The organism is Kribbella steppae (genome assembly GCF_004342025.1).
In the GTDB taxonomy this organism is placed as follows: domain Bacteria; phylum Actinomycetota; class Actinomycetes; order Propionibacteriales; family Kribbellaceae; genus Kribbella; species Kribbella steppae.
In genome coordinates this window covers 114,162-170,369 of record NZ_SLWN01000011.1, presented here as the reverse complement: position 1 = coordinate 170,369, position 56,208 = coordinate 114,162, and the positions used below count along the sequence as shown (strand labels likewise).

Below are 56,208 nucleotides of genomic sequence, written 5' to 3'. Positions count from 1 at the left end.
CCGGCAAGCACCTCCTGGGTCTCGGCGTACGGACCGTCCGTCACCACCGAGGCGCCGTCCTTCGAGCCCAGTCGCCTGGTCAGCACCGGCGCCGCGAGCCCGCGGGTCTCGACCAGCTCACCGGATTCGATCAGGTCGTTGTTGAACTTCTCCATGAACGAGCCCATCGCGGCGAAGTCCTCGGCGGCCCACGCCGGTTTGTCGGTGTCCTTGCCCGCCATCCCGTCGTAGTCCTGCTGCGACGCGTACGTGAGGATCATGTACTTCATCGGAATCTCCCGTCGTCCCGGGCACCACCGCGGTGCCTCTCGCCTGCTACGTCGCCCCCGCCGGACTCAACCGGACACCGCCGACGAACATTTTCGGCTTCGATTGGAGTATGCCGTCGTCAGGTACAAGGAGTGATGAGTTTGTTGAACCTGTGGACAGCGTCCGACACATCGGTCAGCGCGTTCGCCTCGGGCGCGTACTTCGACGGAACGGCGACCTCGAAATAGACCTGGCGGCCGATGGTGGTGAAGATGACCCCGTTCTCCACCTCCTTGGCGAACCAGCCCACGCCGTTCACCTCGAAGCACTGCGACTGCGCCTCGGCCATCCCGGCCGGCGGGGTGACCCCACAGGTGACCTCGATCGGCGGATCGCCGTACGCGGAGGTGAGCGGGCTGACCGGCTCGGTCTTGCGCCGCTCGGCGTCCAGCACCTTCTCGGGCAGCGCCTTCACCAGCGGCTCACAGGCCGCTGCGACCTCGGGTGCGGGAGTGGGTACGGGGACGGGCGTGGGGCCCGCGCTGCACCCGGCCAGCAGGATCAGACCGAGTGCAGCGAGCAGGACTTTGGGCATGCGGAAGGAGGGCGGGAACCCCGTGGTGGTCAGATGTGGACGACGGGGCAGGTCAGCGTGCGGGTGATGCCGGGCACGTTCTGGACCTTGGCAACCACCAGCTTGCCCAGCTCGTCGACGTTGCGGGCTTCCGCGCGGACGATCACGTCGTACGGACCGGTGACGTCCTCGGCCAGGGTGACGCCCTGGACCTCGGCGATCTGCGCCGCGACATCGGCTGCCTTGCCGACCTCGGTCTGGATCAGGATGTAGGCCTGGACCACCACGTCGTTCTCCACTCAGTCGTCCTCAGCGGGCTCCGGCCGTGACACTGCGGGGGTACTGCGAGGCGGCCGGGCGTACTCTTCGTTGCCCGGTCACGGTACCGCCTAGACTCCGGTTGGCGATATGGGAGGTCTGCTGACGTGACAGAGACGTTGGGGAGCACGGGTGAGTTCGGCCTGATCGCGGCCGTCACCAAAGGGCTGTCCACAGGTGAGGACGTCCTGGTCGGGCCCGGTGACGACGCGGCCGTGGTGGCCGTGCCGGACGGACGGATGGTGATCACGACCGACCTGCTGGTGGAGGGCCGCCACTTCCGGCAGGACTGGTCGTCGGCGTACGACGTGGGCCGCAAGGCCGCCGCGCAGAACCTGGCCGACATCATGGCCATGGGTGCGCGGCCGACGTCGCTCGTGGTCGGGTTCGGCGCACCGGCCGACCTGCCGACCGCGTGGGCGCTGGAGCTCAACCAGGGCCTGGTGGACGAGGCTGAGCTGGTCGAGGTCAGCATCGTCGGCGGCGACACGGTGCAGTCGGACAAGATCATCGTCTCGGTGACCGCGTTCGGCACGCTGGACGGTCGTCCGCCGGTACTGCGTTCCGGTGCGCGCCCCGGCGACGAGGTCGCCTACATCGGACGGCTCGGCTGGGCCGAAGCGGGCTGGGCCGTGCTGGCCCGCGGGTTCCGCTCGCCGCGAGCCGTGGTCGAGGCGCATCGCCGCCCGCAACCGCCGTACGCCGAAGGGCCTCGAGCCGCTCTGGCCGGCGCGTCGTCGTTGTGCGATGTCAGCGATGGCCTGCTGTCCGATCTCGGGCACATCGCCGTCGCGAGTCAGGTGGCCATCGACGTGCACTCGCAGGCGTTGACCGTGCCCGAGCCGTTGCAGGCCGTGGCCGCCGCGACCGGCGTGGACGGGCTCAAGTTCGTCCTGACCGGCGGTGAGGACCACGCGCTGGTCGGTACCTTCGAGCCGGCCGACGTACCCGAGGGCTGGACCGTCATCGGCTCGGTTGCTGAGGGCAACGAGGAACGGCCGGCCGGAACCGTGACGGTGGACGGAGCGGCGTACGCTGACGACGCCGGTCACGCTCATTTCAGGAGTTGAGATGTTGCCCAGAGTGCTGACGATCGCCGGATCCGACTCCGGCGGCGGGGCCGGGATCCAGGCGGATCTGAAGTCGATGCTGGCCAACGGCGTGCACGGGATGAGCGTGCTGACCGCGATCACCGCGCAGAACAGTCTCGGCGTCCAGGGGGCGTGGGAGCTGCCGGAGGAGCAGGTCAGGGCGCAGTTCCGCAGCGTGGTGGACGACATCGGCGTCGACGCGGTGAAGACGGGGATGCTGGCGTCCGAGTCGATGGTCCGGGTGGTCGCGTCGCTGCTGCGGACGCTCCCGCCGTCGGTGCCGGTCGTTGTTGACCCGGTGTCGGTGTCGAAGCACGGTGACGCGCTCCTGGCCGCCGATGCGATGGACGCCATCCGGTCGGAGATCGTGCCGCTGGCAACTGTCCTGACGCCGAACCTGACCGAGCTCGGACCGGTGGCCGGCATGGACCTGGAGACGGTGGAGGACCGAGAGCTCGCGGCAAAGGTGCTGCTGGACGCCGGAGCCTCCTGGGTCCTCGTGAAGGGCGGCCACGACCCAGGTGCGGCGTCCGTGGACATCCTGCACGGTCACGGGGTACGTCGGGCCTACAGCGCCGTACGGGCCGACAACAGGCACACACACGGCACCGGATGCACGTTGGCCAGTGCGATCGCGTCATACCTGGCGCGGGGGTACGACGTACCGGGTGCAGTGGGAGCGGCCAAGGAGTACGTGACCGGGGCGATCGGGGCTGGGTTCGCGCTCGGTGGTGGAATCGGTCCGGTCGATCACGCCTGGCGATTTCGAGGGAGTAGCAGTTGAGCAAGCAGCAGCCGCCGGTTGACGGGTACTGCGAGCAGTGTGGGTTCAACTACGACACAGGTGATCTGCAGGGCACGGTGACCACGCTGATCCGGCAGGCGGCGGACTGCAGTATGTCGCTCACGAGAGCCGCGGCCGGTCCCGATCCGGACGTCGTACGGCTCCGGCCGGAGCCTGACGTGTGGTCGGCGATCGAGTACGCCTGCCACGTGCGCGACGTACTGGAGGTCCAGCGGCAGCGGATCGCTCAGTGCCTGGCGGAGGACCGGCCGGTATACGCGCCGATGGACCGGACCGGTCGGGTGAAGCAGGCCAAGTACGAGGACCAGGACCCGATGGAGGTCGCGGCCGCGCTGATGCGGTTCGCCCGCGAGTTCGGCGCCGCCGCTCGGGTGCTCACACCGCCGCAGCTTGGCAAGCTGGGTCTCTACAACTACCCGGTGCGTGCGCCGCGCACACTGGGCTGGGTGATCCGCCACACGGCCCACGAGATCCAGCACCACCGCCATGACATCACCACGATCCTGGCGCGGGTCGAACCGCCGATCGTCCCAAAGCCCCAGGAACCGGTTGAGGACGTCAGTGCCGATCAGCCCACGTAGCGATCGACGGCTCCGTGGTGAGGTGGTCCAGCGCCAGCGCCGTGGCACCGCGCAACGGGCCGTCGGGCTGGTGCGTTGCGGGAAGCACTGGCGGGGGAGAGGTCCGGTGGAAGGTCATGAGGCCGGCTAGGTAGGCCTGCTCGAAGGTGGACTCGTCAGCAGCACGGAGTGGGATGGCCAGGCCGCCCAGCGTCACTACATCCGGGTCGTGCGCGTTGACGAGACCAGCGATGCCTGTAGCGAGCGCAGTGACCACTCTGGCGACCGCACGGCCCGCAGCGCGGTCGGTACGCCGCAGCACGGCCTCTGTGTAGCCGTACGGGTCGTCCGGCGTCGGCTCCTTGAGGTGCCGTGCCAGCGCGCGTCCGTCGATCTCCAGGTCCCAGCACCCACGGGCGCCGCACGGACACTCCCGTCCACGCTCCCCGAACGGTATGTGCCCGTACTCCCCACCGGCCCCGGACGCTCCCTGCGCCGGTACGCCGTCGATCAGTAGCGTGCCGCCGATCCCCACTTCGACGATGAGGTGCAACGCCGTACCAGCACCAGCGGCAGCACCAGTGCGGGCTTCAGCCACACCACTCAGCGTTGCGTCGTTGCCAGCGAGCAGCGGGATGCCCGTACCCGCTGCGACGGCCTCCAGGTCCACCTCTGGCCAGTCCAGCGTCGGTGCCTGCATCAGACGGTTGTCGCGAATCATGCCCGGCGCTGCCAGGCTCACCACCCGCAAGCGTTCGCCGTACTGCTCCCGCGCCTGCTCCACGACCCTCTGCAGGTTGCCGAGCACGACCTGCGGCCGTCGACTCCGGTGACGCTTGGACTGCTGCGCCAGGAACGACCCGTCCAGCGCAACCACAGCACTCCGCCAACTGCCCTGCCGCAGGTCCAGTGCGAGCACCACAGGACCCTGTGGATGCGCCCGCAGTACGGTCGTCGGCCGCCCACGCCCCTGACTGGGCGCAGGCACCTCAGTGAGCAGTTGTACGTCGCGCAGCCGTGCAGTGACCTCAGTAGTCGAGCTGGTGCTCAGCCGCAGCTCCCGTGCCACCGCAGCGCGCGTGATCCCGGGCCGACGGCTCACCTGCGCGAGTACGTCGGCAGCCGTCTGCCACTGTCCGCGGCGAACTGCTGTTGTCATGAGATGGTTCTACCTTATGCTCGGAGAACGAGTTTAATGGAGGGGTGATGGGGATCCGGGACATCCGCGCCGTGCTGTTCGACATGGACGGCACGCTGGTGGACTCCGACGCCGCGGTCGAGCGTGCCTGGACAGTCTGGGCAGGGGAGTACGGCGTACCGGTGGCCGACGTACTCGCCATCGCCCACGGCAGCCCGGCCGAGTCCACCGTCGACCGCATGCGCCCGGACCTGCCGGCGGAGGAGCGGGCGACTGCCGCGGCCCGGCAGCTGGAGCTCCAGTACGACGACCTGTCCGATGTGACGGCGACACCTGGCGCGGTCGAGGTACTTGGTGTGTTGGATCAGCTCGGCTTGCCCTGGGCGGTCGTGACCAGCGCGGACAACCGGCTGGCGAAGGTACGCCTGGCTGCAGCCGGCATCGAGCCACGTGTCCTGGTGACCGTCGAGGACATCTCTCGCGGCAAGCCGGACCCTGAGGGCTATCTACACGCGGCTGACCTGCTCGGGGTACCACCTGCTTACTGCCTGGTCGTGGAAGATGCCGAAGTCGGCCTGGCCGCTGGCCACGCAGCTGGAGCCGTGACAGCGGGTCTGAAAGGCCTGGCGGCCGACATCCAGCTGACCGACCTGCACCAGCTCGCCGACCTCCTGGCGGCCGCCCGGACGGGGTCTACCGACCTGACAGCCAGATGACCGGCCGGACGGACGAGGTCCGGATCGGGATCGGTCTCTCGTCCATGGGGTACCTGCTGGCCGGGCTCGGGGCCTGTGTCGCGATACTCGCGCGGGACCTGGACGAGTCCACTGCTCGACTCGCGCTGCTGTCCTCCGGGTTCGCAGCCGGGTTGGTCGTTGTCGCGGTGGTCGGCCCGAGGCTGCTGCGTTCGTGGCCGCTCCCGACGGTGCTCCGCCTCGGCTCTCTCGTGTGTGCGGCCGGCGCGGTGCTACTCGCGCTGGCACCTGCGTACGGCGTGGCGGTCGCAGGCGGACTGTGCATCGGACTGGGCGGGGCCCTGCTCGTGCTCGTCGCTCCACTCATCCTGCACGGCCCAACAGCTGCTGCCCGGCTGAGTCGCGTCAACGCCGTCGCCAGCGCCACCGGCATCCTGGCGCCAATCACCATCGGTGCCATTGACTCTCTCGGCCCCACCGGCCGCCTGGCAATGCTGGCCGCCGTACCACCGCTTGTCGCCCTGGCCGTGGTGAAAGGCAGGAGGACGCCGCAACCTCCGACGGTCGAATCCCTTGACCGGCAGCCGGTTCAATCGCTCGACATGCCACGCTCGAGGCCATCGTCGACCCGGCATGTCGCAGTGGCCGTCGGGCTGGGCTGGCTGCGAGTGGTGCTCGCGGTTGGGATCGAGTTCTGCTTCGTGGTGTGGGCGGTCGCGCGGCTGCTGGCCACAGGTTTGCCGATGGCAACGGCCGCCCTCCTGGGCAGCGCCTTCCCGATCGGCATGGCAGTCGGCCGCGCAATCGGACCGATCCACTGGCGCAACTGGTCTCCCGTCGTCCCAGCCGGCTTACTCGCGATCATCGGCACCCTGCTCGTCAGCCTCTTCGACACACCCACCGCCGTCACGATCGGTCTAGTCGTCGCCGGCACCGGCGTCGCACCCCTCTACCCCGTCACCTTGGCGGCCCTCGTCGCCACACCAGGCCTCAACCCAACCCGCCTATCAGCAATCGGCGCCCTAGCCTCCGGCACAGCAATCCTCCTAACCCCCGCCGCCCTAGCAGCCTTAGCCCGAGTCGCCGACCTCCGCACCGCCTACCTCATCACCCTCCCTCTCATAGCCGCCCTAATCACCCTCACCCACCGACGGACCCGTCCAGTCCGCACACCTGACCACCACCACAACCTCATCGACCACCAACCCCCACGCATCCCACAAACCGACTAACCCCCAGCCGGCCCGGACCCACACCCCCAGATCAAGCTGGCCGTCTGATCGCCTGCCTGCGATCCCTCTGGCTGCCGTGATCCACGAGCCGGGGCCTGGGGCACGCAGGCCAAGCTGGCCGCCTGACCGCCTGCCTGCAATCCCGCTGGCTGCCGTGATCCACGAGCCGGGGCCTGGGGCCACGCAGGCCAAGCTGGCCGCCTGACCGCCTGCCTGCGACCCCGCTGGCTGCCGTGACCCACGAGCCGGGGTCAGGACCCACACGCCCACGCCAAACAGGCCGCCCCACCGCCTGCCTGTCATTCCGCCGGGCAGCCGCGACCCACCAGCCAGGGCCGCACGCCCAGGTCAAGTTGGCCGTCCGACCGCCTGCCAGCCACCCCCGCTGGCAGCCGTGACCCACCAGCCAGGCACCGGACCGACACTCCCGACCATGCAGGCCGTCTGACCGCCTGCCTGCCACCCCGCTGGCTGCCGTGACCCACGAGCCGGGGCCTGGACCCACACGCCCAGACCGAGCGGGCCGTCCCACCGCCTGCCTCTCACTCCGCCGAGCAGCCGCGACCAACCAGCCGGGCCCGGAGCAGCACGCCCAGGCCAAGCTGGCCGTTCCATCGCCTGCCAGCCACCCCGCTGGCAGCCGTGACCCACCAGCCGGGCACCGGACCCAGACTCCAGGCCATGCAGGCCATCCCACTGCCTGCCTGCCACCCCGCGGGGCAGCCGCGACCGACCACGCACCGCCCGTCGCCAACCGCGCGACAGCCGGCCCGCTGAAGCCCTGACCACCGTCCTCTGCCACCCGCGACTATCCGCTGCGCCGCTCTCCAGCACTACGACGCCTACGCGCGCCCGGCACCACAGCCGTCCACCACAGCGCGCAGCCCCCCACCCGCACCGTGGCCAGCACCACGGTCGCGGACCCGCGCACCGCCTACTTTCCCCATGGCCACCATCACCCGCGCGCAGCGCCCTGCCGTCCGCCTGCGCCAGCGCAAACGCGGCGTGCCGCTACCGAACCCGGCATCGGCACCGCCGCCCTCCCCGCCGGCCGCCCTCCCCGCCCGTCGCCCGCGCCGCCGTCGTCCGCCTGTGCCGCTCACGTGCACCGACCACCCGTCGCCAGCAGCGTTGTTGTAAACCGGCGCCCAGCGCCGCCACCCATCCACCCGACTCGGCCGCCACGCGGCCATCCAGTGACTCAGCCTCTGTTGGGATGCTTACTCGATTTCCTAAGCTTGAAAGTGTGACGTTTCCCCTTGTGGATAAGGGGTTTCGACGATCATCGCGGTTGTCTGGTTGCGATGAATGACCTAAACTAGAACACATGTTCGACGGAGATCTGACCTCGCTCTCGACGACCGACCTGCTGGAGTCGGCCGCCGAGCACCGTGCCGAGGAGAACCGGTGCGCGGTCCGCCGGCTCGAACATGCTCAGATCTTCGCCGACCGCCACCACCCCGATCTGTGTCCCGCCCGGCCGGGCCGCCGCTCCTTCGACGGCCGCGAACGAGCCATCGTGTTGGGTGGCCACGGCTGCCCGGAGATCGCCGAGTTCGCCGTGGCTGAGTTCGGTCTCGTGGTCGGCATCTCTTCAGGGGCCGCCGCGGGATACATCGGTCAGGCGTTGGCGCTGCGGCACCGGTTTCCGTTCATGTGGGCGAAGGTGCAGTCCGGCGAGGCGACACCGTGGCGAGCCGGCAGGATCGCCGACGCCTGCCTGAAGCTGTCCGAAGAGGCCGCCCGGTACGTCGACAAGCGCGTCGCCGGCCTCGTCGACTCGATCACGCCCTACCGGCTCGAGAAGATCGTCAATGCCGCCAAAGCACATGCCGATCCCGAGGGCGCCCGAGCCGAGGCCGACGAGAAAGCCCGCGAACGCGGAGTGTTCGTCGGCCGGACCGACCAGCACGGCACCAAAACCATGTACGTCCGCGCACCCTCCGGTGGAGTCATCCGGTTCAACGCCAGCATCGCCAGCATCGCCGACGCGCTGAAGACCCTCGGCGACACTCGCAACCTGGACCACCGCCGCGCCGACGCCGTCGGAATCATGGCCGACCCGCGCTACATGATCGAACTCCTCCTCCAAGCCCACGAACACTCCCTCCGCCACCCCACGCCAGACACCACCCCCACCCCCACCCCCACCCCGCCCGCTCCCGCCGACCCGACCTCCGGCCCCGCCGATCACCCGGCCGACCCGGCCTCCGGTCCCGCCGATCACTCCGCGGAACTGGCCTCCGCTCCCGCCGATCACTCCGCCGACGCCCGCTCCGGCTCCGAGCCCGCCATCGCGCCCGGGTGTGGTGGCCAGGGCCGTGCCGCCGCGGATCCCGGCACCGGACCCAACTGGGGTGACGAGGGCCTGCGGGACGACTGCGCGAATGCGGGCGGCGAACCCGGCGTGGACGACGAGGCCGACCGCGACGCACCCCACCCGAGTACCAGCGACCTCCCCGACCCACTCGACGCGCCGTTCAGGGAGCCGGTCGAACCAATCGACCTTCACCAGCGGATCGATCCTGGGCGCTGCGACGATGGGGAGGAAGGCGAGCCACTTGATGCCGCCGCCATGCGCGCCCTGAATGCCCGCCTCGCGCAGATCAGGCACGACGCTCACACCCAGCCGACCACCCACGGCCGCGCAAACGATGCAGGCAGCGCGGCCGGCCGGCTGCGCCCGGGCAAGACCGAGATCTACGTCCACCTCACCGACCACACCCTGGCCACCGGCACCGGCGTCCTCCGCGTCGAGGACCTCGGCCCCCTGCTCGCATCGCAGTTGAGCGAGCTCGTCGGCCACGGGCCGTACGTGGTGAAGCCGGTCATCGACCTCAACGACGCGGTCAGCGTCGACGCCTACGAGATCCCCGACCGGATCCGCGAACGCGTCAAGCTGATGTACCCGGTGGAGCTGTCCCCCTACGGCACCCGCGAAACCCACCCGGCGATGGACTTGGACCACATCGAGCCCTACGACGCCCTCGGTCCACCGGGTCAGACGAGCACCGAAAACCTCGCACCGCTGGGGCGTTTCCCTCACCGGTTGAAGACGCACGGCCGCGGCTGGAACGTGCGCCGACTCGACCGCAAGACGCTGGAGTGGAGCACCCCCAACGGCTTCACCTTCCACGTCGGTCCGACCGGCACCCACCGTGTCCCCAAGCCGCTCCCGGGCGACTGAACCGCCCGCGCGACGCGTGCGCTGGTAGGGACGGCTGCCGATATGGCCTGTTCGTTCATGGCTTGCGCCGTACGACAGCATCCACTGCTGGTGCTCTGAGGCCTCGCTAAACCACTGGTGGCGGCAGTCGTGAGCATCCTCTTCCTGCACGAGGTGCTCTCTCTGCAGTCAGCACTCGGCTGGCTCCTCCTGCTCGCGGCCCTTGGCACCGTGACCCCTCGGCCGTCGCGCGACGCGCGTTGGGGCGCCATCGTGCTGTGAGTCGGGGGAGTAGATTGCTCGCATGGAGTGCTTCGCTGCCTGGCGTACTCGCCGCTGAGGCTGGCCCGCCGCTACGTCGCGATCGACGAGCGCGGGTCAGGCATTTGCCGACCCCTTCAGCGCGAGAGGCACACTTCATGCTCATTCGTTCGTACGTCCAAGCTGACCTTGCTCGGCTCACCGAGCTGACCATCGAGACGTTCCGGCCGTTCTACGAGGAATCATTCCGCCCGCTCGTGGGCGAGACCATCTTCGCCAACCAGCACGGCAGCTGGCGCGACGACTACCGCAAGCAGGTCGCCGAACTCCACGACCCCGCGCAGCACAAGTACGTCGCGGTGGCCGAGGCCGCCGGCCTCCTCACCGGTTACGTTGCCTGGAGCATCGATCCGGTACGCCGGAACGGCAGCATCGTCATCCTGGCTGTCGCGGCGGACCGCCGCCGGGACAACGTCGGCACCGCACTCTGTGAGCACGCATTCGCTGCGATGCGACAGCAGGGCGCGGAAGTAGTCGAGATCGGCACTGGTGGAGATGGCTTCCACGCACCCGCCCGCGCCCTCTACGAAAGCCTCGGCTGCATCCAACTCCCGGTAGCCGTCTACTACCGCAAGCTCTGACCCACGTCCGTCTGGGCGCAACCAGCGCCCAGACGGATCCGGTCGCCTAGGGCTTGGCGTACTGGCCGACCATCTTGACGAGAGTGTCGGGCGGGATGACCTTCACGTGCGGGGCCAGGCCGTTGACGACTGTCATGACGTTGTCGACGGACTTGCTCCAGGCATGCCAGAGGACGACCGAGTAGCCAGCTGTCGAACGCGGGTTGCGGACGGCACTGTTGAGTTCGGCGGTGACTGATGCCTCGTCGGCACCATCGAGACCGTCCCACAGCATGGTGCGGGCGGAGATGACGGGCTTGCCTTCGGACCAGACGACTTCGCCTTTGTGGCCGTCGTAGCGGGAGTACTCGAGGTAGATGAGGCCGTCGATCTGGCGGTGCTTGAGGTACGACGACCACAGTCGCTTGTCCTGGAAGGAGTCGAAGTCGATGATCTGCACGGCCGACAGGTCGGCGCGCTCCATCGAGTTCGCGAGCGAAGCGGTGTGCCGTTCGAGTGCCGCTGAGGGGTACCTGCTGGGGTACATGTAGCCGCCGCCGGACGGGCCGACGACCCAGCGGTCCTTCACCGATTGGTCGTAGTACCAACGCATCACCGAAGGCGCGAGGTCGATCAGAGACGGTGAGATGCCCCACCCGAGATCCACTTTGCCGCGCTGGGGACTGCCGAACCACCGCTGGTCGGTGGGGAAGTCGCCGAGCATCCATTGGATGTTGTCGCCGTCGGTGATCAGGAACGTGACGTAGTGGGCATTGGGATCCGGTTCGAGGGCCCTCCCCCCACCCCCTCCACGCTGGCTCAACCGGTCCTCCGTAATGCCGGACAGGACTGACAGATTGCGGGCATGGTCGGCCGGGATCGCCTTGACGCCGGCGTCGGAGTTCGGGCCGATGAACTTGTCCTCGCCGTCGGCAGCATCGCCCCAGCCGATCACCGTCGCGTCGTCGTCGAGCGCGTCGACCACCTCGGCGCGGAACGCCGAGTTGCCGTCGAAGAAGGCGAGCGTCCCCGCCATCGTGACGTAGTCCCGCAGTCGTTCCGGCCAGTCTCCGCTCTGCTCGATCGCGACGTCGTGCCGCAACCGGGTCCAGTAGTTGTCCAACACCCAGCGGTCGTCCTTGTCCCGCACGTCCAGGACCTTGCGCAATCCGTGCCGGATCGCGAGTGCCTCCAAGCTCTCCTCGACAGCCACGGCACCCGTCAGGCCGGCGAGTGTGGTCGCCACGTTGACCGACGGGGTGCCCGTTCGAAAGAGAACATATCCGCCCACGCGGGACCGGCTGACGGTTTTCCACAGGTCGCCGGGGCGGGCGTGGACGCCGTACCGGGAGACGAGGTCGTCGAGCCAGATCTGGTAGCCGAGCGAGGGGATGTTCAGGTACAGGGTCTCGTTGCCGCGACGGGCCAGCAGGCCCTGCAGAGTGGTCGCGAGCGTGCGCTCGGCCGGGCTCAACGAGTCCTCGGCCAGAACGCTCAGCAGTCGCGGCCGCTGGCCTTTCGGGTACGCCGAGCTCGCAGCAGTGAAGCTGGACGCGGAAGAAGATGCAGCAGCGGGGAGCGCGAAGGACGGAGCGAGGGAACCCAGGCCCAGTCCGGCGGTCAGGCCGAGGGCATGGCGGCGGGTGAGACGTCGTCGATCGGACATGCGGTGCCTCCAGGAGCGGCTGGTGACTGTCCTACGTTGTCATCTGCCGGGCGACGATGCCACAACAACCCTCGCGCCACAAGAGGTCAGGTCAGTCCGTAGCGGCGAAGCAGGTCAACGAGCGCGTCCACACCGGATGAGAGGTCGTACACCTCGGCGTGCAGGCCGACGCTCGAAGCACCCGCCACGTTGCTTTCGTTGTCGTCGATGAAGAGCACCGACGAGGCGGGCACCTGCAGAGAGCCGAGGATGGCCCGGAAGTACGCCGGATCAGGCTTGGCCAGCCCGAGATCGCAGGAGTAGAAGGTCTGGTCGAACCACTTGCCGTACCCGCGCTCGTCCTGCATGATCGCGCGTCGATAGGCCTGCTGGTTGGTGGCGAGATGACAGCCGATGCCGTCCGCGCGCAAGCGGGCAATCAGCTCCACCACCGCCGGCTCGGCGGCGAACCAGGTCCACGGCTCGAGGGCTTCCTCCAGCGACACCGGAGAGTTCCAGCGCTGCAGGACCTCGGCGACCGCCTCGCGGAAGTCGCCCTTGCCTACCAGGCTCGGCTTCTCGGCCGCCATCAGATCGGCGATGAAGGCCTCGCCGTCACCGGCGGGGGCGAGCGACGTCAGCCGGGACCACCAGTCGACGGTCGGGCGCTGGATGACGCCGTCGGCGTCGAAGAGAACGGCGGAGATCATGCGGCCATCCTGTCAGCCGCCTGAAGCTGGGAAGTCCGTGACAACCGGCGGGTCGACAGAGCGCTGGGAACCGGCGATCGGAAACATGGGCCCTTGACCGGTTCAGTCGGTATGCGCTTACCTGGTGTCCGAACAATTATGGACAACTTCCGGCGGAAATGAACACAGAAAGCGCCAGGTGAGGCGTATGACAGTGAGCAGAAGGAAGTTTCTCGCGCTCGGCGCGGGCGCTGCCGCGGCCGCGACCGGCCTCACCGGCTGCGGGTCGCGAAGTTCGCTCGGTGCGTCCGACGAGCTCAGCATGTGGACCTGGGTCGGTTCGGTGAACGACGACCTGATCGCCCAGGCGGAGAAGGCGATCCCCGGGTTCGACAACATGAAGCTGGCGATGACCCGGATCGGCACCAGCTACAAGACCAAGGTGCTGACCTCGCTGGCCGGCAAGTCCCTGGTCCCGGACATCGTGGCCATCAACGACGACGTGGCGACGTACTTCCCGAACGCCGACCAGTTCGTCGACCTGAAGACGCTCGGCGCCGACGACCACGAAGCCGACTTCCTGCCCTGGAAGTGGAAACTCGGGATCACCGCCGACGACAAGATGATGGCCTACCCGATGGACACCGGCCCGACCGCGCTGTTCTACCGCACCGACATGCTCCAGAAGGCCAACATCGACACCGATCCCGCTGCGGTGGCCGAGCTGGCGCCGACCTGGGACGCCTACATCGAGCTCGGCAAGAAGCTCAAGGCGGCCGTGCCCGGTTCGGCCATCACCGACAACATCACCGGCATCTACCTCTACGCGCTCGCGCAGCAGTCGAAGCGCTACATGACCGAGGACGGTCAGTACATCGGCGACCAGGACCACATCCGCGAACAGTTCGACCTCGCGATCCGAGTGGTCAAGGAAGGGCTGTCCGCGAACGCGCAGCAGGATACGACCGACGCCGACGCCGTCGTCACCAACGGCAAGCTCGTCGCCTACAACGCGGCCGTCTGGTGGGCCCAGCTCGGGCCGAAGAACGCGGCCCCGAAGACCAAGGGACTCTGGCGGGTGACGGCAGCTCCTGGTGGTGCCGGCAACCGTGGCGGGTCGTTCCTGGCCATCACGAAGTACTGCAAGAACCCCGAGGCCGCGTTCGCGTTCATCAGCTGGCTCGAGACGGCCAAGAACCAGGCCCAGGCGTTCCTCGAGCCGGTGCTGTTCCCGTCCACGCCGGCCAGCTACACCGACGAGCGGATGACGGCACCGGACCCGTTCTTCGGCGGTCAGAAGATCGTCGACGTCTTCGGCGAGTCGGCGAAGAAGTTCCCGGGTGCCTACTTCAGCCCGTACGACTCGATCATCGGGGCGCCGATCGCCGCCGAACTCGTCAATGTCGAGACCGCCGGCAAGTCGCCCGACCAGGCGTGGGCCGCTGCCCAGGAGCAGATCGAACGCGAACTCACCCGAGCGGGGGCGATCTGACATGGCAGTGACCAGTAAGACAGTCCCAACCGCCGTCAGCACGGCCGAGGATCCGGGCGGCCCGTCGAAGCCGCCGAGCAAGTACAAGCTGGCGTTGCCGCAGTACGCCGCGATCTCGCCGTTCTTCATCCTGTTCGCGATCTTCGGCGCGTTCCCGGTGCTGTTCTCGATCTGGATCTCGTTCCACTCCTGGGACGGCATCGGCGAGATGAAATGGGTCGGGCTGGAGCAGTACAGCTACCTGCTCTCCGACCCGAAGTTCTGGCAGTCGATCGGGAACACCCTCATCATCTGGGTGCTGTCGACCGTCCCGATGCTGCTGCTCGCGCTGGTGATCGCCAACGCGCTGCACAACGCCACCCGGTTCCGCAGCTTCTACCGGATCGCGTACTTCATCCCGAACGTCACCTCGGTGGTCGCCATCACGATGGTGTTCGGCTCGATCTTCAGCAACAACTTCGGCCTGCTGAACGCGTTCCTGCAGTCGATCGGGCTGACCCAGATCGAGTGGCTCACCCAGCCGTGGGGCATCAAGGTCGCCATCGCCTCCATCGTCACCTGGCGGTGGGTCGGCTACAACGCGATCATCTTCCTGGCCGGCCTGCAGGCGATCTCGAACGACGTCTACGAAGCCGCCAAGGTGGACGGCGCGTCGCCGCGGCAGACGTTCTGGCGGATCACCGTACCGCTGCTGCGCCCGGTCATCCTGTTCACCGCGGTCACCTCGACCATCGGCGGCCTGCAGATCTTCACCGAGTCCCAGGTGCTGCTCGGCGACACCGGCGGCCCGGGCGGATCAGGGATGACGATCGTGTCGTACCTGTACGAGAGTGCGTTCCTGGACAACCAGTTCGGGTACGGCGCCGCGATCGGCTGGGCCCTGTTCATCCTGATCGTGCTGTTCAGCATCATCAACTGGAGGCTGATCGGCGGCAGCGGCGAGCGTGTCAGCCGGCGAGCCGGCCGCCGGACCGTGGTGGCGACGACTGGAACGGAGCAGGACGATGCGCGCTGAACGAACCCGCAACGTGATCAGCCACGTGGTGCTGATGTTCGGCGTGGTGCTGTCGATCTTCCCGTTCTACTGGATGGTGGTGATGGCCTCCAACACCACCCCGGACATCTTCAGCTACCCGCCGAAGCTCGTGATCGGCTCGCACCTGTTCGAGAACATGGGCAAGGTGCTCGACAACATCGACTTCTTCGGCTCGATGCTGATCACCCTGATCGTCTCGGTCGCGGTCACCGTGCTGGTGCTGTTCTTCGACTCGCTGGCCGCCTTCGCCTTCGCCAAGTACGAGTTCCCGGGCCGCGACTGGCTCTTCGGACTGCTGCTGGCAACGTTCATGATCCCGGCCCAGCTGTCCCTGGTGCCGCAGTTCGTGACGCTGGCCGAGTTCGGCTGGATCGGGTCGCTGAAGGCACTGATCATCCCCGGCGCGGCGAACGCGTTCGGCATCTTCTGGATGCGCCAGTACGCCCGCGGCGCCATCCCCGACGAGCTCATCTCCGCGGCCAAGGTGGACGGGGCCGGCTTCTTCCGCCAGTACCTCACCGTCGGCATCCCCGTGCTCAGGCCCGGTCTGGCCTTCTTGGGTATCTTCACCTTCATCAACGTGTGGAACGATTACCTCTGGCCGTTGATCGTCATGACCGACCCGAACAAGCTGCCGCTTCAGGTCGCCCTGCAGCAACTGAACGGCATCTACGGCACCGACTACTCGATGGTGATGGCCGGCGCCCTGATGAGTGTCATCCCGCTGATCGGCGTCTTCATCATCGGTGGACGCCACTTCATCGCCGACATCGCCGCCGGCGCCATGAAGTTCTGACCCACTACCGACCATTGAACGGGACACCCTTTGACTGCGCCTGAAACCAAAGTTCGCTGGGGAATCATCGGTACCGGGAACATCGCGTCCCGATTCGCCAGCCAGGTACCGACGTCGGCGACCGGTGAGGTCGTCGCCGTCGGCAGCCGATCGATCGAGTCCGCCAACGCCTTCGCCGACAAGTGGGACATCGCCAACCGGCACGGCTCGTACGACGACCTGCTCGCCGACCCGGGCGTGGACGCGGTGTACATCGCCACCCCGCACCCGATGCACGTCGAGTGGGCGATCAAGACCGCCGAGGCCGGCAAACACGTGCTGTGCGAGAAGCCACTGGCGATCAACAAGGCCTGGGCCGAGGCGATGATCGAGGCCGCGGTCGCCAACGACGTCTTCCTGATGGAGGCGTACATGTACCGCTGCCTGCCGCAGACCAAGCTGATCGCCCAGCTGGTCCGCGACGGCGAGCTCGGCACCGTCCACCAGATCCAGGCCACCTTCGCGTTCGCCTCGTCGTACCGGCCGGAGAGCCGGATCTTCGCCGACGACCTGGCCGGCGGCGGCATCCTCGACGTCGGCGGTTACCCGGTGTCGATGGCCCGGCTGATCGCCGGGGCCGCGACCGGGCAGCCGTTCGCCGACCCGGCAGCGGTGACCGCGGTCGGGCACGTCGGTGAGACCGGCGCCGACGAATGGTCGGTCGCGACGCTGTTCTTCGACGGTGGCGTGACCGCCCAGGTCAGCACCGGCGTCCGGCTCCGCGACGACAACCAGGTCCGCATCTACGGCAGCGAGGGGTACCTCGTCGTCGAGGACCCGTGGTTCGGCGGCGACGGCAAGCCGACCCACGTCACCCTGCACAAGGCGGGGGAGGAGCCGCGGGACATCTCCGCGGACCCGGCCCTCATCTACGCCGCCGAGGCCGACGCGGTCGCGGCCGCGATCGAGCAGCGGCAGGCACCCGAGATGAGCTGGGCCGACACTCTCGGCAACCTGACCGTCCAGGACGCCTGGCGCAAGGCGATCGGCCAGCAGTACGCCAGCGAGCGGGATGACGCGATCATCCCGACCGCCACCGGGCGGCCGCTGGCGCGCAAACCAGACGCACCGATGAAGTACGGCCGCATCGAGGGGCTGGACAAGGACGTGTCCAGGCTCGTGATGGGGGTGGACAACCAGCAGACGCTGACCCACGCGGCGGCGATCTTCGACGACTTCGTCGAGCGCGGCGGTACGACGTTCGACACGGCGTACATCTACGGCGGCGGACGCGGCGAGAAGCTGCTCGGGCAGTGGATCACGTCCCGCGGCAACCGCGACGAGATCGTTGTCATCGGCAAGGGTGCGCACACGCCACACTGCGATCCCGAGTCGATCACCCGGCAGCTCACCGAGAGCCTCGAGCGGTTGCAGACCGACCACGTCGACCTGTACCTGATGCACCGGGACAACGAGGAGATCCCGGTCAGCGAGTTCGTCGACGTCCTGGACGAGCACTACAAGGCCGGCCGGATCAAGGCGTTCGGCGGCTCGAACTGGTCCACCACCCGCTTCGACGAGGCGATTGCGTACGCCGAGGCGAACGGCAAGCAGCCGTTCACGCTGCTGAGCAACCACCTCAGCCTCGCCCGGGCGTACGACGTACCGTGGAAGGGCTGCCGGCACGTCTCCGACGACGAGTCGCAGGCGTGGTTGCGGGACCGGCAGGTCGCACTGTTCCCGTGGTCGAGCCAGGCACGCGGGTTCTTCACCGGACGGGCCAAGCCGGAGGACCGCTCCGACGAGGAACTGGTCCGCTGCTTCTACTCCGACGAGAACTTCCGCCGGCTGGACCGGGCCCGCGAGCTGGGTGCGGCCAAGGGGGTCGAGCCGACCGCGATCGCACTGGCCTGGCTGCTGCACCAGCCGTACCCGGTGTTCCCGCTGATCGGCCCCCGGCACATCAGCGAGACCCGGACCTCACTGCCGGGCCTGTCGGTGGAGCTCACACCCGAGGAAGTGGCCTGGCTCACGGAGTAGTCCACGAGCCTGAGCCGAATTGGTCGTGCGTCGGCGCGCATGTAACATGGTCTGTCGGTGTCACGACCCTGAACACGGAGAATCATGTCTAAGAAGTGCGATGTCTGCGGCAAGCAGCCGACGTTCGGCAACAGCGTTGCCCGCTTGGGTAAGGGCGCGATGATCCGCCGGGTCAAGGCTCGCACGCCCCGGCGGTTCAACCCCAACATCCAGCCGGTCCGGGCGCTCATCAAGGGCACCCCGACCCGCATGAAGGTGTGCACGTCCTGCATCAAGGCCGGCAAGGTCCAGCGCGTCGTCGGCTGACCCACAGCTTTCTTCCGTGTAGGGCCTTGAGATAGGCGCCCGGGATCACCCCGGGCGCCTATTTCGCGTCTTCTCAGAGCTTCCGCGCGACCACGGTGATCTCGTTGCGGTTGTGATGGAGTTGCCGAGCGTGCAGTACGTCGTACTCCTGCCGCAGCACGTCCATCCCGCGGCGCGCCCCGTCGAGCGGGTTCTTCCCGCCACCCTTCAGCGTGACGACCGCCAGCCCGCCGCGGCGCAGGTGCGCTCCGGCGTCGAGCATCATCCGGGCGCTCATCACCTGGTCCATCCGCATGTCGTTCACCACCACGTCGAACCGCACCCGGTTCTCCGCGAAGAACCGGCCGGCCGTCGTCGCCGCATGGTGGATCCGCCGGTCGCCGCGCAGCCGCGGATCCAGTGCGCCGGGATCCACCGACCAGACCTCCTGGCCGTGCTGCCGCAGAATCCGGGTCCAGCCGCCCGGCGACGCGCCCAGGTCCAAGGCCTTCCCACCGGCCGGCAACTCCAGCCCGAAGGTCGCGATCGCCTCCTCCAGCTTGAACTCCGACCGCGACACCCGATCCTCCGAGCGAGCCAACCGCATCCGCCCACCCGGCCAGTCCGACAGGCTGAACTCGAGCCGGTTGAGGCCCAGGAGCACGGCCCGGCGACCGACGAAGCAGGACACCACGACCTCCTGGTCCGACCGCGTGACCGTCACCCCGCGGTCGGCGAGGGCGTCCTGGAGCAGGTGGTAGTAGGACCCGCCGGTGCTCGCGCCGTCGGTCCAGGCCTGCACGGCCAAGGCCTTCGGGTAGTCCCTCAGCTCCGCCAGGATGAGCTCGGCCAGCTCGTAGCCCGGCGGCAGATCGTCAACCCGGAAGCTCGCCACCTCGATGGTCAGGTGCCGCACGAAGATGATCCGGCCCGCATCGCACGCCTCGGCGAACTCCTCGACAGCCAGGCCGACGACTCGCCCGAGGTCCCCGCTGACCCGCTCGATCCGCACGTCCCGGCCGAACTCGGCCCGGATCTCCCGGACGGCCGACTCGTAGCTGTCAGCCGCGACCGAGAACAGCACGCTCCTGTCGCTCACGCCCTGACCGTACCGAAGGACAGGAGGTGTTGGCGGTTCGGCGTCCCGGGAGCGCTCGGCTCACGCTCAAGCTGGCAGACCCGAGCGCACTACCTCCTGTCCTTGGGCACGCGACCAGTTAGCCTTCCGGGCGTGGAGGAACTGACCGTCGAAGTGTTGCGGGCCTGGGCTCGGACCGCGCTGGCCGACCTGGGCCGGGCGCGGACCGAGATCGACGAGCTGAACGTGTATCCGGTACCCGACGGGGACACCGGGACGAATCTCTACCTGACCTGGGAGGCCGCCTGCGACGCGCTGCCCCAGGGAGAGCTGACGTTCGCCGAGGCGGTCCAGGCGTTCGGCCGCGGCGCCCTGCTCGGCGCCCGCGGGAACTCCGGTGTCATCACCTCCCAGCTGGTTCGGGCCTGCGGCCTCCGCCTCGCCGAGAACCTGCCGCGTCACCAGGACGCCGACGAGCACGCCGTACTGGCTGATCCCAGGATGAGCGAGCCCGTCGCGTTCGCTGACGCGCTGCGGTACGCCGCTGATGCCGCGTACGGCGCGGTCGCGCAGCCGGTCGAGGGCACCATGCTGACCGTCGCCCGGGCCGCCGCGACCGGGGCGATGACGGCCGCCAACGACGGGAAGAGCCTGGCCGACGTGTGCCTCGCCGCCGTCGCGTCCGCCCGGCAGGCGCTCACGAAGACGACAGAGCAGTTGGACGTACTGCGGCGCGCCGGGGTCGTGGACGCCGGGGGAGCGGGCCTGGTCGTCATCCTGGGGGCGATGGAGTCGGTGCTGACCGGTCGGCACGTGCGAGTCGACGTGCCGGCCCGGGTACAGCCCCGGGGCGAAGACGCCGAGAGCCAGGATGGACCGGCGTACGAGGTGATGTACCTGCTGGACGCGCCGGACGACAAGATCGGCGACTTCCGGCAGAACCTGGCCGGCCTGGGCGACTCGGTGGTGGTCGTCGGCGGGGACGGGCTGTGGAACGTGCACGTCCACACCGACGACGTCGGCGCCGCGATCGAGCAGGGCATCGACATCGGCCGGCCGCACCGGATCCGGGTCACCCACTTCGCCGACCATGCGCACCAGCACGAGCCGGTCCCGGGCCGTGCGGTGATCGCGGTCGTCGCCGGTGACGGCCTGGCCGACCTGTTCAGCGAGGCGGGGGCGCACGTGATCCGTGGCGGTCCCGGCCGGAGGTGCTCGACCGGTGAGCTGCTGGCGGCGATCGAGAAGTCGAAGGCACCCGAGATCGTGCTGCTGCCCAACGACAAGGACTCCATCGCGGTCGCCGAGGCCGCCGCGACCGCGGCCCGCCAGGACGGGATCCGGGTCGCCGTCATCCCCACCCGGGCGCAGGTCCAGGGGCTGGCGGCGATCGCCGTCCACGATCCCGACAGCAGCTTCGACGACGATGTCGTCCACCAGTCGGCGGCCGCCGGGCAGACCCGGCACGGCGCGGTCACGATCGCGGTGAAGGACGCCTGGACGATGGCCGGGATGTGCCGCATCGGCGACGCGCTGGGCGTGGTGGACGGCGACTTCGCGCTGATCACGGCGGATCTCGAGGCGGCCGCGATCGGCGTGGTCGACCGGCTGCTCGGCGGTGGCGGTGAGCTGCTCACGATCGTCACCGGGCAGGACGTGGAGCCCGGTCTGGTGGTCGCGGTGGAGCGGCACGTACGCCGGAATCGCAAAGATGTCGATGTCGTGGTGTACGACGGAGGACAGGACAGGTACCCGCTGCTGATCGGGGTGGAATGAAGACGGATATGGACCGGAAGCTCCGTGACTTCCTCGGTGCCAGGACGGCCAAGTCCTTCGCGGAAGTGCTCGGCCTGGAGACCGTCGGGGAGCTGCTGCGGCACTACCCGCGCCGGTACCTGAAGAAGGGCGAACTGACCCCGTTCGACGAGCTCGAGGTCGGCGACCAGGCGACCGTGAACGGGCGGGTCAAGAAGGTCACCGTGCGATCGCTGGACACCAAGGCGGAGATCCCCATCGCCGACGTGCAGAAATGGGCCCGGCGCAAGACGCTGACCAAGGTCGTCGTCACCGACGGCAGCCGCGACCTGGAGCTGGCCTTCTTCAACCAGCCCTGGCTGGCGGCCAAGCTGCAGCCCGGTACTGCCGCCCTGTTCTGGGGCGAGGTGACGATGTTCCGCGACATCATGCAGCTGAAGAGCCCCGGGACCGAGATCCTCGACACCGACGACCTGTCCGAGGCCGAGATCGAGCGCCGGGCCCGGCCGTTCCGGCCGCTCTACCCGGCCACCGCGAAGTTGCCCACCGCAACGATCGAGCGGAGTATCAAGATCGTCCTGGACAGCCTGGACGAGAACCTGGACGACCCGATCCCGGAGCTGATCCTGCGCAAGGAAAGGCTGCTCGGGCTGCGCGAGGCCCTCCAGAAGGTGCATCTGCCGGACACCGAGAAGGACATCCGCGACGCACAGCAGCGGTTCCGGTTCGAGGAAGCGCTGGTGATGCAGACGATCCTGGCCCAGCGCCGGGCCGTCACCGACGCGCTGAACGCGGTGCCGCGGCCGCGGTCCGAGGGCGGCATGCTGGACGAGTTCGACCAGCGGCTGCCGTTCAAGCTCACCGAGGGCCAGGCGGAGGTGGGCGAGGAGATCTTCGCCGATCTGGCCCGCCCGCACCCGATGCACCGGCTGCTCCAAGGCGAGGTCGGCTCGGGCAAGACCGTGGTCGCGCTGCGGGCGATGCTGTCGGTGGTCGACGCCGGCGGCCAGGCCGTCCTGCTGGCCCCGACCGAGGTGCTCGCGACCCAGCACCACAAGACGTTGACGAAGATGCTCGGCGACCTGGCCGAGGAGGGCATGCTCGGCGGTGCGGAGCGGGCGACGCGGGTCGGCCTGCTGACCGGGTCGCTCGGGGCGGCAGCCCGTCGTACGGCGATGTTGGACGCGGCCAGCGGAGCGGCCGGGATCGTGGTCGGCACCCACGCCCTGCTCGAGGACAAGGTGCAGTTCGCGGACCTCGGCCTCGTGGTCGTGGACGAGCAGCACCGGTTCGGCGTGGAGCAGCGGGCGGCGCTGAGCCAGAAGTCGGGCGACAACACCCCGCACGTGCTGGTGATGACCGCGACCCCGATCCCGCGGACCGTGGCGATGACCGTGTTCGGCGACCTGGCGGTGTCGACGCTGACCGAGCTCCCGGCCGGGCGCTCGCCGATCCAGTCGTCCGTGGTCCCGGCCAAGCAGAAGCCGGACTGGCTGCAGCGGGCCTGGGCCCGGATCCGCGAGGAGGTCGGCAAGGGCCATCAGGCGTACGTCGTCTGCCCGCGGATCGGCGACGAGGTGAAGAACGCGGCCGACGAGGAAGGCGAGTTCGTCGCGGGCGAGGAGGAAGAGAAGGGCACCAAGAAGCAGGCCCGGCCGCCGATCTCGGTGCTGCAGGTGTCCGAGGCACTGGCCGAGATCCTCCACGACCTGCGGGTGGAGATCCTGCACGGCCGCCTGCCGGCCGAGGAGAAGGACTCGGTGATGTCCCGGTTCGCGGCCGGTGAGGTCGACGTACTGATCGCGACCACGGTGATCGAGGTCGGCGTCGACGTACCGAACGCGTCGACGATGGTGATCATGGACGCCGACCGCTTCGGGATCTCGCAGCTGCACCAGCTGCGCGGGCGGGTCGGGCGGGGGCGTGTGCCGGGGTTGTGCCTGCTGGTCACGGATCTGTGGCCCGGGTCGAAGTCCTACGGGCGCCTGGACGCTGTTGCGTCGACCACGGACGGGTTCGAGTTGTCCCGGATCGACCTCGAGACCCGGCGCGAGGGCGACGTACTGGGCGTTGCGCAATCGGGCAAGCGGAGCAGCCTGAAGCTGCTCAGCGTGCTGCGGGACGAGGAGATCATCTTCACCGCGCGGCACGTGGCCAACTCGATCGTCTCGGTGGACGCGGAGCTGGCCGAGTACCCGACGCTGAGGTCGTTCGTGCGCAGCGCGCTGGAGTCCGAGACCACCGAATACCTGGAGAAGACGTGACGCGAGTGATCGGGGGAGCGGCCGGGGGGCGGCGGATCGCCGTACCGCCGGGGACCGGGACGCGGCCGACCGCGGACCGGGTCCGGGAGGCGCTGTTCTCGTCGCTGGAGTCGGAGTTCGGCAGCTTCGACGGGCTGGCGGTGCTCGATCTGTACGCCGGTTCCGGGGCGATCGGGCTCGAGGCGCTGTCCCGGGGCGCCGCTCGGGTCGTGCTGGTCGAGTCGGACCGGCGGGCGGCCGAGGTGATCTCCGCGAACGTCCGGGCGGTCGGGCTGCCGGGGGCGACCGTGCTCACGCGTCCGGTGGAGAAGGTCGCGGCGGGGAACCCTCCCGCGGTGTTCGATCTGCTGTACGCCGATCCGCCGTACAAGCTGGAGACGGTCGAGCTGCAGGAGATCCTGGTCGCCTTGGCCGAGGGCGGGTGGCTGGCCGACGACGCCGTGGTGGTGGTCGAGCGGGGCAAGCGGGAGCCGTGGGAGTGGCCCGAGGGGTTCGCCGCGCTGCGGGATCGCAAGTACGGCGAGGCCCGGCTTTGGTACGGTCACCGGCATGAGTAAGGCGGTGTTCCCCGGGACATTTGACCCGCCCACGAACGGGCACCTCGACATCATCGCCCGGGCGTCGGCCGCCTTCGGCGAGGTGATCGTCGCGGCCGGGGTGAACCAGTCCAAGAGCCGGATGTTCGAGGTCGACGAGCGGATCGCGATGCTGACCGAGATCGCGGCGCCGTACCCCAACGTCCGGATCGGCACCTTCGAGGGTCTGCTGGTCGACTACTGCCGGGCCGAGGGCGCCGGGGTGATCGTCAAGGGGCTGCGCTCGGCTGCCGACTACGACTACGAACTGCAGATGGCCCAGCTCAACCACGCGATGACCGGGGTGGACACGGTGTTCCTGCCGACCCGCTCTGAGAACGCTTTCATCTCCTCCAGCTGGGTCAAGGAGATCGCCAAACTGGGTGGCGAGGTCGCCTCCTTCGTGCCGCCGAGTGTTCACTCGCGGTTACTGAAGAAACTCTAGAATCACCCCGAATTGGGCGACTGGCCGTGGAGTTGGTAATGTTGAGCACCGGTCTCGACGAGACCGAGATCCTGCCTGCCCACGCCTGAAAGGGATGTCCTGAGCGTCTTGGACCCGCGGTCCCCCCTCGTGATCGATACGCACGAGCTGACACGCCGCGCCGGGTCCCAACGCGAAGTCACCTTCACGGCACCGGCTCCGGAGGATCTCGGAATCGACGTGATCGGCGTCCCCGAGGGCGATCCGATCCAGTTCGATCTACGGCTGGAATCGGTTGTCGAAGGGGTTCTCGTCACCGGCACGGCCCGAGGCCGTCTGGTCGGGGAGTGCGCGCGGTGCCTGGTCGATATCGAGGACGAGTTCCTCGCTGACGTCCAGGAGCTGTACGTCTACCCGGAGAGCGATGCCGAACCCGACGAGGCCAGCCGGATGGAGGGCGATCTGATCGACCTCGAGCCGGAGCTGAGGGACCAGGTGGTGCTCGCGCTGCCCTTCCAGCCCTTGTGTACGGACGACTGTCCGGGTCTGTGCCCCGAGTGTGGGGTACGCCTGGCGGACGACCCCGGCCACAAGCACGAGGACGGTGGCGACCCACGCTGGGCCGCGCTCAGCGGCCTGCTCCAGCAGGACGAACGACCGCAGGACAACTAGATACCGAATACACACGTCAGCCAGCCGGCCGGGTCACCAGCCCCCGGCCGAACCGAGGAGTCATAACCGTGGCCGTTCCGAAGCGGAAGATGTCGCGCAGCAACACCCGCAGCCGCCGGGCCCAGTGGAAGACCACTGCCCCGTCGCTGGTGACCTGCGTGAACCCCGCCTGCCGCGCGAAGCACCTGCAGCACACCGTTTGCCCCACCTGCGGCCAGTACGGCGCCAAGGGCGAGCGTCGCCAGGTCGTCGAGAGCTAAGAGGCACCAGCCAGTGAATTCGGTCAACCCTGAGTTGATCTCGGGGAACGGGGGCCTCTACGCCGAGCTGAACCAGCGGCTCGGCGTATCGCTGGCTGACAACTTACTGGAGCACGCCTTCACCCACCGCTCGTACGCGTACGAGAACGGTGGGCTGCCGACGAACGAGCGACTGGAGTTCCTGGGGGACTCCGTCCTCGGCGTCATCGTCACGGAGTCGCTGTTCCGCAACCATCCGGACCTGTCCGAGGGTCGGCTGGCGAAGCTGCGCGCGGCTGTGGTCAACATGCGCGCGCTGGCCGGAGTCGCCCGCGAGCTCAAGCTGGGCAAGTACCTGCGGCTCGGCCGGGGCGAGGAAGCGACCGGCGGGCGGGACAAGTCGTCCATCCTGGCCGACTGCGTCGAGGCGCTGATCGGTGCCGTCTACCTGGACCGCGGTTTCGAGACCGCCGGCCTGGTGGTGCACACGCTGTTCGACGACCTGATGGAGTCCTCCGCCCGGCTCGGCGCCGGCCTGGACTGGAAGACCTCGCTGCAGGAGTTGGTCGCCCAACTCGGCGTCGGGGTCCCCGAGTACGTGATCGCCGAGTCCGGCCCGGACCACGCCAAGACGTTCGAGGCGCGGGTCCGGATCGGCGCGGACACCTACGGCCACGGCATCGGCCGGAGCAAGAAGGAAGCCGAGCAGCAGGCCGCGGAGACCGCCTGGAAGGCGTTGCGGGCGGCGCACCCGGACAGCACGGACCCCTCGCAGCAGCCCTGAGGTGCCTGAGCTTCCTGAGGTAGAGGTCGTACGCCGGGGTCTGGCGGAGTTCACCACCGGCCGGACGATCGACGCCGTCGAGGTCCTGCATCCCCGCCCGGTACGGCGCCACGCCGCCGGACCGGACGATTTCGTCGCCCGGCTCAAGGGTCAGGTGTTCGCCGAACCCGCCCGGCGCGGGAAGTACCTGTGGCTGCCGCTGGAATCCGGTGACGCGGTGCTGACCCACCTCGGGATGAGCGGCCAGTTCCGGGTCCAGCCGGTCGGCGCGCCGGACGAAGCCCACCTGCGGGTCCGGTTCCGCTTCGCCGACGACGGCGGAGAGGTCCGGTTTGTGGACCAGCGGATGTTCGGTGGTCTGTCCTACTCCGAGAGTGGCGCCGAGCTGCCGCCGGAGATCGCGCACATCGCCCGCGACCCGTTCGATCCTCTGTTCGATCCGGAGGCTTTCGTGGCTGCGGTCCGCAAGCGAAAGACCGGTGTGAAACGGGCCTTGCTGGACCAGCGGGTGATCAGCGGGGTGGGCAATATCTACGCAGACGAAGCGTTGTGGCGGGCCAAGCTGCACTACGCGCGGGCGACCGAGACGCTGAAACCCTTGCAGATAAGGGAGATCCTGCGGCACGCCCACGACGTGATGGCCGAGGCGCTGGACGTCGGCGGCACCAGCTTCGACGCCCTGTACGTCAACGTGAACGGGGAATCCGGCTACTTCGAACGCGGCCTGAACGTCTATGGACAAGAGGGTTCGCCGTGTCCGCGCGACGGCCGGCCGATCCGTCGCGAGCCGTTCATGAACCGTTCGTCGTACCGCTGCCCGAAATGTCAGCCGGTCCCTCGCCAGGTCCGCTGGTGAGAGAGGTATCGTTAAAGAGTGTGGACCCAGGTTGACCACTGGGCCCACCGGTGTCACCCTGAAAGACGGCACACATTTATAGGCGCTCCGGGGACCAGGGGCGCTCACAGGCCAGAACCCTTCCGGAGGACAGCACAATGGCCAAGGCTCTTCTAGGGCACCTTGGAGGCACTGACCCGCGCATGCTCGAGCAGGTTCGTCTGCTCAACCGGCGTGTCGCCGATCTGGAGGCGCACGTGATGCGCCTGCAGGCAGAGAACGACCACCTCGTCGCACAGGTCCACGAGGGCCGGTTGCTGACCGTCGACGAGGCTCTGCGCGCCCCCGCTTCGGTCTGAGGACCCGAGCCGCGACAACGAGAGTTCCATCTCTACCGTCCGCACAACCACGGCGGTGGCCCCCGTCCGGGCCTCCGCCGCCTTTTTTGACCACAAAGCACCGCATGTCCAGCTTCTGTGCCCTTCGCCGGCCACTCTCACGGTCGGCCTCCATCAGTTCGCGCGCATCTGTTTGTAGACTGCGAAGCGGAACTACTTCCCCCGGGTAGCGGCAGCGTCACGAGCAGTACTGGCGTCATGTGCAGTTATGGCGGTTCCTTCGGTATCGTCTGTCCTTTCACGGGTTGGAGAGCTTCGCCTTGTACCTGAAGAGCATGACGCTCCGAGGCTTCAAGTCGTTCGCGTCGGCCACGACGATGAACTTCGAAACGGGCATCACCTGCATCGTCGGCCCGAACGGCTCCGGTAAGTCCAATGTCGTCGACGCACTCGCCTGGGTGATGGGCGAGCAGGGCGCCAAATCGCTGCGTGGCGGCAAGATGGAGGACGTCATCTTCGCCGGCACCTCCGGCCGCGCCCCGCTGGGCCGCGCCGAGGTGGTGCTGACCATCGACAACACCGACGGCGCGCTGCCGATCGAGTACGCCGAGGTGACGATCTCGCGGACGATGTTCCGCAACGGCGGGTCCGACTACCAGATCAACGGCCAGAACTGCCGGCTGCTGGACGTCCAGGAACTGCTCAGCGACTCCGGGATCGGCCGCGAGATGCACGTCATCGTCGGCCAGGGCCAGCTCGACTCGATCCTGCGCGCCACGCCGGAAGGCCGCCGCGGGTTCGTCGAGGAGGCGGCCGGCGTCCTGAAACACCGCAAGCGCAAGGAAAAGGCGATCCGGAAGCTGGAGGCCACCGAGGGCAACCTGCACCGGCTCGGGGACCTGATCACCGAGATCCGCCGCCAGTTGAAGCCGCTCGGGCGCCAAGCGGAGGTGGCGCGCCGGGCGGTGACGATCCAGGCCGAGGTCCGCGACGGCCGGGCCCGGCTGCTCGCCGACGACATCGTCCAGGCGCAGTCCGCGCTGGAGGCCGAGCTCAAGGACGAGGCCGCGTTGACCCAGCGCCGCTCCGAGACCGAGGCCAAGCTGCGCGAGGCGCGCGAACTCGAGGCGGATCTGGAGGATGCGCTCCGGGAGGACGCGCCGGCCCTGCAGGCGGCTCAGGACACCTGGTACCAGTTGTCCGGCTTCGGCGAGAAGATCAAAGGGACGGCGCGGATCGCGGCGGACCGGATCCGGTCGCTGAACGACGAGGCCGAGGAGCCGCGGGCCGGGCGCGACCCGGACGAGCTCGAGCTGGAAGCCGCCCGGGTCCGTGAGACCGAGGCGCAGATCGAGGCCGAGGTCGAGGCGCACTCGGAGCTGCTGGCCGAGGCCGTCGAGCGTCGTCAGCAGCTCGAGTCGCAGGAGGCCGAGGAGGAGCGCCGGATCTCGGCGCTGATCCGGGCCGCCGCCGATCGTCGCGAGGGGCTCGCCCGGCTGACCGGCCAGGTGAACGCGCTCAAGAGCCGCGCGGCCGCCGCCGAGTCCGAGATCGGCCGCCTTGCCACCAACATGCGCGAGGCCGAGGCGCGGGCTGCGAAGGCGCAGCACGACTTCACCGCGCTGGAGACCCAGGTCGCCGGGCTGGACGCCGGTGAGAAGGGGCTCGACGACCAGTACGAGGCCGCCCAGGCGGTTCTCGACGAGATGGACGAGCGCCTGGCCAAGCTCCGCGCCGAGGAGCGCGACGCCGAGCGCGAGCGCACCGGCCTGGCCGCGCGGAAGGAAGCGCTCGAGCTCGGTCTGAACCGCAAGGACGGCGCCGGTGCCCTGCTGGCCGCCTCCGAGCAGGTGAACGGCCTGATGGGCTCCGTGGCTGCCCTCCTGAGCGTTCGGGCCGGCTATGAGACCGCCATTGCGGCCGCCCTCGGCGAGGCTGCGGACGCTGTCGCGGTCACGCACGCCGACGCGGCCTTGCACGCGGTCGGCCACCTGAAGGAGCACGATCTCGGCCGTGCCGGGATGCTTCTCGGTGACGCCCCCTCCGACGACTACGCCCTGTGGCCGCCGCTGCCGTACGGAGCGTCGTACGCCGTTGATGTCGTGGACTGCCCGGACACCCTGCGGCCTGCCTTGCGGCGGCTGCTGCGCAAGGTCGCCGTGGTGGACGACGTGGCGGCTGCCAAGTCCCTGGTCCGCAACCTGCCCGACGTCACGTGCACCACGCGGGCCGGCGACGTACTCGGGGCTCACTTCGCGTACGGCGGGTCGGACGCGGCGCCGAGCCTGATCGAGGTGCAGTCCGCGGTCGACGAGGCGGCGGAGAAGCTGACCGAGGCGACCGCCCGGAGCGAGCGGCTGCGGTTCGAGCTGGCCGCGCTCGAGGACGAGCGGACGCGGCAGAAGGAGTCCGTCGAGATCACGCTGGCCCGGCTGCACGAGTCGGACGCGGCGATGGCCGCGGTGGCCGAGCAGCTGGCGCACTTCGGGTCACTGGCGAAGGCGTCCCGCGGCGAGGCCCAGCGGATGGCCGAGGCGATTGCGGCGGCTGAGGAGGAGCGCGACCGGAACCTGACCGGCCTGGCCGAGCTGGAGGAGCGCCTCACCGACGCCGAGCAGTTCGACGACGACGGCGACGAGCCGGACACCACCGACCGGGACCGCCTCGCCGAGGCAGCCAAGGCTGGCCGTGCCGCCGAGATGGAGGCGCGACTGGCGCTGCGGACCACCGAGGAGCGGGCGCGGGCACTGTCCGGGCGTGCGGACTCGCTGGAACGCGCAGCACGGCAGGAGCGCGAGGCGCGGGCCCGGGCGATCGCACGGGCCGCACGCCGGGCCCGGCAGTCGGAGGCGGCGCAGGCCGTACACCTGGCCGCTGGTCACGTGCTGGCCCGGCTGGAGTCCTCGCTGCAGCAGGCCGCTGCCGAGCGGGCCGCGATCCAGGCGCAGCGGGCGGACCGCGAGCAGGCCCTGGCGCAGTCCCGGTCCGCGACGCGGAACCTGAGCTCCGAGCTGGAGCAGCTGACCAACACCGTGCACCGGGACGCGCTGGCGCGGGCCGAGCAGAAGATGCGGTTGGAGCAGCTGTACGAGAAGGCGCTGGGCGAGCTCGGGATCGAGGTCGAGGCGCTGGTGGCCGAGTACGGCCCGGACCAGCTGGTGCCGCCGCTGCCGAAGGACGGCGAGGACACCCTCGAGCTCGAGGGCGAGCCGTTCAACCGGACGAAGGTGGAGAAGCGGCTCAAGCAGGCCGAGCGGGCGCTGAACCAGCTCGGGCGGATCAACCCGCTCGCGCTGGAGGAGTTCGACGCGATGGAGGAGCGGCATCGCTTCCTGTCCGAGCAGCTCGACGACCTGAGGAAGTCCCGGCGCGACCTGATGGACATCGTCAAGGAGGTCGACGAGCGGGTCGAGCAGGTCTTCACCGAGGCCTACCGGGACGTCGAGGTGGCCTTCCAGCACGTGTTCAGCCGGCTGTTCCCCGGCGGTGAGGGCCGACTGGTGCTGACCGACCCGGACGACATGCTCGGCACCGGCATCGATGTCGAGGCGCGCCCGCCGGGCAAGAAGGTGAAGCGGCTGTCGCTGCTGTCCGGTGGTGAGCGGTCGCTGGTCGCGGTCGCCTTCTTGGTCGCCCTGTTCAAGGCGCGTCCGTCGCCGTTCTACATCCTCGACGAGGTCGAGGCGGCGCTGGACGACACCAACCTCGGCCGCCTGCTGGAGCTCTACGAGGAGCTGCGCGAGAACAGCCAGCTACTCGTCATCACCCACCAGAAGCGCACGATGGAGGTCGCCGACGCCCTGTACGGCGTGACCATGCGCGGCGACGGTGTGTCGTCGGTGATCTCCCAGCGGATCAGGGAACCCGAGCCAGCCTGATCGGTCAGGCGGTGATCGTCATCGAGGCGATCTGGTCGTTCTGGACGTCGAAGGTGAAGTGGGACGGGCCGTTGAAGCCGTCGCCGCCGACCTGGGTGACGATCGTCAGGGGGTTGCCAGGGGTCGACACCTCGGTACCGGTGAAGGTGGCGCGCTTGCCGATCAGCTCGTTCTCGCTCCAGGACCGGATCTGGTCCGGTCCGCGGAACTGGCGGCCCCAGTCGTCGACGTAGCCGTCCGCGGCGAAGGCCGCGACGAACGCGTCGTTGTCCTGTGCGTCGATCGCGGTCAGCGCGCGCTGGACCGCGGCCGGGATCTCGTGGCTCATGCGAACGACGATATCCCTCCCGGTTGAACCGGTCCGGGTCTCCGCACGTGTGGGGGGTGAAGATCGGCAAACCGTGAGGGGAGACATCATGAAGCGTCTGGGCATTGTGATCGGTGTGTTCGTGCTCGGCCTGGCCGGTTTGACGGCCTGTGGTGACGACAGCGACACACCGGCGAGCGGGGCCACCGCGGCCAGCAGCGGGACGAAGCTGGCGACGGCAGACGTCGGCGGGCTCGGCAAGGTCGTTGTCGACGGCAACGGACGGACCGTGTACATCTTCGACAAGGACACCTCCGGCAAGTCGAACTGCGAGGACGACTGCCTGGCGAAGTGGCCGGTCGTGCCGGCCGGTGAAGGCACCCCGAAGCTCGACGGCATCGATGCGTCCCTGGTCAGCACAGTGACCCGGAGCGACGGCAGCAAGCAGCTGGCGATCGGCGGACTGCCGATCTACCTGTTCGCCCAGGACAGCAAGGCCGGCGAGGCCAAGGGTCAGGCGGTCGGTGGAGTCTGGTGGGTCGTGGGAGCAGACGGCAAGAAGATCACCACGCAGCCGGCCGACAATGGCAATTCCGGCTACTGAGGCTTTCCCGATGTGGGTGCCCACCGTTACCGGTATCGTGCGGTCGGTGGGTGACTACCCGGGTCCACAGGCCGCCGAGGCGCTTGTCCGTTCCCTGTACGCCGAACATGGCCGCAGCCTGCTCGCATACGCGACCAGGCTCACCGGTGACCGGGCGGCCGCGGAGGACGTCGTACAGGAGACTCTGGTCCGGGCGTGGAAGCATGCGGACGACCTGACGGAGGGTAAGGGGTCCGTGCGGGGGTGGCTGCTCACCGTGGCGCGCAACATCGTCACCGACCGGGCCAGGGCGCGAGCGGTCCGGCCGACCGAGGTGGCGGACGTGGTGGACCGGCCGCCGGTGGAGGTTGACCACTCCGAGTCGGTGGTGAACACCATGGTGGTGCTGGACGCGCTGGACCAGGTATCTCCTGAGCACCGTGAAGTACTGGTGCAGCTGTACTACCGCGGCCGGTCGGTGACCGAGGCGGCGAAAGAGCTGGGTGTCCCGCCCGGTACCGTGAAATCGAGATCGTATTACGCCCTCCGAGCTCTGCGCGCGGTGATGGCCGGAACTGCTGAGTTGGCTCCAGGAAAGGGGGAGGTGGCGAGATGAGTGAGCACGACCGCTCGCAGCTCGGCGCCTACGCCCTCGGCGCGCTGGAGCCCGACGAGGTCCGTGAGGTCGACGAGCACCTGGCCACGTGCGCGGAGTGCCGCGCCGAGGTGGCCGAGCTCGAGGAGATGAAGGAGTTCCTCGGCGAGGTACCGCCCGAGGCGTTCCTGGAGGGTCCGCCGCCTGACGGCGACCTCCTGCTGCAACGCACGCTGCGAGAGGTGCGTACGGCGGCGGCACCTGCTGCTGCGCCTCGTGCGAAGCGGTCTCGATGGCTGGCGGTTGCCGCCGCGGTCATCGTGGTAGCCGGTGCGCTCGGTGGCGGTGTGGTCATCGGGCGGCAGAGCGTGGACCAGAGCGATGTGCCGGTGGCCGGCTCCAAGCAGGTGACGGCGACCGACACGACCACTGGTACGACGATGGCGACCACAGTGGAGCCGCGGGCCGGGTGGAGCTGGATCCAGGTGCAGATCAAGGGTCTGAAGGCTGGAGCCGAGTGCGAGATGCTCGTGACCGACAAGGGCGGCAAGACCTGGGTAGCGGGCACGTGGAAGGTGTCGGAGAAGTCGGCACGTGAGGGCAACAGCCGGTTCGAGGGCGGTGTGCTGGTCCCGATCGACCAGGTGAAGACGGTGCAGATCAGGACGCTCCAGGGTCAGCATGTGGTGACCACCCCGATCTGAGTCGCTTGCTCGGTCGCTTGCCGGGCACGAGAGGATGGGGCCGTGGCTACTACCTCCGACGACCTTCGGGCCCGCCGTCAGGCCGCGGCCGACAACTGTGAGCGCTGGGTGTCCGCCCGCCGGGTGCCGGTGACGGACAGGTTGCAGCGACTCGCTGAGGCCGCCACTGAGGGCAAGACCGACATGTACGGCAGCGGCGGTGACGTTGCCGCGTTGGAGCAGGAGGTAGCCGAGCTCCTGGGCAAGCCGGCGGCCGTGTTCATGCCGACCGGGATCATGGCCCAGCAGAGCGTCCTGCGGGTGTACGCCGACCGCGCGGGGACCAACCGGGTCGCGCTGCACGGGCAATCCCACCTGCTGGTGCACGAGCTGAACGCGCTGGAGGAAGTGCACGGGCTGCGGATCGAGCGGCTGACGTCCGAGCCGCGGCAGCCCCGGCCGGATGAGCTGGCTGCTATCCCGGGGAAGCTGGCCGCGGTGACCCTGGAGCTGCCGCTGCGGGAGGCCGGGTTCGTCTTGCCGACATGGGACGAGCTGGTCGTGTTCGCCGAGTCGTGTACGGAGCGCGGCGTACCACTGCATCTGGACGGGGCTCGGTTGTGGGAGAGCACGCCGTACCTGGAGCACAGCCTGGCTGAGGTGGCTGCACTGGCTTCGAGCGTCTATGTGTCGTTCTACAAGGTGCTGGGTGGGCTGAGCGGTGCGGCGCTGGCTGGCCCGGAGGATGTGATCGCCGAGGTACGGCGTTGGCAGCGCAGGCTGGGCGGCAACCTCTTCACGCTGTTCCCGTACGCCGTGTCCGCGCGCGAGGGACTCAAGACGGTGCTGCCGCAGATGGGGGACCTGTACCAGCGGGCCGTGGAGCTCTCGATGGCCTTGCAGAGCGAGGGATTCCGCGTCTTCCCGGAGCCGCCGCACACCAACTCGTTCCGCGTCTACGCGCCGCGGGCTGCCGAGGCGATCGAGCGAGTGGCGGTGGAGCGGATGGAGGCGACACGCGAGGCGATCTGCCAGCCGTGGCAGCAGGCCGACGTACCGGGCTGGTCGTGGGTGGAGCTGGTGGTGACTCCGAACACGTTGGACTGGGAAACGGACGAAGTGGCGAAAGCGTACGGGGAACTTCTGGAACAATGAGCTCGTAGCACCTTCAGTGAGGTTGGTGTGGGGATACGGGGAGAGAAGTGCTGACGTTCGTTGTCACGATGGTTGTTCTGCTGGTTCTGTCGGCGCTCGTGCTGCTGGCGGTTGCTCGGGGGGAAGGTAAGCATTTCCCGTAAACGACCGGGGCGGTGGGGTGGGATAGAGCCGTGTACGGTGCCGGGATGAGACGGTTGATCTTCCAGGAGTATGTGACGCTCGACGGTTATGCCGCCGAGCCGGACGGGGGACTGGAGTTCTCCGGCACGGTCTCCGAGCAGGCCGACGTCGACAATCTGGCGCTGCTCGAGACCGTCGACACGATGCTGCTCGGCGCGGAGACGTACCGGCTGTTCGTCGGCTTCTGGCCGACGCCGGCGGCGGCCGACGATCCGATCGCGCCGAAGCTGAACGCGCTGCGCAAGGTGGTCGTGTCCAGGACGCTCGACAGTGCGCCATGGGGTTCGGACGAGCCTGCCCTGGTGATCCGTGATGCGGTCGAGGACGTGCGCGAGCTCAAGAGCGAGGGCGGTAAGGACATCATCTTGTGGGGCAGCATCTCGCTGTTCCACACGCTGCTGATCGCCGGCCTCGTCGACGAGGTGCAGTTGCGCGTCTGCCCGGTGCTGATCGGTGCGGGGAAGAGCGTGTTCCCGACCAGTGGCGAGCTGCGCAACCTGGAGCTGATCGAGGCCAGGCCGTGGGCGAACGGCGGCGTCCTGCTGCGCTACCGGCCGGCCTAGCTGACCGCGTCGACGATCGCTTTCACGATCGGCGCCGCGACGGTGACCGTCGGCAGGACGAGTAGTCCGACGGCGACGGCGTACGTTCCTGCTGAGAGCCACGGGTAGCGTGGCTCGGGGTCAGCCAGGCGCTGGACTCTGAGCACGGTGGCGGACTTGGCTGCGGCCAGTCCGGCCTCTGGAGCGGGTGCACCGGCCAGCGCGACCAGTGCCCGGGCCAGTGGGCGTGGACCGTTGCGGCGGCGGGCGTCGTCGTCGGCCAGCAGCTCTACCAGCGTGCGTGCCTGCTCCAGCGCCACTTCACTGCGCACCCAGCGCGGGAATGCCTGGTGCAGCGCCGTGAACGCTTCCAGCACCAGGTCGTGGCGTGCACGCAGGTGAGCCTGCTCATGCGCGAGTACGGCATGCAGTTCGCTCTCATCGAGTCTCTCAAGGGCTCCGACCGACACCACCACCCTCGCGCCACGGAGCGCGGGCAGGCAGTACGCGAGAGGCGTCTCCTCGGACAGGACTCGTAGTCCAGGGATGAGACCGTCCGGTGTGGCCAGTACGTCGACCAGGTCGCGGTGCCGTTTGCGGCGGGCTCTCGTACCGACTGCCACTCGTCCGGCCGCCCAGACGAGCTTCACCAGGACCAGTGCGGTCATGGCGAGGATGGCTGCGGCCAGAAGGTCCCTGATGGAGGACGGGTTGAAGCTGGGCTCACCGGGCTGGCCTGCGGTGGAGTACGACAGGGAGATACCCGCGCCGAGTGCGGCCAGGACCGCGGCGATGGCTATCGCCTGCCAGAGCGCTACGGCGGCCCGGGGGATCCGGTAGGGCCAGGCGGAGCGGGCCAGCAGCGCCGGTGCGGGGCCGGTCAACACCAGGGCCAGTGCGGCGAGAAGGACCGGGGTGATCACCCCGCCCGATCCTCCAACCGCGCCAGGGCCTCGCGCAGAAGTGCGGCTTCCTCGTCGCTGACCTGGCCGACGAAGCGGACCAGCGCCTCACGACGATCGCCCGAGCGGTCGAGTGCGTCGCGCATGAGGTCGGCGGCCAGCTCCTCGCGTGGCGCCGCGGCCCGGTAGCGCCAGGCCTTCCCGTCGCGCTCCCGCTCGGTCAGCTTCTTCTTGGCCAGCCGGTCCAGCACTGTCATCACGGTCGTGTAGGCGAGGTCGCGGGTGGCCGACAACTGCTCGTGCACCTCGCGAACGGTCAGCGCAGTGGGTGCTGCCCAGAGCTGCTCCATCACCAACCGCTCCAGGTCCCCCAAGGGCCTCGGTGCCTTCTCGTCGCTCGCCACGTGACCAGTATAACTACACGTCGTAGTAGATCCGCGCTAGCATCTACTACGTAACGTCGTAGATGGCACGGGAGGGCCCGCGCGTGGACACCCTGGATCTGGCTCGGTGGCAGTTCGCCGTCACCACCGTGTACCACTTCTTCTTCGTCCCGGTGACGATCTCGCTGGTCGCGATCACCGCCGGGCTGCAGACCGCGTGGTACCGGACCGGCAAGGAGAAGTACCTGCGGCTGACCAAGTTCTACGGGAAGCTGTTCTTGATCAACATCGCGATGGGCGTGGTCACCGGCATCGTGCAGGAGTTCCAGTTCGGGATGAACTGGAGCGACTACTCGCGCTTCGTCGGCGACGTGTTCGGCGCGCCGCTGGCACTGGAGGGGCTGCTCGCGTTCTTCCTCGAGTCGACGTTCATCGGGTTGTGGATCTTCGGCTGGGACCGGCTGCCGCGGCGGGTTCACCTGGCCTGCATCTGGATGGTGGTGCTGGGCACGCAGTTGTCGGCGTACTTCATCCTGGCGGCCAACTCGTGGATGCAGAACCCGGTGGGCTTTCGCTACAACGCTGAGCGTGGCCGGGCGGAGTTGACCGATCTGTGGGCGGTGCTGACCAACAAGGTCGTCCTGGTCACTTACCCGCACACGATCTTCGCCGCGTTCATGGTCGGCGGCGCGTTCGTGGCCGGGGTCGCGATCTGGCACCTGGTACGGCGGCCGGACGTGGACCGCGAGGTGTTTCGGACGGCGTTGAAGCTCGGCGCGGTGATCGTGATCGCGTCCGGGGCAGGGGTGGCGATCAGCGGTGATCAGCAGGGCAAGGTGATGACCGAGGTGCAGCCGATGAAGATGGCCGCGGCCGAGGCACTGTACGAGACGGAGAAGCCGGCGTCGTTCTCGGCCTTCACCGTCGGCACGCTGGACGGATCGCGGGAGATCTACTCGCTGAAGGTGCCGTACCTGCTGTCGTTCCTGGCGACCGGGCACTTCGACGGCGAGGTGCAGGGGATCAACTCGCTGCAGGAGGCGTATGAGCAGCTGTACGGGCCGGGGTCGTACAAGCCGAACATCCCGCTGACGTATTGGACGTTCCGGTTGATGATCGGGGTCGGGATGGCGTCCGCGGCGATCGCGCTGTGGTTGCTGTGGGCAACGCGCCGGGGCAGGGATCCGAACCGGTGGTGGATCTGGCTGGCGATCCCGTTGCCGTTGCTGCCGCTGGCGGCGAACTGCTTCGGCTGGATCTTCACCGAGACCGGGCGGCAGCCCTGGCTGGTGTTCGGACTGTTGCCGACGGCATCGGGTGTGTCGCCGGGTACGACCAGTGGCGAGGTGATCACGTCGCTGGCCGGGTTCACCGTGTTGTACGGCGTGCTGGCGGTGGTCGAGGTGAAGCTCATGTTCCGGACCATCCGGGGTGGGCTGGCCGGGACGGACGCGGCGTCCGGGCACGACTCGCCCGATGACGCGCCCGAACAGAAGCCGCTGTCGTTCGCCTACTGAGAGGGCTGGGGAAATGGAACTCACGACTGTCTGGTTCCTCGCCATCGCGGGGTTGTGGATCGGGTACTTCGTCCTGGAGGGCTTCGACTTCGGCGTCGGCATGCTGTTGCGGGTGCTCGGCCGGCACGAGCCCGAGCGGCGGGCGGTGATCACCACGATCGGGCCGGTCTGGGACGGCAACGAGGTGTGGCTGATCGTGGCCGGCGGGGCGACGTTCGCCGCGTTCCCGGAGTGGTACGCGACGCTGTTCAGCGGGTTCTACCTGCCGCTGTTCGCGATCTTGGTGTCGTTGATCCTGCGCGGGGTGGCGCTGGAGTACCGCGGCAAGCGCGACGACCTGGCCTGGCGCGGGCGGATGGACACGTTGATCACGATCGGGTCGGTCGTGCCCGCCTTCCTGTGGGGACTGACGTTCGCGAACCTGGTCCGCGGTGTTCCGTTGGACGCGTCCTACGAGTACGTCGGGAACCTCGGCGACCTGTTGAGCCCGTTCGCTCTCCTCGGCGCCGTTGCCTTTACTGCGGTCTTCGTCGCCCACGGCGCGATCTTCCTGGCGCTGCGCACGACCGACGACCTCCGCCACCGCGCCAACCGGCTGGCCTCCCGCGCCGGCTTGGCCGCCGCCGTCCTGGTGGTCGCCTTCCTGTGGTGGGCGCAGGCGATCCGCGGTGACACCGGCTCGGTGATCGTCGCGGTCGCCGCAGTGGTCGCCTTCGCCGGCGGGCTGCTCGCGAACCGCGTCCGCCGCGAGGGCTGGGCCTTCATCGGTACGGCGCTCGCGGTCGGGCTGGCCGTGACTTCGCTGTTCGCCGCGATGTTCCCGGCCGTCATGCCGTCAACACTTGATCCCGGATCAACATTGACAACAGTTGATGCGGCATCAACGCCGTACACATTGAAGATCTTGACGATCATTGCCGCGATCTTCTTGCCGCTGGTGTTGCTGTACCAGGGCTGGACCTACTGGGTCTTCCGCAAGCGCGTCACCGTCGAGCCGGTCTCGGTCGCATGAAGCCGCTGGATCCGCGCCTGCTGCGGAGGGCGCGGGCTGCTCGGATCTTTCTGGCCGCATCGGTCGTGATCGGCGTTGCCAGCGGACTGTTGATCATCGTGCAGGCCGTCCTGCTGGCCCGCGGCATCGCCGACGTCGTTCTGCATGGTGATCCGATCGCGGGCGTCGCGTGGGGGCTGGGCGCTGTGGTGGTGGGTCGGGCGCTGCTGGTGTGGGGGCAGGAGGTGGTGGCACAGCGAGCGGCGGCTGCGGTCAAGTCGACGTTGCGACGCCAGGTGCTGGAGCACTCGCTCAAGCTAGGGCCGGTCTGGTTGAGCGGCGAACGCAGCAGTGCCCTGACGACCCTGCTGACCAAGGGACTCGACGACCTGGATCCGTACTTCGCCCGCTACCTCCCACAGTTGGTGCTGGCAGCAACCGTTCCCGCCGGAGTGATCGGCTGGATGGCGACCGGCGACCTGATCGCTGCCGGGACTGTGCTGGTCACCTTGCCGCTGATCCCGATCTTCATGGCGTTGATCGGTTGGGCGACCCAGGCACACAGCAGACGTCGTCAGCACGCGTTGTCCGTCCTGGCGCACAACTTCGCGGACGTCGTCGCCGGACTGTCGACACTCAAGCTGTTCGGCCGTGCGAAGGCCCAGGAGGCCGCCGTACGACGGGTGACCGACAAGCACCGGGTCGCGTCGATGAGCAGTCTGCGGTTGGCGTTCCTGTCGTCACTGGCACTGGAACTGCTGGCCAGCATCTCGGTGGCGCTGGTCGCGGTCGGTGTCGGACTCCGACTGGTCGAAGGAAGGCTAGGACTCGAGACGGCGTTGATGGTGCTGATCCTCGCGCCCGAGGCGTACCTCCCGCTGCGACAGGTCGGCATGCACTTCCACGCCAGCGCGGACGGGGTTGCCGCCAGTGAAGAGGTGTTCCGCGTCCTGGAGACACCCCTACCCGAGCGAGGCGACCGCACCGACGTCCCCGACCTACGCGTGAGCTCCCTCCACCTGTACGACGTGACAGTGCGGTACCCGGGTCGCGACGAGCCGGCGCTCGACGGCTTCGACCTAGATGTCCGGCCGGGTGAAGTGATTGCACTCACCGGCCCGAGTGGTGCGGGCAAGTCGACAGTGCTGGCCGTCCTGCTCGGGTTCGTCGCGCCGGACCGCGGTGTGGTGGTTGCCGGCGGGAGTGCAGCCGACGAGTTCGCGCCGACGGTCTGGAGGCAGCAGTTCGCGTGGGTGCCGCAGCGGCCAGGGCTGCGCATGGGCACGGTCGCGGACAACGTGCGGCTCGGCCGCCCGGATGCATCGGACGACGAAGTACGACTGGCGTTGATCGGTGCCGGGGCCAGCGAGCTGGCGCAGGACAAGGCGGTGGGGGAGCAGGGCCAGTTGTTGTCGGGCGGTCAGCAGCGCCGGGTGGCTCTGGCTCGCGCGTTGATCACGGATGCACCCGTGTTGCTGCTGGATGAGCCGACGGCTGGGTTGGACGCCGACGCCGAAGCCACAGTGATCGCGGGCCTGCGTGCCAGCGGTCGGACAGTGCTCATGGTCGCCCACCGGCCTGCACTGATCGCTGCCGCAGACCGAACAGTCACCGTGGGCGCGAGAGAGCTGGTGAACGCATGAGCGCGAAGAGAAGTGCTGGTGTGGTTGGCGGGGCTCAGCTCTGGAGTCTGGTCAGGCCGGAGGGGCGTCTGTGGTGGCGGCTGTTGCTGGCGCTGATGACCGGGGTGCTCGCGGCGGGTTCGGGGGTGGCGTTGCTGGCCACCTCGGCTTGGTTGATCACCACTGCGGCGGCTCAGCCTCCGGTGCTGATCCTGATGGTGGCGATCGTGGCTGTGCGGGCGTTCGGTGTCGGCCGGGGCGTGTTCCGATACGTCGAGCGGCTGGTCGGGCACGACGCGGCGTACCGGGTGCTGGGGGAGACTCGGGCCCGCATCACCGGACGGCTGGAGAAGCTCGCACCGGGAGGTCTGAGCTCACGCCGCAAGGGCGACCTCCTCGCGCGACTCGTGCTCGACGTCGACGCGGTGCTCGACCTCTGGTTGCGAGTCCTGCTGCCGGTTGCAGTCGCAGCAGTCACCGCAACAGCGACCGTCGCCCTCCTGGCACTGCTGCTCCCCGCAGCAGGCGCTGCCGTTGCACTGGCAGTCCTCGTCGCATGCACCGTCGTACCGTGGCTGACGGCTGGAACGGCCGCCCGGGCTGAGCGGAAGATCGCCGGCTCACGTGGCGAGGTGGCGGCCGCTGCAACCGAGACACTCCTCACCGCAGGAGACGTGGTCGCCTTCAACGCGGTCGACGACGTACTCAACTCCTTCAGCGCCAGTGACGCGAAGCTGGCCAACGCGGAGCGACGCTCGGCCTGGAGTGCAGGGCTCGGCAGCGCGTTGCTCATGCTGTGCGTCGGCGGCGCGAGCGTGGCCGGGCTCATGCTCGGCAGTACGGCGAACATAACCGGCGCGGTGTTCGCTGTACTCGTCCTGACGCCGCTCGCGCTCGCCGACGTACTCGGAGGCATTCCAGCCGCCGCGCAGCTAGCCATCCGCGTGCGGGCGTCACTCGGCCGAGTGCAGGAGCTCCTGGACAGCCCCGAGCCAGTGACCGAGTCCGTAAACCCGGTGCCGTTGCCAGACGGCCGGGACCTGGAGGTGAAGCTCCTGCGGGTCGGGTACGGCGACGACGACGTACTGGATGGGTTGAGTCTGGACATGCCGGCCGGGAGCCGGGTGGTGATCACCGGGCCGAGTGGTTCGGGCAAGAGCACGCTGGCCGCGGTGCTGCTGCGGTTCCTGGAACCTCGGGCTGGTGAGGTCCTGCTGGACGGTGTGGACCTGGCGCGGCTCGAAGGCGATCAGGTGCGGTTTGTGGTCGGGCTGCTGACGCAGGAGAGCCACGTGTTCGACACGAGCATCCGGGAGAACCTCCTGCTCGCCAAACCCGGTGCGAGTGACCTGATGCTGTGGAGAGCGCTGTACCGGGCTCGGCTCGGGGTGTTCGTGGAGAAGCTGCCGGATGGGCTCGACACGATGGTGGGCGAGCACGGTGCGCGTCTGTCGGGCGGTGAGCGCCAGCGGCTCGCGTTCGCCCGTCTGCTCCTGGCCGATCGCGACGTACTCGTGCTCGACGAGCCGACGGAACACCTGGACGAGGAGACCAGCCGAGCGCTGCTGGAGGACCTATTCGCCGCGGCCGGTCGCCGTACTGTGGTCCTCCTCACCCACCGGCCCGAGCTGGTTCCTCCTCACGTATCGCGACAGCTGGTGCGCCTGACGTGACGAATGCGGGCGGCGGGCTGGGTGTCTGTCAAGATGGGGAACCGTGTTGACTCCCCAGCTTGTCGCTCAGCTTGCCGACTCCGTTCTGATCGTCATCATCGTGGCCGCAGTGGTCCTGGCCGCCGGTACTGCCGGACTGGTCGTGACCCGCCGCCGCAAGGCTCAACTGCCGCCGTCCGACCAGCCGGCGTCGCTGGAGACCGCGGAGCCGAAGGTCGGTGACGACGCGGAGGAGCCGCGCGACACGCCGACGCGGACGCTGGAGGACACCGAGCTCCCCGAGGAGCCGGTCGCGACCATCGAGAAGCCCGAGTCGGCGCAGGGTCGGCTGGTCCGGCTGCGGGCCCGCCTGGCGCGGTCGCAGGGCTCGCTCGGCAAGGGGCTGCTTGCGCTGCTGTCGCGGGACAAGCTGGACGAAGAGGCGTGGGAGGACATCGAGACCACCCTCATCACCGCTGACGTCGGTGTGGCGCCCACGCAGGAGCTGGTCGAGCGGCTGCGGACCCGGATCCGCGTCGAGGGCGTCGGCGCCGAGCAGGCCCGGCAGATCCTGCGCGAGGAGCTGATCGAGCTGGTCAACCCGTCGCTGGACCGCTCGCTCAAGTTGAGCCGTAAGGACAGCCAGCCGGCCGTTGTCCTGGTGGTCGGGGTGAACGGCACCGGCAAGACCACCACGGTGGGCAAGCTGGCCCGGATCCTGGTCGCCGAGGACAAGCACGTCGTACTGGGTGCGGCGGACACGTTCCGGGCGGCGGCCGCGGACCAGCTGCAGACGTGGGGCGAGCGGGTCGGTGTGCTGACTGTGCGCGGGCCTGAGGGCGGTGACCCGGCCAGCATCGCGTTCGACTCGGTCAAGCAGGGCATCGAGGAGGAGGCGGACGTCGTAATCGTCGACACCGCCGGACGGCTGCACACCAAGACGGGCCTGATGGACGAGCTCGGCAAGGTGAAGCGGGTGATCGAGAAGTCCGCGGAGGTGGACGAGGTGCTGCTCGTCATCGACGCCACCACCGGCCAGAACGGCCTCACCCAGGCCCGGGTGTTCGCGGACGTCATCAACGTCACCGGCCTGGTCCTGACCAAGCTCGACGGGACCGCGAAGGGCGGCATCGTGATCGCGGTCCAGCGCGAGCTCGGAGTCCCGGTGAAGCTGGTCGGCCTCGGCGAAGGCCCGGACGACATGGCCCCGTTCGACCCCGAGCAGTTCGTCGACGCGCTGCTCGACTGAGGGGTCTCGTTTCGCCTGGGTGGAATCTGGTACCCAGGGAGAATGAAGCGACCGAGGATCGTCATCGTCGGGGCCGGGTTCGCGGGGTACAACGCGGCGAAGACGCTGTGCCGGCTGGCGCGCGGGCGGGCCGACATCGTGGTGGTCAACCCGACGGACTACTTCCTGTACGTGCCGCTCCTGCCCGAGGTGGCGAGTGGGATTCTCGAGCCACGGCGGTTGACCGTGTCGATCGCCGACTCGTTGCCCGACGTACGCCTGGTGCTCGGCGAGGTGGACGGTCTCGACCTGGAGCACCGCAAGGTCCGGTACGCCGATCCGCTCGACCGGCGCGAGGAGATCCGGTACGACCGGCTCATCATCGCCGCGGGCAGTGTGAACAAGCTGCTGCCCATCCCCGGCGTCACGGAGTACGCCCACGGGTTCCGCGGCATCCCCGAGGCCGTGTTCCTCCGCGATCACCTGACCCAGCAGGTCGAGCTGGCCGACGCCACCGACAGCCTGGCCGAGCGAAACGCACTCTGCACCTTTGTGGTCGTCGGAGCCGGCTATACAGGCACTGAGGTGGCCGCACACGGTGTGCTCTACACAGAGATCCTCAAGAAGCGTCGACCACGCCTACGCCACCAACGGATGCGCTGGATGCTCCTGGACATCGCCGACCGGGTTCTGCCCGAGCTGGACGAGCGGTTGTCGCGTACGGCGGACAAGGTGCTGCGCGAGCGTGGTGTCGACGTACTGATGGGCAGATCGGTCGAGGAGGCCAAGCACGACGGCGTACGGCTCACCGACAAGTCGTTCGTGCCGACACACTCGCTCATCTGGTGTGTCGGCGTACGGCCGGACCCCATGGTCGACGGGCTCGGGCTGAAGACCGAGAAGGGTCGTCTGCTCGTCGACGAGTACCTGAACGTGCCGGACCACCCCGAGGTGTTCGCCTGCGGTGACGCGGCCGCCGTGCCCGACCTGACTAGGCCAGGCGAGTACACGCCCATGACAGCGCAGCATGCCGAGCGTCAGGGCAAGCGGGCCGCCAAGAACGTCGCGGCCGGCTTCGGGACCGGTGAGCGCCAGCCGTACGTGCACAGCGACCTCGGGTTCGTCGTGGACCTGGGTGGTACCCAGGCCGCGGCCAACCCGCTGCAGGTCCCGCTCGCCGGCTTCCCGGCGAAGGTGGTGACACGCGGCTACCACCTCCTCTCCATGCCGGGTAACCGCGTCCGCACAGCCACGGACTGGCTGTACGACGCGGTACTGCGGCGCCAGACCACCCAACTCGGTGTCATCCCCGCGGCCGACGTACCACTCGAGACCGCAAGCCCGGAGCGGACCAGAAAGCACTGAAGAGCGGAGCAGCCGCGCTCAGATCGGACGGCGATGACCTGCCTGGGGCCGGGAATCGCGGAGAGCGTCGGCCGTGTCGGTGGACAGATCGGTCCACCACTGGATCTCCTCGTGCCTGGTCGGTTCCTGCGGCACCCGCGGTAGCTGGCCGAGTCGCTCCACCTGCTCCGCGAGAGCGTCCAGGACCGACCGGAGTTGGACGCTGGCCACCTGCGTGAAGGTGCGGACGTACTCGAGCTCGGCTGCCTGCGCGTCGCTGGGCGGCAGGTGCTTGACCGCAGTCTCCACCGAGTCGCGCGCCTGCTCCAGCGCGTCCCGCTGCTGACCGCGGGCCGACTCCACCAGATCCTTCGCGTACTGCTCGGCCTCGGCGACGAGGTTGTCCGCGATCTGCTGGGCCTGGCTGAGCAGCCCGACGGCATGCGCGGTGATGTGGGCGCGCTGATCGGCATCGGGTGTGCTGTTGCGGTGCCGCTCGACCTCGGCCCGGAGCTCGGCCCGGTCCGCGTCGGCGTACTCGATCTGTTCGGCCAGTCCGCCCAGGTACGCCGCCACCTCGTCCGGGTCCAGGCCCCTCCGCCGGGTACGGAAGGTCTGGTGCCTGATCGCGTATGGCGACTGCGCGGGTCTGCGGGCGAACGGGTCTTCAGGCGTCACTGCTGGCCCCCTGCCGAGGTCGTGGTCCCGAGGGACTCGGTGCGGATGTCGGCCGCCGGGACACCGGCTCCGGTGAGTTCTTCGACGGTCTGCCGGACCATACCGGGGGAACCGCACACCAAGGCGGTGTGGCCTGCCCACGGCCCGTGATCCGCCGCGACCGTCCCGACCGGCCCACGGGGGCCTGGGAACGACTTGTCGTCGGAGACGACGCCGGTGTAGCGGAACCACGGCCGCTGGGTGAGGTTGCTGAGTTGCTTGTGCTCGTAGAGGTTCCACGGCATGCGGGCACCGTGGAACAGATGCACCCGCGGCACCTCGGCCGGTTGCGTGCGCCGGTCGAGCTGTTCGAGCATCGCCCGGAACGGCGCGAGTCCGGTCCCGCCGGCCACCATCAAGATGTCCTGGCCGCCCGCGGGCAGCTTCAGACTGTCACCGACCGGAGCGCCGAGGCGGACCGGGTCACCTCGCTTGAGCGAACGCACAGCAGGCCCACTGACCTGGCCGCCGGGGACCAGTCCGATGTGCAGTTCGAAGGAGCCGTCGTCGCGTGGCGCGCTGGCCGGGCTGTAGTAGCGCCAACGCCGGGGCCGGTAGGGGATCTCCAGCGCGACGGACTGCCCAGGCTGGTAGTCGAGGGGCCGCTCAGGTCGGATCTGCACGATCGTCACGTCCATCGTGCGTCGATCGACCCCCAGCACCTCGCCGGACCACCAGGCAGGGCTGTCCTCCGCCGCCTCCTCGGCGGCCTGGACCATCACGGTCGCGACCAGGCCGTACGCCTCGGCCCAGTCGGCCGCCAACTCGGCGGTCCAGGCGGCGCCGAGGAAATGCTGCAAGGTCGCCAGCAGCGACCCCCCGACCGCCGAGTAGTGCTCGGCGACCGCGCCGAACCGGCGGTGGTCCCGGCCGAGCTGCTGCAGGAACGGCACGACCTCGTCGACCTGCGCCACGTTGCTGACCACGGCACCGAGCGCGCCGACGAGCTTGTCCCGCTGGGCGGCCATCGAGACCGGGAACATCTCCCGGACCTCCGGATGGGACAGGAACAGGTGTGAGTAGAAGAACAACGGCACCTCGTCGCCTGACTTCGCGACCACGGCCCAGCTGTTCTTCAGTGCTACCGGGTCCATCCCCGGATCAGTGTGCGGTGACGATGTCGCCCTGGGTGGCGCCCAGTGCCGTCACAACGCGCCCGACGATGTCGCCGGGCACCTCGTGTGCCTCCAGCGCATCGACCAGGTGGACGACCACCTTGCCGAAGTCGTCGCCGGTGATCCCGCGGCCCTGGTGTGCCTGCGCCAGATCGGCACCGTCGTACGACACCGGACCGCCCATCACCTGCGAGACCAGCTGCACCTGGTGCCGCTTGAGGCGGGCCAGATCGGTGTCCACGAAGTAGCCGGCGAGCTGCGGATCGCCGAGCACCTTCTGGTAGAAGACATCCACCACCGAGGCGATCGCCGGACCACCGCCGACCGCCGCGTAATCGCTGTTGTCCCCGCTGGTGCCCTGTGCCTGCTCGACCACGGCGCAACCATCTCCCAGTCCTCGAAATCGGCTCCCCGAGCGGTGACGATCCGAGCACCCTCCGGGGCCGGGGTCAAGCGTTTGGCGACAATTGGTCACAATCCGTCCGAAGTTCGTGCCAGCCGTTGACACGGACGTCTGGTCTTGTGAAGGTGTTTGCTTACTATGTCCCGCAGTAGTTGCTGAAGGCAATTATTCGGCCCGCCCGCAGCCTCTAGCGGTACTGCGCGAACGCCGCCTCGAGATCGTCATCCGTTGCCAACAGCAACCGAAGTAGGATGCGCGCCTTGTAAGGGTCCAGGAAGCCGCCGTCGACCAGTCCACGCTGCAGCAGGTCGGACTCCGACCCCACCGACTTGTAGGTGTTCCGCAGTACCGAACCACCACCTGTCCGCGACGTCAGCACCACCGGCATCACTGCAGCCAGTTCGCCCAGCACAGGGGCGAGTGCAGACGGCACGTGGCCCACGCCGAACCCAGCAACGACCAGACCCTGGTGTGTGTCCGCCAAGCCCTGCAGTAGCAGGCCGTCGTCGTCCATCGTCACCGTGTACAGTGCCACCCGGGTCGCATCGAGCTCAGCCGGCTCAGCCCTTCCGTGTACGCCGTCCAGTCGCAGCGGACGGGTGAGGATGCGGACTCGGTCCTCGACCACATGGCCGATCGGACCGGCGTTGGGTGATACGAACGTCGCCGTACTGGTGCTGTGGGTCTTACACACCCACCGGGCCGCGTGGATCTCCTCCTTGAACACGACCAGAGCACCGAGGTCGCGGGCCGCAGGGGCGCCGGCGACGCGTACGGCGGCCAGGAGGTTGGCCGGACCGTCAGGACCGGCGAGCGTCGGGTTGCGCATCGCACCGGTGAGGACGAACGGCTGCGGGTGCGGCCACACCTGGTCGACGAGGAAGGCGGTCTCTTCGAGGTTGTCGGTCCCCTGTGTGACCACGACACCGCTGGCGCCGTCCGCCACCGCCTTCGATGCGGCGTCGACCACGTCGAGCATCGTCGAGGCGGTCAGGTTGGCACTGGGTACCTTCTCGACGTCCTGGATCTCGACGGCGTGACCGACCTCGGCCAGCCCTGGTACGGCCGCGGTGAGGTCGTCACCGGTGAGCCGGTGGTTGCCGGCCATCGAGATGGTGCCGCCCAAAGTGAACAACGCGACGCTCACAACAGTTCCTCCTCCGGATCGAACTGGCGCAGGCTACCGGGTGCGGGCGCGCACATGCATCCGTTCGCCCTGCGGGCCGTAGAGGCACAGCGCCTCGGCCGGGCCCGGCCCGGGGTTGCCGAACCAGTGCGGCACCCTGGTGTCGAACTCGGCCACTTCACCCTCGGTCAGCATGAAGTCGTTGTCGCCGAGCACCAGCCGGATCCGCCCGGACAGCATGTAGATCCAGTCGTACCCCTCGTGCGTCTTCTGCACCACGTCACCGCCCGGCCATCCCTCCGGCAGGATCTGTTTGAACGCCTGCAGCCCGCCCGGCCGCCGGGACAGCGGGATGTGCACGACGCCGTGGTGCTTGATCGGCTTCGCGTGGATCCGCGGATCACCCGTCGGTGGCGCGTCGACCAGCTCGTCCAGCTGTACCTGGTGCGCACGGGCGAGGGGCAGCAGCAGCTCCAGCGTGGGGCGGCGCTGACCGGACTCCAGCCGGGACAGCGTGCTCACCGAGATCCCGGTGGACTCCGACAGCTGGGCCAGCGTCGTCTTCCGCTCGGCCCGCAGCATCCGCAGCCGCGGTCCGACGGCCTCGAGAACGTCATCGAACGTGTCCATGTTGCCATTGTGGCAAAGAAAGTTGTCGAAAACGAAAGCCCGGGCGGATCCTCGAGGTACCGAGACAGAGGAGTCCGAGAGATGAAGACCTACGACGTGATCGTGGTCGGCGGGGGAGCCGCCGGGCTGAGTGGTGCGCTGGCGCTGGTGCGGTCGCGCCGGTCGGTGCTGGTCGTCGACGACGGTACGCCGCGCAATGCCCCGGCCGAGGCGGTCCACAACTTCCTGACCCGCGACGGGGTCCCACCGGCCGAGCTGTACGCGATCGGTCGCCAGGAGGTCGCCGGGTACGGCGGTGAGTTCGCGACCGGCACCGTGACAGCAGTCCGCCGGGACGAGCTGTTCACAGTCGAGCTTGCGGACGGTACGACGTACCAGGGCCGGCGGCTGCTGGTGACGACCGGGCTGACGGACGTGCTGCCCGACGTACGTGGACTGGCCGAGCGGTGGGGGCGTGACGTGCTGCACTGCCCGTACTGCCACGGTTGGGAGGTGCGTGACCAGGCGATCGGCATTCTGGCGAGCAGTGGGATGGCGACGCACCAGGCGCTGCTGTTCCGGCAGATGAGTGACGACGTGACGCTGTTCGTGCACACCGCGCCGGAGCCGACGGATGAGCAGTGGGAACAGCTCGCAGCTCGCGGAATCTCCGTAGTACAAGGGAAAGTCGAGCAGCTCGAGGTGGAGAACGACAAGCTGACTGGTGTCCAACTGGAGGGTGGCAGAGTCATCCCGCGCCAGGCGCTGGCCGTGCAGACCAGCATGCGGGCCCGTGCGGCGTTCCTGACCGATTTGGGCCTCGAGACCGTCGAACAGGAGGCCAACGGGCTGGTGATGGGCACTGTCGTCCCGGCCGACTCGATGGGCGCCACCGCCGTACCCGGCGTCTTCGTGGCCGGCAACGTGACCGACGCCCGCGCCCAGGTCATCCCGGCCGCCGCGGCCGGCCTGATGGCCGCTGGAGGTATCAATGCGGACCTGATCGCGGAAGAGACCCGGCTGGCGGTGGCCGCGCGCAGTAGTTGAGGAGTTGAATAGGGGCGGGAGGGTGGATGCAGGAATCGGTCGACCCGGACTTCGCCTCGTATGTCGACGCGAGGCAGGGCAGATGGCTCCGTACGGCGTACCTCGTGTACGGCGACCTGGAGCGAGCTGAGGATGCACTGCTGCACGCCTTCACCCGGCTGTCACTGTCCTGGTTCAAGGTGGACGACCCGGACGCGTTCGTCCAGCGGCTGCTCTACCAGCCGGCTCTGGTGCGGTGGAACCGGGTGAAGGCGTTCCCGGACGAGGACGACCCAGTCAAACTCGCACTGGCCGAGCTGACTCCCGCACAGCGCGCTGTGTTCGTGCTGCTGCACCTGGAGGAGCTCACCGAGTTCGAGGTGGGGGACATACTCAACCTGTCCCACACAACCGTGCACGGACACGGCCTCACCGCGTTCAGTCGCTTCCGTACGGCGCTCGGCGCGGGCGACTGGCGTGACGCGGAAGAACCGCGATGAGGCGCGAGGACATCCAGCCCCTGCTCTACCAGGCTGCGGACCGAGTGCCAGAGCCTGACCTGGCCGACGCGGCCTGGGCCGATGGAGTGGCAACCAGGCGCCGTCGACGTCGCAACGTCCTGATCGCCTTGCTGACTGTCCTGGGCATCGCTGTGGGCGCGGCGATCGGATTCGGAGTCAGTGGGAGCAGGAGCGCCGAGCTCGTTCCGCCACCGACCACGCCGACGCTCCCTCAAGGCTATCTGCCACCGGCCGGGCAGATCGCCGGGATCGACTACTGGGTCGCGCCACCCGCCGGCAGTGAGCGATTCCTCGACCGGCTCTACACACCGCTCGGCGACCGCCTGCGGCTGCCGGACGACCCAGACTCGCTGTCCGAGCACCGGCTCGAGAATCTGGCCGCGGTGGTGCTCGAGGAAAGAGGCGGCCGGTACGACGCGCTGCTGCTCGGTGAAGACTCGAGCTGGGCGCGCGCAGACCTGCAGCTGCGCAAGATCCGCACCGGATCACCGCTGAGCTCAGGTGCGATCTCGCCCGACGGACGCTTCGCAGCCTTCCCGCAGCCGGGCGAGCTGGTCATTGTCGACGTGACGACCGCAGAGGTCTTCCGCTTCACCCTGCCGAGCCAGGACGTCAGCAGCGTGTCCTGGCTGCCGACCGCCGAGCGCATCCTGGTGAGCGGGCCCGGTGTGGCCTATCGAGTGGTGGTGGGCGAGGGCGGTGACGGTGAGAAACCGGTGACCGCGATCCCGTCGGCCAGGAATCCCGCGTCGATCACAGCGCCGTACCGGATGGACAGCGGAGCCGTACTCCGATACTTGGTCAACGGCGAGTATTCACTCGACAGCGAGCTGCAACTGCCCGTCCGGACCTGGGTGGGCCAGACCTTCTCGACGTACACGATGACGGCCCGGCTGTTCATCGCGAACGACATCCAGCAGGTGCCCACCAAGTCCTCTCAACCACAGGTCGTGGCGGCGATCTCCACCCTGCGCGCCCTGCGCAGCAGCCTGCTTGTGCTGGGGGAGACCGACCCGTCGACGCCGGGCACGGCCGACCCAGCCCACGTCCGGGAGCCCGGCTGCTGCGCCGTACTCGGCTGGTACGACGACTACAAGCCGCTGATCCTGGTCCGTGGCTGGGTGCTCGCCTGGGACGTCCGCACCGGCAAGGTGCAGCGCGTCACCGAGCTAGCCGTCGACGGTGTCGCTCTCGGGCCGGGGATCCGGCCCTGAGTCCTCCTCCATGACGCAGCGCAGGGTGAACCTCAGCAGCCGGTCGGCGTCCTCGGGCGCGGGCATCGGCTCACCGGTCAGCGCACGGATGACGAACACGCCGGCCAGCCACTGCACCATCAGCGCCGGGTCCGCGGTGCGCCGGATCGGCTCACCGCGGGCGAGGGCCCGGTCCAGCGCGGCCTGTGTGAGCTGGATCCGCCGCTCCAGGAAGGCACGGTAGATCGCGGCCGACCGCTCGTCGCGGTTCGCCTCCGACACCGCCAGGCGGATCAGAGCCAGCCCTTCTTTGCTGTTCACGAACATCAGAGCATCGGTGTAGACCTGGCGCAGGTCGCCCTCGATCGACCCGGTGTCGGCATCTGGGATCTCGATGTCGAACAGGTCGGCCAGGGCGTCGTTGGCCAGTTGCTCCTTGCTCACCCAGCGTCGATAGATCGTCGCCTTGCCCACTCCCGCGGCCTCGGCGACATCGTCGACTGTCATTCCGTCGAATCCCCGCTCCAGCAGCAGCTGCACGGCGTTCCGGCGGATCCTCGGCTCCGCATCCGGGTCTCGTGGCCTGCCTCGGCGCGGCCTCACCCCGTGGTTCGTCCCCATTTCGCGTCCCCAGGTCGGACGGGTGCAGTGGCGCGGCTGCATACCCGTGTGGTCCAGGCCAGAGTGCCACACCTTCGCCGATGTCACGCCGATGTCACCTGAACGCCCTGTTTGTCACATGCCTGAAACAAACGGACCGATCGGCTGAAACGGCGCGCCGACACCGTGTGCGGTGTGGCTGAGCGCGGGCTCCCCGGCGTTGTGGAGTTCTCCCCGACTGAGGACGCCGGCCACTCCCCAGATCGATGGAAGGGATGACGTTGATGGAGATCAACGCCGGCGATACCGCCTGGGTCTTGATAAGCGCCGCCCTGGTGATGCTGATGACACCGGGCCTGGCTTTCTTCTACGGCGGCATGGTGCGCGTCAAGAGCGTGCTGAACATGATGATGATGAGCGCCATCACCATCGCCGTCGTCACACTGTTGTGGGTGCTGGTCGGTTACTCACTGACGTTCGGTGGTGACACCGGGCATGTGATCGGCAACTTCTCCGAAGTCGGCCTGGCCGGCCTGATCTCGCCCGACGCGGTGAGCGGGACGATCCCGACGCTCGCCTTCGTCGCTTTCCAGTTGATGTTCGCGATCATCACGCCGGCGCTGATCTCGGGTGCCATCGCCGACCGGGCCTCGTTCCGCGGCTGGATCGTGTTCGTGGCGGGCTGGACGACGCTGGTGTACTTCCCGGTCGCGCACTCGGTCTGGTTCCTGGACGACGGCAACGGCGGCTGGATCGGCGACAGCCTGGGCGCGATCGACTTCGCCGGCGGTACGGCGGTGCACGTGAACGCCGGTGCGGCCGCGCTGGCCCTGGCGATCGTGCTGGGCAAGCGGATCGGCTGGCGCAAGGACCCGATGCGGCCGCACAGCCTGCCGCTGGTCGTTCTCGGTGCCGCACTGCTGTGGTTCGGCTGGTTCGGCTTCAACGCGGGCTCCGCGCTGAGCGCCGGCACCACCGCCGCGGTCACCTTCGTCAACACCCAGGTCGCCACCGCGGCCGCCGTGATCGGCTGGCTGATCGTCGAGCGGATCCGGCACGGCAAGGCCACCACGCTGGGAATGGCCTCCGGTGCGATCGCCGGTCTGGTCGCGATCACCCCGGCCTGTGGCGCACTCACCCCGGTCGGCTCGATCATCCTCGGTCTCGTGGCCGGTGCAATCTGCGCCTTCGCGGTCTCGCTGAAGTACAAGCTCGGCTTCGACGACTCCCTCGACGTGGTCGGCGTCCACCTGGTCGGCGGTCTGGTCGGCTCGCTGGCGATCGGCTTCCTGGGTACGGCGGCCGCGCCGTCGGCCGTGAACGGCCTGTTCTACGGTGGCGGCGTCTCGCAGCTGGGCAAGCAGGCACTGGCCAACGTGGTGGTCGCGGTGTACTCCTTCACCGTGGCCTTCCTGCTCGGCAAGCTGATCGACAAGACCATCGGCTTCCGGGTCAAGGAGGACGACGAGGTCGCCGGTGTCGACCAGGCCGAGCACGCGGAGACGGCGTACGACTTCCTCGGGGCGTCGGGCCTGCGCGGCCACACCCCCCTCGCCCGGCCGCAGGCCGCGGCCGACAATGAGACCACCGAGGCTTCGAAGGAAGGTGCGAACGCATGAAGCTGATCACCGCGGTGGTCAAGCCGCACAAGCTGGAGGACGTCCGGGCCGCCCTGGAGACGTTCGGGGTCACCGGCATGACGGTGACCGAGGCCAGCGGCTACGGCCGGCAGAAGGGCCACACCGAGGTCTACCGCGGCGCGGAGTACGAGGTGGACCTGGTCCCGAAGGTCCGGGTCGAGGTCGTCGTCGAGGACGGCGACAGCGCGGACGTGGTGGACGTGATCGTCAAGGCGGCGCAGACCGGCAAGATCGGTGACGGCAAGGTCTGGGTGACTCCGGTGGAGTCCATCGTCCGGGTGCGCACCGGCGAGCTCGACGGAGACGCACTGTAGATGGTTGATCGAGCAGAACAGCGGCGCGTTCGTGCCGAGGAGGCCGACGCGCTGCTGTACCTGCTCCTCTCCAAGGCTTGTGACGCCCTCGGTGTACCTACCGAGGGCGTCGCGCTGGTCGCTGTCGGCGGCTACGGCCGGGAGGAGCTGTCGCCGTACAGCGACCTCGACGTGATGCTCGTGCACGCCGAGGGGTACCCACGGGTGGACGAGCTGGCCGCACAGATCTGGTATCCGCTGTGGGACTCGCGGACCAAGCTGGACCACAGTGTTCGCACGGTCGCGGAGGCCCAGAAGGCGGCTGCCGACGACATCCGGGTGGCCCTCGGCCTGCTGGACGCACGGCATGTCGCGGGGGACTCACATCTGACCCTGCAACTGCGGTCCGTGCTGATGGCGGACTGGCGCCGTACCGCGAAGACTCGGCTGCCCGCACTGGCTCAGGCGTGCAAAGACCGTGCCTCGACCGTCGGAGAGCTCGCACACCTTGCAGAGCCCGACCTCAAGGAGGCGTACGGCGGTCTGCGGGATGCCGTCGTACTGCGTGCCTTGGTGGCGTCGTGGCTGATCGACGTACCGCACCCGGTGGTGGAGCGGGCGCGACTGGACCTGCTGGAGATCCGGGACGAGCTGCACACGGTTGCGGGGCGTTCCACTGACCGGCTGGTCGCCGACGTGGCTGGAGAGGTTGCTGCGGGGCTGGGCATGGATGGCCGCGAGGAGCTCCTGCGGCACGTGTACTCGACCGGTCGGACGCTCGCGCACGTGTGTGACGTGTCCTGGCGGCGGATCGAGGGCCTGATGACCCGGCCGCCTCGGTCCCGGCGTCGTCAGCGGACCGGTGGACCGTTGCTGCTGGCACTCGACGAGGGAGTCGGCCAGCACGAGGGTGAAGTCGTACTGATGCCGGACGCGCGGCCGGAGCGGGACGCAGTACTGGGGCTGCGGGCTGCTGCTGTTGCCGCGGATCGAGAGCTTGTCTTGTCGCCTGCTGTCTGCGGACGGCTGGCCAATCGCGCTCTGGCTCTTCCTGAGCCCTGGCCGGGTGAGGCGCGGCGACTGCTGTGCGCTCTGCTGGGTGCGGGCAGCGGTCTGCTCGAGGTGTGGGAGGCGCTCGACCAGGCAGGCTACATCTCGCGGATCCTGCCCGAGTGGGACACAGTGCGGTTCCGGCCGCCGCAGTCGGCCATCCACCGATTCACTGTCGACCGGCATCTGCTGGAGACGTGTGTCGAGGCTTCGAAGATGGTCCGCGACGTACGGCGGCCCGACCTGCTCCTGGTCTCCGCACTGCTGCACGACCTCGGTAAGGCGGTCGAAGGCGACCACAGCGTCACAGGTGCGGTGATCGCAAGGACTGTGGCTCGCCGGCTCGGTTTCAGCGAGTCGGACGCGGACACGATCGCCCTGCTGGTCCGGCAGCACCTGATGCTCGCGCAGGTCGCTACTCGGCGAGACCTGGACGACCCGATGACCGTTGACCTGGTTGCCGGGATCGTCCGCACTACCGAGACATTGGACCTGCTGGAAGCCCTCACGTACGCCGACGCGCGTGCAGCCGGTCCCGCTGCGTCCTCGCCGTGGCGGATGCGGCTGGTCGGTGAGCTGTGCCGACGCGTGCGCGGTGAGCTGTCCGGGGGAGGGGAGAGCATGTGGACCGACGCTCCGCCGATCCCCGTACCCACGCTGCACCAGATCGTCGGAGTAGGGCGCCTCGGCGTGACCGTCTCCGAGCATCTCGGTG

The 56,208-nt window shown here is 68.7% G+C and carries 56 protein-coding genes (2 of these 56 running past the window's edge); 40 read left to right on the top strand and 16 right to left on the bottom strand.

What is annotated here, in order from left to right:
* The 3 genes from EV652_RS30010 to EV652_RS30000 form a co-directional block, all read right to left on the bottom strand.
* Nucleotides 1-269: the 5' portion of a YciI family protein gene (locus EV652_RS30010; protein ID WP_199238470.1), read on the bottom strand. 148 nt of this gene lie to the left of the window's left edge; the window shows 269 of its 417 coding nt (coding positions 1-269); the start codon lies at nt 267-269; its stop codon lies beyond the left edge, outside the window.
* Nucleotides 270-388: 119 nt separating this feature from the next.
* On the bottom strand, nt 389-844 hold the full coding sequence (locus EV652_RS30005; RefSeq protein WP_132212626.1) for a DUF3515 domain-containing protein: 456 nt from the start codon (nt 842-844) through the stop codon (nt 389-391).
* Between the two features lie 29 nt (nt 845-873).
* Nucleotides 874-1,110, bottom strand: a complete 237-nt coding sequence (locus EV652_RS30000; protein WP_026163142.1) for an Lrp/AsnC family transcriptional regulator — start codon at nt 1,108-1,110, stop codon at nt 874-876.
* A gap of 138 nt (nt 1,111-1,248) precedes the next feature.
* Between EV652_RS30000 and EV652_RS29995 the strand changes: the two genes are divergently transcribed.
* Genes EV652_RS29995 through EV652_RS29985 form a run of 3 tightly spaced genes read left to right on the top strand, consistent with a single transcriptional unit; the run spans nt 1,249 to nt 3,618 of the window.
* Nucleotides 1,249-2,211: a thiamine-phosphate kinase gene (locus EV652_RS29995; RefSeq protein ID WP_132212625.1), complete on the top strand. Its 963-nt coding sequence runs from the start codon at nt 1,249-1,251 to the stop codon at nt 2,209-2,211.
* Nucleotide 2,212: 1 nt separating this feature from the next.
* Nucleotides 2,213-3,016, top strand: a complete 804-nt coding sequence (gene thiD, locus EV652_RS29990) for a bifunctional hydroxymethylpyrimidine kinase/phosphomethylpyrimidine kinase (protein ID WP_132212624.1) — start codon at nt 2,213-2,215, stop codon at nt 3,014-3,016.
* Complete coding sequence (locus EV652_RS29985; RefSeq protein ID WP_132212623.1) at nt 3,013-3,618, top strand: DinB family protein; 606 nt, start codon at nt 3,013-3,015, stop codon at nt 3,616-3,618. The genes thiD and EV652_RS29985 overlap by 4 nt, the downstream gene beginning before the upstream one ends.
* Here EV652_RS29985 and EV652_RS29980 read toward each other — a convergent pair.
* Nucleotides 3,596-4,756, bottom strand: a complete 1,161-nt coding sequence (locus EV652_RS29980; RefSeq protein WP_132212622.1) for an ROK family transcriptional regulator — start codon at nt 4,754-4,756, stop codon at nt 3,596-3,598. The genes EV652_RS29985 and EV652_RS29980 overlap by 23 nt on opposite strands.
* A gap of 47 nt (nt 4,757-4,803) precedes the next feature.
* On the opposite strand from EV652_RS29980, the gene EV652_RS29975 reads away from it, so the two are divergent.
* The 5 genes from EV652_RS29975 (at nt 4,804) to EV652_RS29960 (ending at nt 10,730) form a co-directional block, all read left to right on the top strand.
* Nucleotides 4,804-5,451: an HAD-IA family hydrolase gene (locus EV652_RS29975; RefSeq protein ID WP_132212621.1), complete on the top strand. Its 648-nt coding sequence runs from the start codon at nt 4,804-4,806 to the stop codon at nt 5,449-5,451.
* Nucleotides 5,448-6,662 carry an MFS transporter gene (locus tag EV652_RS29970; RefSeq protein ID WP_199238469.1) on the top strand — a complete coding sequence of 405 codons (1,215 nt, stop codon included), beginning with the start codon at nt 5,448-5,450 and terminating at the stop codon, nt 6,660-6,662. The genes EV652_RS29975 and EV652_RS29970 overlap by 4 nt, the downstream gene beginning before the upstream one ends.
* A 1,327-nt stretch (nt 6,663-7,989) precedes the next feature.
* Complete coding sequence (locus EV652_RS29965) at nt 7,990-9,849, top strand: DUF222 domain-containing protein (protein ID WP_132212620.1); 1,860 nt, start codon at nt 7,990-7,992, stop codon at nt 9,847-9,849.
* Between the two features lie 129 nt (nt 9,850-9,978).
* Nucleotides 9,979-10,110: a hypothetical protein gene (locus EV652_RS45875; protein ID WP_255512645.1), complete on the top strand. Its 132-nt coding sequence runs from the start codon at nt 9,979-9,981 to the stop codon at nt 10,108-10,110.
* Between the two features lie 137 nt (nt 10,111-10,247).
* Nucleotides 10,248-10,730, top strand: coding sequence for a GNAT family N-acetyltransferase (locus EV652_RS29960; RefSeq protein WP_132212619.1), 483 nt, complete (start codon nt 10,248-10,250; stop codon nt 10,728-10,730).
* Nucleotides 10,731-10,776: 46 nt separating this feature from the next.
* On the opposite strand, the gene EV652_RS29955 is transcribed toward EV652_RS29960, so the two are convergent.
* Nucleotides 10,777-12,375, bottom strand: coding sequence for a GxGYxYP domain-containing protein (locus EV652_RS29955; protein ID WP_132212618.1), 1,599 nt, complete (start codon nt 12,373-12,375; stop codon nt 10,777-10,779).
* An 86-nt stretch (nt 12,376-12,461) separates the two neighbouring features.
* Nucleotides 12,462-13,064, bottom strand: a complete 603-nt coding sequence (locus tag EV652_RS29950; RefSeq protein ID WP_132212617.1) for an HAD family hydrolase — start codon at nt 13,062-13,064, stop codon at nt 12,462-12,464.
* Between the two features lie 187 nt (nt 13,065-13,251).
* Here EV652_RS29950 and EV652_RS29945 point away from each other — a divergent pair, with 187 nt between their 5' ends.
* From EV652_RS29945 to rpmB, 5 genes are all read left to right on the top strand, one after another.
* Nucleotides 13,252-14,535, top strand: coding sequence for an ABC transporter substrate-binding protein (locus EV652_RS29945; protein WP_132212616.1), 1,284 nt, complete (start codon nt 13,252-13,254; stop codon nt 14,533-14,535).
* 1 nt (nt 14,536) lies between these two features.
* Entirely contained in the window at nt 14,537-15,550 is a 1,014-nt protein-coding gene (locus tag EV652_RS29940) for a carbohydrate ABC transporter permease (RefSeq protein WP_132212615.1), read from the top strand.
* Nucleotides 15,540-16,367, top strand: a complete 828-nt coding sequence (locus EV652_RS29935; protein WP_132212614.1) for a carbohydrate ABC transporter permease — start codon at nt 15,540-15,542, stop codon at nt 16,365-16,367. The genes EV652_RS29940 and EV652_RS29935 overlap by 11 nt, the downstream gene beginning before the upstream one ends.
* A 30-nt stretch (nt 16,368-16,397) precedes the next feature.
* Nucleotides 16,398-18,386, top strand: a complete 1,989-nt coding sequence (locus EV652_RS29930) for an aldo/keto reductase (RefSeq protein ID WP_132212613.1) — start codon at nt 16,398-16,400, stop codon at nt 18,384-18,386.
* 84 nt (nt 18,387-18,470) lie between these two features.
* On the top strand, nt 18,471-18,692 hold the full coding sequence (gene rpmB / locus EV652_RS29925; protein WP_132153237.1) for a 50S ribosomal protein L28: 222 nt from the start codon (nt 18,471-18,473) through the stop codon (nt 18,690-18,692).
* A gap of 73 nt (nt 18,693-18,765) precedes the next feature.
* Here rpmB and EV652_RS29920 read toward each other — a convergent pair whose 3' ends face one another.
* The gene (locus tag EV652_RS29920; RefSeq protein WP_242002093.1) at nt 18,766-19,770 is read right to left on the bottom strand and encodes an SAM-dependent methyltransferase; all 1,005 of its coding nucleotides are present in this window, start codon (nt 19,768-19,770) and stop codon (nt 18,766-18,768) included.
* Between the two features lie 132 nt (nt 19,771-19,902).
* Here EV652_RS29920 and EV652_RS29915 point away from each other — a divergent pair, with 132 nt between their 5' ends.
* The 10 genes from EV652_RS29915 (at nt 19,903) to smc (ending at nt 31,513) form a co-directional block, all read left to right on the top strand.
* Entirely contained in the window at nt 19,903-21,525 is a 1,623-nt protein-coding gene (locus EV652_RS29915; protein ID WP_132212612.1) for a DAK2 domain-containing protein, read from the top strand.
* Nucleotides 21,522-23,768 carry an ATP-dependent DNA helicase RecG gene (gene recG, locus EV652_RS29910; RefSeq protein WP_132212611.1) on the top strand — a complete coding sequence of 749 codons (2,247 nt, stop codon included), beginning with the start codon at nt 21,522-21,524 and terminating at the stop codon, nt 23,766-23,768. Before EV652_RS29915 ends, recG begins: the two co-directional genes overlap by 4 nt.
* Entirely contained in the window at nt 23,765-24,325 is a 561-nt protein-coding gene (rsmD, locus tag EV652_RS29905) for a 16S rRNA (guanine(966)-N(2))-methyltransferase RsmD (protein ID WP_132212610.1), read from the top strand. Before recG ends, rsmD begins: the two co-directional genes overlap by 4 nt.
* Complete coding sequence (gene coaD / locus EV652_RS29900) at nt 24,318-24,788, top strand: pantetheine-phosphate adenylyltransferase (RefSeq protein ID WP_132212609.1); 471 nt, start codon at nt 24,318-24,320, stop codon at nt 24,786-24,788. The genes rsmD and coaD overlap by 8 nt, the downstream gene beginning before the upstream one ends.
* 129 nt (nt 24,789-24,917) lie before the next feature.
* Nucleotides 24,918-25,439, top strand: coding sequence for a YceD family protein (locus tag EV652_RS29895; RefSeq protein WP_199238468.1), 522 nt, complete (start codon nt 24,918-24,920; stop codon nt 25,437-25,439).
* A gap of 68 nt (nt 25,440-25,507) precedes the next feature.
* Entirely contained in the window at nt 25,508-25,699 is a 192-nt protein-coding gene (gene rpmF / locus EV652_RS29890; RefSeq protein ID WP_077012766.1) for a 50S ribosomal protein L32, read from the top strand.
* Between the two features lie 13 nt (nt 25,700-25,712).
* Complete coding sequence (rnc, locus tag EV652_RS29885) at nt 25,713-26,462, top strand: ribonuclease III (RefSeq protein ID WP_242002092.1); 750 nt, start codon at nt 25,713-25,715, stop codon at nt 26,460-26,462.
* A 1-nt stretch (nt 26,463) separates the two neighbouring features.
* A complete protein-coding gene (gene mutM / locus EV652_RS29880; protein ID WP_132212607.1) occupies nt 26,464-27,318 on the top strand; it encodes a bifunctional DNA-formamidopyrimidine glycosylase/DNA-(apurinic or apyrimidinic site) lyase in 855 nt (284 codons plus the stop codon).
* 182 nt (nt 27,319-27,500) lie between these two features.
* Nucleotides 27,501-27,656 (top strand): hypothetical protein, encoded by a 156-nt coding sequence (locus EV652_RS29875; protein ID WP_233712037.1) that lies wholly within the window; start codon nt 27,501-27,503, stop codon nt 27,654-27,656.
* Nucleotides 27,657-27,970: 314 nt separating this feature from the next.
* Nucleotides 27,971-31,513 (top strand): chromosome segregation protein SMC, encoded by a 3,543-nt coding sequence (smc, locus tag EV652_RS29870; protein ID WP_132212606.1) that lies wholly within the window; start codon nt 27,971-27,973, stop codon nt 31,511-31,513.
* 4 nt (nt 31,514-31,517) lie between these two features.
* On the opposite strand, the gene EV652_RS29865 is transcribed toward smc, so the two are convergent.
* Nucleotides 31,518-31,841 carry a nuclear transport factor 2 family protein gene (locus tag EV652_RS29865; RefSeq protein WP_132212605.1) on the bottom strand — a complete coding sequence of 108 codons (324 nt, stop codon included), beginning with the start codon at nt 31,839-31,841 and terminating at the stop codon, nt 31,518-31,520.
* Nucleotides 31,842-31,929: 88 nt separating this feature from the next.
* Between EV652_RS29865 and EV652_RS29860 the strand changes: the two genes are divergently transcribed.
* The 5 genes from EV652_RS29860 to EV652_RS29840 all read left to right on the top strand — a co-directional run bounded on the left by EV652_RS29860 (nt 31,930) and on the right by EV652_RS29840 (nt 35,582).
* Nucleotides 31,930-32,424: a COG4315 family predicted lipoprotein gene (locus EV652_RS29860; protein ID WP_158441278.1), complete on the top strand. Its 495-nt coding sequence runs from the start codon at nt 31,930-31,932 to the stop codon at nt 32,422-32,424.
* A gap of 46 nt (nt 32,425-32,470) precedes the next feature.
* A complete protein-coding gene (locus tag EV652_RS29855; protein WP_199238467.1) occupies nt 32,471-33,019 on the top strand; it encodes a sigma-70 family RNA polymerase sigma factor in 549 nt (182 codons plus the stop codon).
* On the top strand, nt 33,016-33,702 hold the full coding sequence (locus tag EV652_RS29850; RefSeq protein ID WP_132212603.1) for an anti-sigma factor family protein: 687 nt from the start codon (nt 33,016-33,018) through the stop codon (nt 33,700-33,702). The genes EV652_RS29855 and EV652_RS29850 overlap by 4 nt, the downstream gene beginning before the upstream one ends.
* Before the next feature lie 42 nt (nt 33,703-33,744).
* The gene (locus EV652_RS29845) at nt 33,745-34,836 is read left to right on the top strand and encodes a threonine aldolase family protein (RefSeq protein ID WP_132212602.1); all 1,092 of its coding nucleotides are present in this window, start codon (nt 33,745-33,747) and stop codon (nt 34,834-34,836) included.
* A 188-nt stretch (nt 34,837-35,024) separates the two neighbouring features.
* The gene (locus EV652_RS29840) at nt 35,025-35,582 is read left to right on the top strand and encodes a dihydrofolate reductase family protein (RefSeq protein WP_132212601.1); all 558 of its coding nucleotides are present in this window, start codon (nt 35,025-35,027) and stop codon (nt 35,580-35,582) included.
* Here the strand turns inward: EV652_RS29840 and EV652_RS29835 are convergent.
* Nucleotides 35,579-36,484, bottom strand: a complete 906-nt coding sequence (locus tag EV652_RS29835; RefSeq protein WP_132212600.1) for a M56 family metallopeptidase — start codon at nt 36,482-36,484, stop codon at nt 35,579-35,581. The genes EV652_RS29840 and EV652_RS29835 overlap by 4 nt on opposite strands.
* Nucleotides 36,481-36,867, bottom strand: coding sequence for a BlaI/MecI/CopY family transcriptional regulator (locus EV652_RS29830; protein ID WP_132212599.1), 387 nt, complete (start codon nt 36,865-36,867; stop codon nt 36,481-36,483). Before EV652_RS29830 ends, EV652_RS29835 begins: the two co-directional genes overlap by 4 nt.
* Before the next feature lie 83 nt (nt 36,868-36,950).
* Here EV652_RS29830 and EV652_RS29825 point away from each other — a divergent pair, with 83 nt between their 5' ends.
* The 6 genes from EV652_RS29825 to EV652_RS29800 are packed head-to-tail and all read left to right on the top strand — an operon-like array spanning nt 36,951 to nt 45,221.
* Nucleotides 36,951-38,363: a cytochrome ubiquinol oxidase subunit I gene (locus tag EV652_RS29825; RefSeq protein WP_199238466.1), complete on the top strand. Its 1,413-nt coding sequence runs from the start codon at nt 36,951-36,953 to the stop codon at nt 38,361-38,363.
* 13 nt (nt 38,364-38,376) lie between these two features.
* Entirely contained in the window at nt 38,377-39,375 is a 999-nt protein-coding gene (cydB, locus tag EV652_RS29820) for a cytochrome d ubiquinol oxidase subunit II (protein ID WP_132212597.1), read from the top strand.
* On the top strand, nt 39,372-40,997 hold the full coding sequence (gene cydD, locus EV652_RS29815; protein ID WP_132212596.1) for a thiol reductant ABC exporter subunit CydD: 1,626 nt from the start codon (nt 39,372-39,374) through the stop codon (nt 40,995-40,997). The genes cydB and cydD overlap by 4 nt, the downstream gene beginning before the upstream one ends.
* Nucleotides 40,994-42,649 carry a thiol reductant ABC exporter subunit CydC gene (cydC, locus tag EV652_RS29810; RefSeq protein ID WP_132212595.1) on the top strand — a complete coding sequence of 552 codons (1,656 nt, stop codon included), beginning with the start codon at nt 40,994-40,996 and terminating at the stop codon, nt 42,647-42,649. Before cydD ends, cydC begins: the two co-directional genes overlap by 4 nt.
* Nucleotides 42,650-42,692: 43 nt before the next feature.
* The gene (gene ftsY / locus EV652_RS29805; RefSeq protein WP_132212594.1) at nt 42,693-43,877 is read left to right on the top strand and encodes a signal recognition particle-docking protein FtsY; all 1,185 of its coding nucleotides are present in this window, start codon (nt 42,693-42,695) and stop codon (nt 43,875-43,877) included.
* Nucleotides 43,878-43,919: 42 nt separating this feature from the next.
* Nucleotides 43,920-45,221: an NAD(P)/FAD-dependent oxidoreductase gene (locus EV652_RS29800; protein ID WP_132212593.1), complete on the top strand. Its 1,302-nt coding sequence runs from the start codon at nt 43,920-43,922 to the stop codon at nt 45,219-45,221.
* Between the two features lie 18 nt (nt 45,222-45,239).
* Here EV652_RS29800 and EV652_RS29795 read toward each other — a convergent pair whose 3' ends face one another.
* The 5 genes from EV652_RS29795 to EV652_RS29775 all read right to left on the bottom strand — a co-directional run bounded on the left by EV652_RS29795 (nt 45,240) and on the right by EV652_RS29775 (nt 49,191).
* Nucleotides 45,240-45,878, bottom strand: coding sequence for a DivIVA domain-containing protein (locus tag EV652_RS29795; protein ID WP_158441277.1), 639 nt, complete (start codon nt 45,876-45,878; stop codon nt 45,240-45,242).
* The gene (locus EV652_RS29790; RefSeq protein ID WP_132212591.1) at nt 45,875-47,011 is read right to left on the bottom strand and encodes a globin domain-containing protein; all 1,137 of its coding nucleotides are present in this window, start codon (nt 47,009-47,011) and stop codon (nt 45,875-45,877) included. Before EV652_RS29790 ends, EV652_RS29795 begins: the two co-directional genes overlap by 4 nt.
* Nucleotides 47,012-47,018: 7 nt before the next feature.
* Nucleotides 47,019-47,408 carry a group I truncated hemoglobin gene (locus EV652_RS29785; RefSeq protein WP_158441276.1) on the bottom strand — a complete coding sequence of 130 codons (390 nt, stop codon included), beginning with the start codon at nt 47,406-47,408 and terminating at the stop codon, nt 47,019-47,021.
* Nucleotides 47,409-47,622: 214 nt separating this feature from the next.
* Nucleotides 47,623-48,582: an asparaginase gene (locus EV652_RS29780; protein WP_132212589.1), complete on the bottom strand. Its 960-nt coding sequence runs from the start codon at nt 48,580-48,582 to the stop codon at nt 47,623-47,625.
* Between the two features lie 33 nt (nt 48,583-48,615).
* Complete coding sequence (locus tag EV652_RS29775) at nt 48,616-49,191, bottom strand: helix-turn-helix domain-containing protein (RefSeq protein ID WP_132212588.1); 576 nt, start codon at nt 49,189-49,191, stop codon at nt 48,616-48,618.
* An 81-nt stretch (nt 49,192-49,272) separates the two neighbouring features.
* Between EV652_RS29775 and EV652_RS29770 the strand changes: the two genes are divergently transcribed.
* From EV652_RS29770 to EV652_RS29760, 3 genes are read left to right on the top strand one after another with little or no spacing between them, the layout of a single operon-like run.
* A complete protein-coding gene (locus EV652_RS29770; RefSeq protein WP_132212587.1) occupies nt 49,273-50,217 on the top strand; it encodes an NAD(P)/FAD-dependent oxidoreductase in 945 nt (314 codons plus the stop codon).
* A gap of 26 nt (nt 50,218-50,243) precedes the next feature.
* The gene (locus EV652_RS29765; RefSeq protein WP_132212586.1) at nt 50,244-50,696 is read left to right on the top strand and encodes a sigma factor-like helix-turn-helix DNA-binding protein; all 453 of its coding nucleotides are present in this window, start codon (nt 50,244-50,246) and stop codon (nt 50,694-50,696) included.
* Complete coding sequence (locus EV652_RS29760) at nt 50,693-51,931, top strand: hypothetical protein (RefSeq protein ID WP_132212585.1); 1,239 nt, start codon at nt 50,693-50,695, stop codon at nt 51,929-51,931. The genes EV652_RS29765 and EV652_RS29760 overlap by 4 nt, the downstream gene beginning before the upstream one ends.
* On the opposite strand, the gene EV652_RS29755 is transcribed toward EV652_RS29760, so the two are convergent.
* Nucleotides 51,887-52,450, bottom strand: a complete 564-nt coding sequence (locus EV652_RS29755) for a TetR/AcrR family transcriptional regulator (RefSeq protein WP_242002091.1) — start codon at nt 52,448-52,450, stop codon at nt 51,887-51,889. The genes EV652_RS29760 and EV652_RS29755 overlap by 45 nt on opposite strands.
* 335 nt (nt 52,451-52,785) lie before the next feature.
* On the opposite strand from EV652_RS29755, the gene EV652_RS29750 reads away from it, so the two are divergent.
* The 3 genes in view from EV652_RS29750 to EV652_RS29740 are tightly spaced (each overlapping or abutting the next) and all read left to right on the top strand, a layout consistent with a single transcriptional unit that may run on beyond the window.
* Nucleotides 52,786-54,129 carry an ammonium transporter gene (locus EV652_RS29750; protein ID WP_199238465.1) on the top strand — a complete coding sequence of 448 codons (1,344 nt, stop codon included), beginning with the start codon at nt 52,786-52,788 and terminating at the stop codon, nt 54,127-54,129.
* Nucleotides 54,126-54,464, top strand: coding sequence for a P-II family nitrogen regulator (locus EV652_RS29745; protein WP_132212583.1), 339 nt, complete (start codon nt 54,126-54,128; stop codon nt 54,462-54,464). The genes EV652_RS29750 and EV652_RS29745 overlap by 4 nt, the downstream gene beginning before the upstream one ends.
* A protein-coding gene (locus EV652_RS29740; RefSeq protein WP_132212582.1) for a [protein-PII] uridylyltransferase crosses the window boundary here: on the top strand, nt 54,465-56,208 show its 5' portion. It continues 521 nt past the right edge of the window; 1,744 of the gene's 2,265 nt are visible here — the first part of the coding sequence; its start codon is at nt 54,465-54,467; its stop codon lies beyond the right edge, outside the window.

Excerpts from the sequence above, each read along its gene's own strand:
- EV652_RS30005 (WP_132212626.1), bottom strand. The coding sequence starts at position 844 with ATGCCCAAAGTCCTGCTCGCTGCACTCGGTCTGATCCTGCTGGCCGGG.
- thiD (WP_132212624.1), top strand. The coding sequence starts at position 2,213 with ATGTTGCCCAGAGTGCTGACGATCGCCGGATCCGACTCCGGCGGCGGG.
- EV652_RS29980 (WP_132212622.1), bottom strand. The coding sequence starts at position 4,756 with ATGACAACAGCAGTTCGCCGCGGACAGTGGCAGACGGCTGCCGACGTA.
- EV652_RS29975 (WP_132212621.1), top strand. The coding sequence starts at position 4,804 with ATGGGGATCCGGGACATCCGCGCCGTGCTGTTCGACATGGACGGCACG.
- EV652_RS29970 (WP_199238469.1), top strand. The coding sequence starts at position 5,448 with ATGACCGGCCGGACGGACGAGGTCCGGATCGGGATCGGTCTCTCGTCC.
- EV652_RS29965 (WP_132212620.1), top strand. The coding sequence starts at position 7,990 with ATGTTCGACGGAGATCTGACCTCGCTCTCGACGACCGACCTGCTGGAG.
- EV652_RS29960 (WP_132212619.1), top strand. The coding sequence starts at position 10,248 with ATGCTCATTCGTTCGTACGTCCAAGCTGACCTTGCTCGGCTCACCGAG.
- EV652_RS29955 (WP_132212618.1), bottom strand. The coding sequence starts at position 12,375 with ATGTCCGATCGACGACGTCTCACCCGCCGCCATGCCCTCGGCCTGACC.
- EV652_RS29950 (WP_132212617.1), bottom strand. The coding sequence starts at position 13,064 with ATGATCTCCGCCGTTCTCTTCGACGCCGACGGCGTCATCCAGCGCCCG.
- EV652_RS29945 (WP_132212616.1), top strand. The coding sequence starts at position 13,252 with ATGACAGTGAGCAGAAGGAAGTTTCTCGCGCTCGGCGCGGGCGCTGCC.
- EV652_RS29940 (WP_132212615.1), top strand. The coding sequence starts at position 14,537 with ATGGCAGTGACCAGTAAGACAGTCCCAACCGCCGTCAGCACGGCCGAG.
- EV652_RS29935 (WP_132212614.1), top strand. The coding sequence starts at position 15,540 with ATGCGCGCTGAACGAACCCGCAACGTGATCAGCCACGTGGTGCTGATG.
- rpmB (WP_132153237.1), top strand. The coding sequence starts at position 18,471 with ATGTCTAAGAAGTGCGATGTCTGCGGCAAGCAGCCGACGTTCGGCAAC.
- recG (WP_132212611.1), top strand. The coding sequence starts at position 21,522 with ATGAAGACGGATATGGACCGGAAGCTCCGTGACTTCCTCGGTGCCAGG.
- coaD (WP_132212609.1), top strand. The coding sequence starts at position 24,318 with ATGAGTAAGGCGGTGTTCCCCGGGACATTTGACCCGCCCACGAACGGG.
- EV652_RS29875 (WP_233712037.1), top strand. The coding sequence starts at position 27,501 with ATGCTCGAGCAGGTTCGTCTGCTCAACCGGCGTGTCGCCGATCTGGAG.
- smc (WP_132212606.1), top strand. The coding sequence starts at position 27,971 with ATGACGCTCCGAGGCTTCAAGTCGTTCGCGTCGGCCACGACGATGAAC.
- EV652_RS29865 (WP_132212605.1), bottom strand. The coding sequence starts at position 31,841 with ATGAGCCACGAGATCCCGGCCGCGGTCCAGCGCGCGCTGACCGCGATC.
- EV652_RS29860 (WP_158441278.1), top strand. The coding sequence starts at position 31,930 with ATGAAGCGTCTGGGCATTGTGATCGGTGTGTTCGTGCTCGGCCTGGCC.
- EV652_RS29850 (WP_132212603.1), top strand. The coding sequence starts at position 33,016 with ATGAGTGAGCACGACCGCTCGCAGCTCGGCGCCTACGCCCTCGGCGCG.
- EV652_RS29840 (WP_132212601.1), top strand. The coding sequence starts at position 35,025 with ATGAGACGGTTGATCTTCCAGGAGTATGTGACGCTCGACGGTTATGCC.
- cydB (WP_132212597.1), top strand. The coding sequence starts at position 38,377 with ATGGAACTCACGACTGTCTGGTTCCTCGCCATCGCGGGGTTGTGGATC.
- cydD (WP_132212596.1), top strand. The coding sequence starts at position 39,372 with ATGAAGCCGCTGGATCCGCGCCTGCTGCGGAGGGCGCGGGCTGCTCGG.
- cydC (WP_132212595.1), top strand. The coding sequence starts at position 40,994 with ATGAGCGCGAAGAGAAGTGCTGGTGTGGTTGGCGGGGCTCAGCTCTGG.
- EV652_RS29800 (WP_132212593.1), top strand. The coding sequence starts at position 43,920 with ATGAAGCGACCGAGGATCGTCATCGTCGGGGCCGGGTTCGCGGGGTAC.
- EV652_RS29790 (WP_132212591.1), bottom strand. The coding sequence starts at position 47,011 with ATGGACCCGGTAGCACTGAAGAACAGCTGGGCCGTGGTCGCGAAGTCA.
- EV652_RS29775 (WP_132212588.1), bottom strand. The coding sequence starts at position 49,191 with ATGGACACGTTCGATGACGTTCTCGAGGCCGTCGGACCGCGGCTGCGG.
- EV652_RS29770 (WP_132212587.1), top strand. The coding sequence starts at position 49,273 with ATGAAGACCTACGACGTGATCGTGGTCGGCGGGGGAGCCGCCGGGCTG.
- EV652_RS29765 (WP_132212586.1), top strand. The coding sequence starts at position 50,244 with ATGCAGGAATCGGTCGACCCGGACTTCGCCTCGTATGTCGACGCGAGG.
- EV652_RS29760 (WP_132212585.1), top strand. The coding sequence starts at position 50,693 with ATGAGGCGCGAGGACATCCAGCCCCTGCTCTACCAGGCTGCGGACCGA.
- EV652_RS29750 (WP_199238465.1), top strand. The coding sequence starts at position 52,786 with ATGACGTTGATGGAGATCAACGCCGGCGATACCGCCTGGGTCTTGATA.
- EV652_RS29745 (WP_132212583.1), top strand. The coding sequence starts at position 54,126 with ATGAAGCTGATCACCGCGGTGGTCAAGCCGCACAAGCTGGAGGACGTC.